We start from the raw sequence: 56,417 nt of genomic DNA on the forward strand, positions 1-56,417 counted from the left end.
AATCAGGTGTTTGCCGACACCTGAGCGGGGCTGTCGGCGCTTAGCGTATATCTGGGTCCGTTCTATGTACTGACCCCTGTATGGTGCGCTCGACATGCGGCGATGCGGTATTTGTGCCGTGATCGACGCCATAAGGTGTCGGCGCGAGGTTATAGATGCACAGCACCTCCCGGTTCCGGCGCAGACGCAGTTGAGCGGCCACGGCATGGACGACTACAAACTCGTCTCGGACATCGAACGGGACCAAGGACTCCGAGCCGTCCGGTCGCACCAGATAGATCGCCGGGATTTCATGGTTGCCGGGGAAGCGCAGGACCGTGAACTGGCCATTGTCGGAGATTTCCGACGGCTGAAGATTGCTCGCACCCTGGACCTTGTAGTTCAGGTTGCGCGGTCCATCGATGACGCCGTGGTCAAGGGCGCCTCGAACGGCACTCGCCTGCAGCGCGGCGACGCGCTGCGCTTCCTGGGTGGCGCGCATGCGGGCGGCACGATCGGCTTCATCGCGCGGGTAGCGAAACCGAACCTGGAAGAATGTGTCACGACTCCCGCTACCGATCGGTCCCCGGCGCGCGGTCAGTTCGAAGGCGTAGTTGCGCAGTTCGCCCCCACGATTGGTCGTGACGATGAGGTTGGTCGGTCCCGCCCGCTCGCGCGGTTTCAGGAACAGGATATGACCGGCAACCGCGACTTCCCATGAGACGGTGTCGCCGAGCGCGACATGTTCGATCGTCTCATCGGCGCCGAGCACCACCTGGGTCGCCGTCCGAAATGTGCCGACGATGCGGTAAACCTGGGTTTCCTGATACTCGACGAACTTCACGCGTGGATCCGCCGGCCCACCGCGCGGAGTGTCCTCCGCGACGGCGGGTGTCGCTAAAAAGGCGAGAAGGCTCGCTAAAGAAAGAAGCCGGTTCACCGCACCACCTCCGGGTCCGCGCGGTAATTCTCGACCTGGAAGCCCAATGGATTGCGATAGCGGTCGCCCTCCGCCATTGGCGCATTCGTGTACCGGAAGGTGACGGTCGCGATCCAGTCGCTGTTCTGCGTATCGGTGTCAGTCTGCACCGTGCGCGTGAAGCGGACGTTGGCGACATGATCGTTGATGAAGGCGATATTGCGCACGCGGGCCTGGACGACCGCACCCTTGCCCCAGACGACCTGTGGACTCGCGGCGTTGTTCGAGCTGAAAAACCGGCCCCAGCGCTGCTGCTCGCCTGGTTCGGACAGGATGGTGACCGCCCGGAAATTCTCCTCGGCCGCCGCCGGCAACCAGCTTTCTCGTGTCCGCACATATTGCGCGAGGAAGAATTTCGTGACCGCCTCGTCATAGCGCATCGGCTTCTGGGTGAGGGTGGTCTGCACGTCGACCGCGCCCGTCGTCTGATTGACGCGAATGATGTACGGCATGACCGTCTTCATCGGGGCAAGGCCCGCGAGGGCGAAGCCCTCCGCGGTCGCGGCAAGGAGCCCCAGGCCGGCCACGACCCAGGCGATGCGTTCGGATCGTAACGATTTGCGCTGACGGTCCTGATCCCAGGATCGGGCATGGCCGAAATAGAGTTCGGCGTCCTTGGCCGGCACGCCTTCGGTCTGGTTCCGCATGATCAGCAACTCCCAAAGGTGCCGGGGGTCACTTGCGCGGACGTTTTCTCGGGGAGGGAGGCGGGAACGGGCGGGGGCGGCGTGCCGGCATCTATTGGCTGTTTGATCTGCGGCACGGGCGGCGGGGCAGGGGGTGCCACAATTGCCGGGAGCGGCGAACCCGGCAGAACGCTACCGTATATGTTCACCTCGCGCAGGTGTTTGCCGTTGCAGACGGGCAGCTTCTTCGGCCCCGAGGCGCCTTGCGCGAGTGACGGGAGTAGGGCGATGACGACGGCTGATCGCCGGAGCGCGCGGACTATCGTGGTTGGCCTCTTCAAAGGGTCTTCCTTCCTCATGCGCGGCTCACCGAACCGCCGCGCTGAGCGGCGCGTTCGAGATTGCGACTGTTGCGAACGCTGCGGCGTTGCTGGAACGGTGCCGCCATGGTCCCCCAGGCCGAGCCGGCGAAGGCGCCGACGCCGGCCGCAGCGCCCCCCGCAATGCCGGTTGCGATCGACGGGGCCTGAAAGAAGAAAATCGTCCCCAGGAAGATGTACACCGCAAACAGGACAGCACCGATCGTCACGTCCGGCGTGCCTTCGGCTGCGGTGAGCGCCGTGGCACCAAGATCGGTAATCAGGGCGGTGATGGCGATGATCACCGCCATTAGGACGATGTAGTTGAACACCTGCCCAAGCCACCCGTAGAAGAAGCGACGGGTGGTTTCGAAGAGCGACAACGCTATGAAGATCGGACCAAGCGCGATCACGACGGCGAGCGCCACCTTCGCGAACACGGTTATCGCAAATCCGATTGCTGCGGACAGGCCCGCCAATCCGTAAATCGCTACCGCCAGCGTGAGCAGAACGAGCTTCCAGGGATTAATGTCCAGATAGGTTGCGGCCTCGGTTCGGATGATCAGAACGAGGGAATCGACCTGGCCGAAATAATCGTCGAAGACCGATCCGACGCTAGTGATAGTTTTTCCTGCCAGCGCCTGTGAGATGGCGTCCGGCATCCCACGAAAGAGCGGATTTGTGATCCACTCGGAGTAGGCGACAGTCGTGGCCGCGACATAGAGGAGGCAGAGCTTGACCATCCGGTAGACCAGCTCCCCCCAAGGTTCGCTGACGATCCCGCGCATCACCATATAGCCGAACAGCGCGATGTAGATCACAAGGCCAAGTGCCAGCGGCCCCCTTACGACTTCGATGACGTTGTTGAGACGCTCGTTCAGGAAAAGGTCGAGCTTCCCGTCGATGTTGGTGTAAATATCCGCGAAGAGTGTGGACGCCATGGCTGGGTTCCTGCCTATTTGTGACCCAGCGAACGCTCGAGTTTGTCGGCGTTTTCGACGTCTTTCGCGTTGCTGCACTCCTGGGCATCGGTGTGCGTGCCATCGGCGCACGCAGCGAGGATTTCAGAGCGCAGCTTAGTGTCGGACTTCAGGTCCGCTTTACCAACGGGTCGCCCGCAACCGGTAGTCATCATGATGGCCATGATGGGGACGAACGCAGCCATCCGGTTCATGGTCGGCTGCCCAGGCTCTGCTCCAGCTTGGCCAGACCGGCTTCGTCATCCCGTTGGGAGCGCAATCTGGCCTCAGCAGATTGGCGCATCTGAAGAGCCTGAAGCTGCACCGCGTCGTTCTGAATATGGGCATTCTCCACGCCGACACGGGCTTGGATATCCATCACGTCCTTCGCATCAGACGCGGTGTCCAGCGACGAGCGCAGTTCCTCGAGACCCGTCGTTCGCTGGGCGGTGACGCCATATGCTGCCTCGGCAATGGCCGCGTCACGCGCCGCCATGTCGCCATTGCGAGAAATGGCATCGCGGTTCGAGCGCTCGAAAGCGGTCGCGTCAGGGCGAAGCGCGGGAAGATCGACCCGGTAGTTGCTGCGAATCCGATCTGCAGAAGATCCCAGACTGCCGAGGCCTGTCGTGTCCGAAGACATAAGGTGCTGAATGTCCCGTGCCTCGCTCGGCAAGAGGTGGCGCACGGCATCGGTGTTCAGTGATGGCGCGATCTGATTGACGTTCGTCAGCTTGTTGACGCTGTCGAACAGGTCGGTTGCCTGGGAGATTTGCTGCTTCCCCTGTTCGATCATCGACAGGGTGTTCTTGACCGTCGAGAGGGTCTGCAGGAACGTGCTGGAATCATAGACCGGGATGCCCTGTGCGCACGCCGGCATGGCGATCATCAATCCGCCGACGACCGCTAGCGCTCGCGTTGCTCTCATGACCTTATCCTTTCCTTTTTGTGGCTCGACGACGCTCGTGAAAGACGGGCAACCAGTGGCTAGGATCGTCGCCATGCTCGCGGCGAACCTGATCGAGGATACTGACCGTTTCCGTGGTGCCCGAAAGAACGGCCAGCTCGTCGGACAGACCGCCGAGATCGAGCTCGACGACGATGGAGTCGTGGCCCTGCTTCACCAAAAACCGCCGACTTTCGGGGATCAGATCGTTTCTGATGAGCTTGAACTCGGCGCGGGTGAGGCCGAGCCCATCGATATAATCGACCTCTCGGCCGTGGGGGTTGGGCAAGAGGATCTTAGTGGCGACCTGCTCCATGATGCTATGCGAGATGTCCGATCGCAGAGCATCGGCCGGGCTTTGGGTGCCGAACACCAGCAAGGCGTTCTGCTTTCGGTAGGTCTTGAGTCCATCCTGCGCGAAGGCGCGAAACGCATCATCGCCCAGCGCCTTCCAGAATTCGTCGATATCGATCACCAGACGACGGCCATCCAGCAGGGCATCGATCCGATGGAACATGTACATCATGAGCGGGGTGCGGATCTCGGGATTGTCGAGGAAATCCGTCATGTCGAAACCGATGAACCGGGCCTCGAGGGTCAACTCGTCCCGGTCATTGTCGAACACCCAGCCAAATGCGCCGCCGCGCGACCATTTCTCAAGCCGCGCGCCAATCCCCTCCGGATCGCGCTGTCCGAGCAATTGACGAAGCGCGAGGATGGACCGTTCCTCCGGAGGAAGGCGTCCGATCGAGAGGATGCCCTCGTCGATCATCCGCTCCTGGGTGACGCCGAGCTGGGTGCCCGAGGGGGTCACCAGATGACGGATCAGCCTGCCGAGGAAGACAATGTTGCCCGGGGTCTGCTCAAGCGCGCGCAGCGGCGCAAACCCGGTCGGCACCCCGTTGCGCAGCGCCAGATACGTGCCGCCGGACGACCGCACATAGATCTCGGCTCCTCGGTCCTTGTCGATGAAGATCTGCTGCGCGCCGGTTTTCTCCAGCTGCGCCATCAGGAAATTCTGGACGACGGTCTTGCCACCACCTGATGGGCCGATGATCAGCGTGTGGCCAAGATCGTTCACATGGAAGTTGAAATAGAAGGGGGACTGGGCTGCGGTCTTCATCAACGCGATCGCGGCGCCCCAATGGTTGCCATCGGGCTTCCCGGCGGGGAAAGTGTGGAACGGCGAGAGCGCGGCAAAATTGCGCGACGTGATCGCCGCTGGCCGCGCACGCCACGCGAAGTTGCCAGGAAGCTGCGACCAGAAGGCGGCCTCCAGCGCCGGACCCTCCCGAGCGGCCACCAGACCCGCGTCGGCGAGCGCGGCGCGTGCGGTCGACAGGTTCTCGGCCAGGCGCTTCTGGTTTTCACCGAAAACCGCGAGCGAGAAATGATGCTCGCCCAGGACAAAGCGATTGCTCTGGAGATCGTCGGCCGCGTCGGCCAGTTCGAGTGCCTGGCTTGCAGCGGCATCCTCCGTCGAGGCCATCTGGTTCTGGCGCCGGCGCAAGCGCTCGGAGGCCCGAGCCTTGCCCATGAACGCGAAGGACTGGGTCACGACGAATGCAAAATCCTGGCTGAGAAGCGCATTCATCTGGCCCGGCCGCGTCATCGCCGGATATTCGCGGATACCGAACAGGCCGACGAACCGGCTCGTATCATGCGCCCGGACCTCGACCGTCTCGCGCCCGAAGATCACCCGTTCCCCATAAATGGCCGAACCGAGGTGGCCGCGGACCAGCGGCACCCTGCCGGCGCGGCCCATCATCACCAGCTCGAGCACTTCGAGTGGTTGGGAGAACATCAGGCCGTTATGCTCGTAGAGGTGCAGACGCTGGGGTCGGCAGCGCGCCAGGAGTTTTTCGATGTCACGCGCCTTGTCCTCAAAGCGCGCGAGCTCGTCTTCATCGACTTCGGCCCCTTCCTTGCGCGCTGAGGCCAGACGGCGAAGCAGCACGCCGGTACGGTCGGCCGATCCCACGGACGGGCGCATGATCAGGGTGAGGTAGAGCTCGTTGACGAACATGCGCTTGGCGGTCACCCGCGCGCGGTATTTTGCATCGAGATCTGCCGCAAAGGCCGAGCGGAACTCGCCTTCGGGATAGTCCGTAATCGGTCGGCGAACGATGTGGGTCCAGATCGCGAGGCGGTCGTCGGCGATGTTGCGCAGCGTACCGTTGAGCTTCTCGTGCCAGTCGTTGAGATGGATTGGGTCGGCGGTCTCGAATGCAAGGCCGTCGAGCTTGAACATCATCATGAGGTCGCGCCCGTCGAGCGCAATGATTTTGTCGTCGATATGGCGCGCATAGGGGAGATAGCGCGCGGGGTCGGCCTCGTTCTTGAGAATCCGCCACGGCGTCCGGGCGGCATTGCCGCCCAACGAGCTGGCCCGGCTAGCCATGTGCAAAGCCCCGGCGTTTCGCTCCATCGATCGGCAGGGGCGAGTAGGAGCTACCGCCCCACCATCCCCTGTTGCGGCATCGTGCCTTTGTCGTTGTCCAGAGCCACAAGAGGCGGAAGGCGTTCGCGTCGTGCCGCACGATCAACCGGGCTATGGCCAGAAAGGCCCCGGCTAGCGCAAAAGCGTAAAGCGGGTTGCCGGTGATGATGAGCGTCAGGCACGCCGCCAGCGCGATCGGCAGCGACGCTTCGATCGGAACGCCCAACCACATCGTTGGCCGGGTCACGGCCAGGAAGAGCGTTTCTTCCCTGAGTTTTTCATCGTCCATCGCGGCGCACTCACGCGCCGCCGGTGATGGTATCGACGATCCACTGTGCGCTGAACACGATGAAGATGCCGACGATGACGGTGACCAGGAGTCCCAGGCTCGCCCGCCCGGTGAAGAACATGAAACCCACGATGACGACCGCGATCACCGCGATGGTTTTCGCAAAAGTGCCGGTCAGCCAGGTCTTGATATTCTCGGCCATCGATGTGACGCCGTCGGCCGCTTGGGCATGGGCCGGATCGGTGAGCAGGAGCGACACTGCGATAACCGCGACAAACAGTGCCAGATACTGCGCGAAGGAGCGTCGGCGCGGCGTCAGCCATATTTTGGATTCGGTCGCTAAGGCAGTCATTCGGCTTGTCCTTTCGGTGAACTGTTGGATGCTCCCCCAAAGACCATCAATGATGCCGTCTGCGCCCCCGCAGTGGTGTCCCATCCGTTTTGGACGCGCGGCGAGCGGACGCCTGCTGGCGGCTGTGTAAATTTGGGTTCAAGCGTCACTGGCACTGGCGAAGCGGCGGGTTCTGGGGCCGCTCCACGCCTGATCGCTGGCACGACGACACCCGACGACGCGTAGACACGGCGGACATAGCCGTTTCCGAACCCGCGCGAACGACTACCCGTGTTGTACATCGACATGGCGGTCGCGATGGCCACCTCTGTAGAGGGACTAGAGCGTGCAACGCTCAGATAATTGGAAGCCAGCACGCGTGCGGCTGCGGCGAGATTGCGGCAGGAATCGAAGGCGTCCTCGACCGACAGGCCAAGCCACTTGAGATTTGCGCTGTTGATTTGTCCCAGACCCAGATCGATGTTGTATCCGCGGGCGATCAGCGATCGCGCGGCTGCGACAGCCGACGTCCGATCGCTGGGATTGAGAGCACGCACCCCCTTCGCGTTCACGCCGATGGCGTAGGGATTGAAATGGCTCTCGGTGTGGACGACCGACACAAGCGTTTCGACCGCAACCGATGGTGCGCATTGCTGCGCGAGTCCAACCACGGTTGCGAGCTCGAGGATCACTGCGGTGTGGTCCCGGGTTCGCTCGGAGACACTGACAAGCTTTCAATATTCGGAAGCGAATAGGATTGCTGCCGCCCGTCGGTGAACGTCATCACGACCCGGCGTCGCGAAGCGGAATCGCGATCATAGACCTTGGTCTTCGCAGCGCCGCCACCGGAGCAGCCGGGGAATGAACCGCCCAATGCCAGACGCTCCCAGAGCTTCACCATAGGCGGCACGCAGGCGGGGTACTGGGTCGCACCGCCCGGGTTCGAGAGGCAAAGCAAAACCTGGCAGCCCAGATCGTTGGCAGACGCAGGAGCCGCCTGGGAGGACATCGCCACGATCGGAACGACAAGGGCAAGGCGCAAGCGCTGCATCTGATTTCTCCGCTTTTCAGCGCCGCTGCATTAAAAATGCGTCGACCACTCTCCGTTGAAAATCACCTCTCTTTTGAACCCGGTGCGGCAATTTCGGGCAATCCCCCCACAAGGGGGGAGCGGACGTGCAAGGTCGTGCAAGACGGCAGGAATGCAGGGCCGGCGTCGATCACCAGCCATCCCTCGAGCCTCAAGTCGGATAGACCTGAAGCGCCTATTCGCTATTGTGTGGGGCGACGCTGCTAGACGAGCGCGTCGATGTTGAGATGTCCGTCTCGGACAGCGCGAAGCACGAGCTGGGTCCGGCGACGCACGCCATACCGCCGGCGGGCACCTTCGACATATTCATGGACAGTGTCGCGGCTCAGACCCAGAATCTGTCCGATCTCCCAGTCGCTCTTGCCCTGTGCCACCAGATCAATGCAGTCGATCTGGCGCGGGCTGAGCGCTATCGGTACGTTTGCCAGTTCATCGGGACCGAGAAGGGTTCGAGCCTGGTCGAACGCAACCGTGCCAATCAATCGGGCAGAGAGAAGATCCGGGCTTGAAATATTGTCATTGCCTTGACGCGCCACGGTGAACATCGCGTCGGGCTCGTCGCGCATTCTGATCGGCATGGTGAACCCAGATCCCAGTCCATGTGCGCGACCCCGTTCAAGGATCGAAAGCTGGCGAGCATTGGGCGCGATATAATCGCCGATCTGATCCCAGGTGAGGCCGGAGACGGTTTTGACGCAAGCGGCGTGAACCGGATCCTCAAGATAGAGACATGACTCCATGATTTCCTCGATCCAGCGCACCGGATAGGTGGTTATCAGCAGGGCTTTGCGGGTGGTCCGCTTCAAGTCGACATTGTGCACCAGTGCGAACCAGCGGAACCCGGACTGGCGCACGATCGCATCGAGCAAGGATTTGAGCTGGTCGAGCGTCGTCGCCTGCCGACATTCGGCTTCGAATGCGGTGATATCGCCCAAGCGTCCGGCATCTTCGAGACTGCTCATAGTGCGAACGATTCGCATTTCGATTACGGTTTAGTCCAGTCACCGTTCGGCGAAGCCATTGAAAAACAAGACCGGCTGCCTCCAGCAGGCAGCTCCCCGCAGCAAATGCACGGGTCGTCCCTATAGGGCGTTGCCCAGTGTCATGGTGAAAGGGCGCGCGTGACACTTTACCTCCAGGCAAAGTGTCACAGCCGACAAATGATGAAATCGGCGGCGAAGGGGATTCACTTAACCCCCTATATGTGCTTGATTCAGACCTGTTATGTTGCACGCTCCGATCATTGGCGACGGCCGCCCGCAACTGGATATGCCGTCCTTGCTGGAGATGCTTGCGCGGTCCTCGTCTAGGCCGCGCTACGCCTTCATGGTGCTCAACCTGATTGCGCAGGTTTCCCGTTCCGACGCAGCGCCGGGCCATTGGTGGCAAAAAGCGGCGGCCTCATTCCGTTGCGTGACTGGCTTTGCGACGCGCTCACCCCGATGGGGCAGCGCGATCCCCGGCGCGTTGCCTTGGAAGAGCGGATACGAAGCGATCTGGCAATATCAGGCGCATTGCCAGCCGACGCCGATCAGGCCACGGCGATCGTCGACGACGCCATCCGTGAGCAAGTGCGCGCGTCGGGCAAAACCAATGTGAGCCGGGCGGTATCCGAACTCGTGCGCGCTGGCTTGCTCAAGCGGCACTATCAGGGCTATTGCGCCGATCATCATAATCGCGGTGCGCAGCGCCAAGCCGTCTATGTTCTAGCCGGGTGCGCGCGTGGTCTGATTGGCAGCCGAGAAGAACAGCCGAGATCGGTTCCAAGGCAGGCAGAACTGGCGTTCTGACGCCCCGGAATTGGCCGAATTTAACATAACTATTATTATCAAACCGCAATCGCCGCGCTAGGTGGATTCTAACTGGAAGTGCGAATTTTGAGGATTCCCGGGCACTTTGTGCCCCACTCAAAAGGACGCACAATGGCTCAAAACTACCGACATCTCAGTCTTGAAGAGCGTGATACGATCATGCGCATGCGCGATCGGCGCATGCCTGTTGGCCGGATCGCCGCCGAACTCCGGCGGCATCCGGCGACAATCTATCGCGAGCTGCGGCGCAATTTCTTCTATGACGAGGACGCCTGGTTTCGTGGTTATTTCGGTCGTGTCGCACATCGGAAAGCTGCTTCGCGCCGGGTTTGTGGCGGCAAGGTCAACCGTGATCGTGAGCTTGCCGCGCGCATCGTGGAACATCTTCAGCAATGCTGGTCACCAGAGCAAATTGCTGGCCGCCTGAGGCTCGATAATGCTAATCCCATCACTGTTTGCCACGAGACGATCTACCAGTTTGTATACGGCACAGAAGGTCGTCAGTTAGGCCTCTGGAGCCACTTGCCGCGCCAGCGCAAGACGCGGCGCCAGCGCTATGCGCGCAAACCGCGAGGCCTCAATATCCCGCTGGCAAACACTATCGCCGAACGTCCCAAAGAGATCGCCGAGCGCAATCAATTTGGTCATTGGGAGGGCGATCTCATTGCTTTCAGGAAAGAATTTGGAAAATCCAATCTTACCTCGTTGGTCGAACGGCGCAGCCGATATATCGTGCTCACGCGCAACCCCAGTCGCCATTCTATCGGTGTCATGGCAGGGATTGAACAACTCCTTGGCCCCCTTCCCCAGATCCTCCGGCAAAGCATCACGTTCGATCGTGGTACGGAGTTTGCGGCATTTGCAACACTCAAGACAAAGCTCGGCATGACGAGCTATTTCTGTAAACCTTCAGCGCCCTGGCAGAAGGGCAGCGTCGAGAACAGCAACGGCCGTATCCGCCGGTTTCTTTCGCTTGATACTGACATTGCCGCACTGCCCGTTTCTGATCTGGAAGCTATTACCCAGAGGCTGAACAACACGCCGCGCAAGTGCCTTGGATTCCGGACACCAACCGAGATTATCGGGGAACAAATCGCAGCTCAAGGAGCGTCATGAATTTTGCTGCTGTGGGTGGGGCTCGCCCCACCCACAGCAAAACGCTACACTCTCATCGGAAATTCGCACTTCAAATAGAAAGCACACTAGATGGAGATGTCATCCCCGCCGTTTATGGCGCGTGACTTGGATAATTTTGAGCTCATCGGTAACTAATATCGCTCGAACGCGAGAAAGTGGTGCCGCGTTTGACAATCCTTGGATCAACCTCCACATTGAAACGATGAGCACCGTCAATCTTTTGCAGCGTGTCCGCACGCACGCGGGTCAACTCCTGACCGGCAAATAGCCCCGGACTCCCTTGCGGCTTCCCGCTCGAGTTCGGGGTCGCTACCTTTCACACACATACATACGAGTGCGGCGCAAGCATTTGCGCGCCCGTCACATGAAAGTATCATATCATGACCCGCCCCGCGGCGCGCCCCCCAATACATCTTTTGGACAGCGAAGCTGACCGCCTCTCCGACCTGGCTATGAGCATTGAAGACCGCCAGCCGGAGGTCAGTGCTTTGCTCCTGTCCGAGATCGAACGCGCCAAAATTCATCGTCCAGGAAAGCTGCCAGCCGGGATTGTGACGATGCTTTCGACGGTCGAATTCGTCGATGAAGGGAGCGACACGCGCCGAACCCTCAAGCTGGTATTTCCGCCTGACGCAGACATCGAAGCCGGACGAATATCGATACTGACGCTCGTGGGTGCAGGCCTGATCGGATTGGCAGAAGGTCAATCGATTCTCTGGCCTGATCGCGAACATCACGAGCGACGGCTTCGGATCGTCAAGGTGACCCGGGACGGCGAACTGCCGTGACGGCCGATCGCGAATATCGAGCAGCCTGATAGTGCTAAAACTCAGTGATGCGCGATCGAGCCCTGCCCGACTTCAGACCATCATAGCGCCAAGACCCTTCGCGACGCAGCGAAGGGGTTCGTCGGCGACGTGCGTTCGCAGGCCTGTCGCCTGCGTTATAGCATGCTGAAGAATCTTCACTGAGGCACTGCCACCGCTGAGGTAGATCCCGCGATCATGAATATCGCGGGATAGCTCTGGCGGTGTCTCGTTCAAAGCGTCTCGAACAACGTCTACGATAAGAGCCGCATGGCGGTCGATAACGCCGATTAATTCTTGCGCGCTGACACAAAAAGTAGCGGGGCCTCCCGACAAAACGTTATGGCCTTTCAATTCCAGATCCGACGTATTGGATTGATCGTCAAAGAGTCGCTCAGAGATCTCCAGCTTTACGCGTTCGGCTGTTTCTTGCCCGATCAGAAACTTATGCCTGGAATGAAGATGATCGATGATAGCCTGGTTTAGGGCATGCCCGCCGATACGCACCGACCGTTGAACGCAAAGTGCACCAAGTGAGAGCACGCCGACTTCCGTCGTCCCGGCGCCACATTCTATGAGCATCGAACCTTCCGGCTCTTCCACGGGTAGTCCCGCCCCGAACGCTGCTGCGAGCGGCTCGGGCACCAGTTCAACAACGCGGACACCGGCATCGTTGGCGGTTGTTACCAAGGCGGTTCTCTCGGCATGTGTCGCATCGGCGGGCACTCCGATGATCGCGCGCGGTGATCGGAGTCGACGGCGACCGATGCTTGCATGGATCGCATGGCGCAACATTTCGCGGCCAGCTTCGATGTCGTTCAACACCCCACGGGCCAAGGGACGCGCTATGCGAAGCGGCCCCGACGTTCGACCGACCATGCGAGTGACGGCTTCACCAACAGCGAGCAACTTCGGTTCCCAGGTCTCATCGCTGAAGCAGCAAAGCGAGGGTTCTTCGAACACGATTCCAGAACCGCGCACATAGATCCGCGTGTTCGCTGTTCCAAAATCGATCGCAAGGTCGGCAGCACCTCTTTTGAGGGCTGCATGCTGTGTCGTTGTCATAAGGACGCGCTAGCAGAATCTAGCTGGTTTGTATTCCTCGTGGGCATCGCGTGCGTTAACACCACGGTAGCCCGACATGCTGCCAGCGTTCAGGTCGGTTCGCTCAGCTTGTTGTGGTGCCGCCTTTCCTTAACGATAGAAACTTCACCCTCTCAGTCTTGCTATTTATATCGTAACGCGATATATAATGAGAAGCAGAAATGGAGGGGATTGCGGTCGAGCGAGTCACCGGAATCGGTGGCGAACTGACCCGTCCACATTCGATGAACATGCTTGGTATCGCTTTCGAAGCAATCACGGCAGTCTTGGGCGGTCTAGCAGCCGCACTGGTGCTTACATGGCTGGGCTGGACTGCCTTCAAGGTCGTCCGCCATCCCGAATGGGGGCCGCCAGCCATGCTGGTTTTGCTCGTGGCAGTTTCTGGTGGTGCCCTCAGATCGAGCGACTTCCTGCGCATGGTGGTTCTGTTTAGCGCAATCGCGGGCATCCTCGTTTGGGCCGAAGGCGGCGACTGGCGCGAACGCCACAAATCAAAAGGACGAAACGCGAGTCCCGATGCACACCCTTCGTCTGCGAGTGGCGCATTACCATCCACGCGGGGAGCCAAATTCCTGGATCGAAATCACCTGAAAGGATGACGTAATGCCACGTACCTTGGCCATCTATCCTGCGATCGTGGCATGCATCAACGAAACGCGCTTGCCGGAGCGACAGGAGATCGAACTGGTTGCCGCTCGCGTGTGGAATGAGACCCGGGACGCAAAGACGCGGCGGTCGTCGATGCTTGTCCCCGGATCAGCGGAGCACAGGAAAGTCCTTCGAGTTGCCGTAGTAGCGCTCGGTGTCAGAGGCGAAACTGCCATCACGAAAATGCTCGAACGACTGAACGACAGGCACACAAAGCTTTAGGGAACCGAATTCGCGGGGGAGCTTAAAACAAAGGACCGATATTGTGACAACCACCGGCCTAATCGTTGCGGCGGTAGCTGCTCTCGTCGTGCTCGGGTACATTGGTTGGATAACGCGACGCGCGAAGACAGGATCAGGCGCTGCTGCACCCCGTCAAAGACAGGGCTGATGCATTTTGTCGATCTCATGGCCGCGAACAACCGCCGTGTGCAGTTTTCTCATTGCTTTGACGGTGTTGACCATCCTCCCCCGAGGGCCAAAAAAAGCGCAATCTGATCGCGATTGATATCGGTCTGCGCGGCTGTAACGGCTTGCTCGGCAATGATCCGACTGCGCTGGGCATCCAGCGCAACCAGACCTCCCAGCTTGCCACCCCGCCGCAAAGCGGCCGTTCGCTCGGAAACCTGTACTGCGCCATCGCGTGCCGCTTTCAAATCTTCCAGTCGCACAAGATCGGCCGCATAGTTGTTCAGTGCGCTTTCCACCTCCCGCAAGGCGCTCAGCACCGTGCCGTCAAAGGCCGCGAGATTAGCGCGTGTCTGCGCATCGCTCTGCGAAATTCGCGCCCGAATTGCGCTTCGGTGGATGTTCCAGCTGATCAATGGGCCAATGCCAAACCGATTGGTCAACGACGATAGCAGGTCTGTCGCAGCGCCGGTGGAGCCAAGCGAAGCCCCGAGTTTGATGTCGGGATAGCGCGCGGCCGTTGCTATACCGATCCGTGCCGTCGCCGCAGCCAATCGGCGTTCGGCCGCGCGAACATCGGGTCGTCGCTTGAGCAGCCCCTGTCCGTCCCCAACCGGCATCAGCGAGCGCAGCACCAACGGCGCGTGACATCCTAGCAGGCCGTGATCGAATTCTGCAGGCACCCGTCCCATCAACGTCGCAATGCGGAATACAGCGTTCCGCTGGCCTGCTTCCATGCGGGGCAAGCGCGCCCTGGTGTTTGCCAGCAGGCTTAGCTGGCGATCCTGCTCGAACTTCGGCGCACGGCCATGCGCAATCATAAGGCGGGTGAGGCGCAGGTCTTCGTCCAGTACAGCAATTAGCTGGCGAAGGTCCGCGATCTCGTGCCCGGCGTTGCAGACATCGGCATAGGCCTGCGCTGTCTGGGCCGCGACGTTGATCCGGACCAGATCGCGGGCGGCAACCGCGGCTTCGTCCTCGGCGGTGGCTGCCTCGACACCGCGCCGGATCCCGCCAAACAGGTCAAGGTCGTAACTGATCGAAAGCCCGCCATTGTAGATCTGATGTTCCGGCGGTTGGACATGTTGCATGACCGCTTCTGCTGAAGGCTGCGCCCAGCTCGTCTCCAGATTTGCGGTGCCTCCGACCTCTCGACCGGTTCGTGCCTCGGCGAGCAGCGCGTCACTGCGCTGAAGATTGGCTTCGGCAACCCGCAGGTCGGTGTTGGCGATGAGCGCTTGTTCGATCAAACGGTTCAAAACCTGGTCGTCGAATAGCTTCCACCATTGATCGGGTAGCGGATCGTTAGTGGTCCCCTGCCCGCCGGATATAAACGCGCCCTGCCCTTTTGGCGCGTTGACGAGGGCCTCGTCCGGCATCCGATAATTCGGGCCAACGGTTGCGCAGGCGGACAGGCAGAAGAGCGCGAGCGGCGCCAGCAGCCGGCGAAGGTTCACCATGGCAGGCTCCGGCGAACGGGCACATCGACAGCGCGGGCATGAACGATCACGGTCGCCGTTTGGCCCGGGATCAGCCGGACATTACTGGGCACTTTGTCGATTTTGATTCGCACAGGAATGCGCTGCGCCAATCTGACCCAGGTGAAGGACGGGTTGACGTTGGCAAGTTGTGCTTCCCCCCCGGCGCGTTCCCGATCTTCGACCCCGGCGGCGATGCTTTCGACATGACCGGTGATTTCGTCAGCGACGCCCATCAGGTAAACGCTCGCGGGATCGCCGAGATGGATAGCGGGCAATTTCGTTTCCTCGAAATACCCCTCCACCCGCAGCGACTGGCCATAGACAAGCGCGACCGCTGGCTTTCCGGCGTTCAGGTAGACGCCAGGCTGTAGCGTCATGTTCGACACCGTCCCGTCGACGGGCGCACGTACATAGGTACGATCCAGATTGAGCCGCGCCAGATTGCGCGCGGCAATGGCCTGATCCAGTCCAGTCCTAAGGGCATCGACCCGCGCCCGCCCCTGCTCGATCACCTCGGCCGCCAGCAACTCGGTCATCGAACGATTGCGACGATCCTCCCGCGCGGCCTGCGCCAGGCTCACCCGCTGGGTCGCCAGGTTCGCGTCAGCCTGATCGAGTGCCAGCTGATAGCGTGGGCGGTCGATGACCAGCAGGATCTGGCCCTTGCGCACGACCTCATCGTCACGGATGCGCACTTCGGTGACAAGCCCACTGACATCAGCGGCGACCGGCACGAGATCGGCCCGAACCTTGCCGTCACGCGTCAGCGGTTCAACCTGGTAGCGCATCCACAAGGCGTAGATTGCCGCGAGCACGATGCAGATCACCAGCGCGGTGACCGCTGTGCGCAGAAGGGAACGACGATGGATCATATCAGGATACCAGAGCACGGGAGAGGAAGTTGTCGGCAAGGAAGGTCAGAGCCCACCAAAGCGTCGCGAACAGCGCCAGCTCGAGAACGCCCGGGTGCCAAAGCAATTGGGAGAAAGGGAGGCGCTGCAGCAGATTGCGAAGACAATAAGCGAGGGTTCCCGCTACAACCGCCCAGACGAGCGCGGCTGGCATATAGATGCCAAAGAGATGCAGTTCCTCGATCATCGCGCGCGCGCACTCTCGAAAGGCAGCGCTGCCGGGAACAGGTTGCACCGCATACCGACGAGCGCCAGCAGCGCTTGATGGCGTGGCGCAAGCTGCGCGCTCGCAAGCATATCGTCGATTGCTGCATCGATCGCTTCAAGCAAAGACACCGGGGGTGACACGGCTTCACCGGCTTGTCGGCGCGCGCGAAATAAGGAGGATGTCTCAGACAGCACCATGCCGAGGGCGTGACGGACGTCATGGGGCACGGCGACCAGCGCGCGCCGGATCGGGATGATGTTCCGGCCGATACGCAGGTCGGCAAGACCATCGGTCTCGTGTAGCGCATCGCCGGCGGGCGCAACCGCCATGCGCGCCGCGATCTGTCCCAGCCGATCGACTGCCAGGCCCGTCCAGCGTTCGGCTTCGAACGGTCTGCGAATGTTAGCGAGTTGCTCGAGATCAGCCCAATTTCCCCGTACGATCCGGCGCGCCGTCCACAGCACATTGGTCGAACGAAACAACTTGGTCACGGCGAGCGTGGTCACGACACCCCCCACCTGGGCAAGCCCGGTGTTGATGAACACGGCAAAGTCCGCCTGAAAGCGCGCCAGAAAACCAAGGCCGACGATGAAACAGGAAAACATCGGTAAAGCCCGTGCGGACCGCGGCGGGTCGGCTTGGATATACCCCATCCAGAGCAGCGCTGGCGCAAGAGTGACGATCAGCATTCCGTAGCCATCGACACGCGGCAAGATCGCAAACAGGTAGAGCGCCGCCAGAGGGAATGTCATCAGCGTCGCGCCAAGGTAACGGCCAATCACGGGCGCCGGGTCGTCCTGCACCGCGAACGAGCAGGTGATTAACGCGGCAAAGGCAGCCGTGGCCGATCCATTGGGCCAGGCCAGAAGAATCCACACTGCGCAATAGAGCGCGATCGCCGTGGCTGTTGCGAGCCCAGCAAGCGCCGCGACGCTATGGTCCCGCGCAAGCGGGTAGCTTTCGCTAACCGTTTCCGGCGTGACAGGCTGTGGCCCTTCGGGCGCACCCCCAATTTGCTGGACGAGCCGGCGGCTGTCATCCAGCGCTTCCAGAAACTCAGCCACGCGCTCGCAGACGCTGACGACCAAAAGCCCCTCCCAGTCGGCTGTTTGTTCATGAAGAGCTGCCAGGGATCGACACCGATCAACAAGCGCACGCTCAACAGCGCCAGGCGTGTCGATCACGCCCCCAAGCCAGAGGATGACGTCGTCAATCAGCGCCTCAAGCGGGGCGTCGAGCGGCGAAAGCTCCCGCAGAAGGTCGAGCCGGTTTGCTGCAGCCGATGCCAGTGGCAGCACCGTTGCCAGACGTTCTTGCAGGCTCAGAACCAACCGTCGCGTTGCTGGCGCCGCGCGTTGATCAAACGGAAGGTGGATGGCGATCATGCCAAGTTCGGTCACGTCGGCGGCAAGGGTCCGACGATGCTCATATTCCAGCGCCGTATGGCGGCTTCCAAGCGCCTCGGCGGTCCAGCGGGACGCATGCGCGAGAAACGCTTCCGCCTTGCTGCGGATGACCGGGGTGGCGCTCCATGGCTGGAGCAGGGCGTGCGCGATCGAAACGCACACGATGGCCACCGTCATTTCCTCGACCCGGGATATGGTTGTGGTGAAGATATTACCCGGGTCGTCGAGATAAGGGAAACTGATCACGGCTGAGCTGAACGCTGCCATCTGGAACAGGAAGGCACGCGGCGTACGGTCGAGAACGGCAAGATAGATGCAAAAGCCTGTCCAGGCCGCCAGGCATAATATCAGAAGCTCGGGCGAATTCTGCAGGTTCGGAACTAGCGCGACCGTAACCACAGCACCCGTCACTATACCGCCGAGACGATAGAAGATCTTGGGCCTGAAGGCCCCTGCCATAGGTTGCGCGGTGACGTAGACGGTGAGAAGTGCCCACCATGGGCGCGGCAAGCTTGCGGAAAAGGCGATCGCAAGCGTAGCCGCTGCAGCAATATAACTGCTGAAGGAAAAGAGAAACTTCTGAGAGTCGATCGCGAAGAAGGGCTGCGCTGCGCCCGCGCTAGTCTGTACTGGCATGAAGATGGCTATCGCGTCGCTGTACAGACCGACGGCAAAAGCGACGGTCATTGTGAGAACATCGTCCGAAGACGAGCGCCTATTGCCTCACGGAAGCCGGTCTCCGAAGTTCAAAATATTTATGGCATAGCGCAAATATATTGCGGTACGTCTCCACGCGCATTTGGGGTGAACATCACCAGCGACCTCAGCGGAGGTGGGAAAGCGTGAACAGGAGGGTTATCGCGACACCAAAAGCAAGGATCATCACTCCAGAAATGCGCATTGCATAGCGGGCGGGATCCTCATCGGTCAGCGGTTAAGCGAGCCGGCGCATGGCATTCATGGCGCAGCACTGACCACCATCGGCGCACCAGATTCTGGCGGAACGCCAGATGGAATCCCAGAACGATCAGAATTAGCCCCAGTAGATCGATGAGTATGACAGCTGTGGGCATGGCTCGCCTCCTTTCGCCTAGTGGTCGAATTCGGCGGTGAGTCGTCGCTTCAACATGCGGACAACCCAAGATCGAGCCCTGCGATCAAATCCCTTTCATCTTCCAGGCCAACCGACAGACGCAGCAGGCCATCGCTGATGCCAGCGATGCGGCGGGCCTCATCACCCATATCTGCATGGGTCATCGTCGCAGGGTGTGCGACGAGGCTTTCGACGCCTCCGAGCGATTCCGCCAGCGTGAACATACGAACATGCGATATAAAGCGACGGACCGCCTCGACACCACCGACAAGCTCGAAGCTGAGCATCGCGCCATAGCCTCTTTGCTGACGGCGGGCGATCGTGTGGCCTGGATGGGATTTGAGACCCGGGTAATGCACCCGCGCCACTGCAGCATGATGCTCGAGATGATTGGCGATCACGGTTGCGGTCAGTTGCTGCCGTTCGATGCGAGGAAACAGCGTACGCAAGCCGCGTAAGGTGAGCCAGGCGTCAAAGGGCGCGCCGATGGAGCCGACGACATTCGCCCATTTACGCAGCACCTCGACCTGTGCGGGATCAGCCGCGATGATCGCGCCACCGATAACGTCGGAGTGGCCATTCAGATATTTGGTCGTGGAATGAATGACGTAATCGGCACCGAGCGTCAGCGGTCGCTGCAGCGCGGGCGAAAGGAAGGTGTTGTCGACAGCAACCGCGGCACCGGCACTTTTGGCCTTGGCGGCGATCGCCGCTATATCGACGATCCGCATGAGGGGGTTGCTCGGGGTTTCGATCAGAACGAGGGCCGGCACGTCCTCAAGCGCGGCATCGAGTGCCCTGTCATTCGACTGATCGACGAAGACGACCTGAAACTGGCGGCGTTCGGCGCGCGCATTCAACAGGCGATAGGTGCCGCCGTAGCAATCGTGAGGCGCGAGGACGAGATCATCGGGGCCAAATTGACCAAGAAGAAGATCGATCGCGGCCATGCCGCTCGAGGTAATGACGGCCCCCGCGCCACCCTCAAGCTTTGCAAGTGCGTCGGCGAGCAGATCGCGGCTAGGATTGCCGGATCGGCCATAATCATGAGCACGCGGTTGGTCATAGCCTTCGAACGTATAGGTGCTGGACATGTAGAGCGGCGGCGTTACCGCGCCGAAGGCCGTATCGCTCGCGACTCCATGCGAGGCAGCGATTGTTTCCAGAGCAGGGCGCCCCGGGGAAAGATTCTCAGTCATTGCGCTGGCGCCCTTCGCTCACTTCGCGGCGGGACACTCCCGAGCGAGACACCTTTGTCCCAGGATCTGGATGTGCCCTGGAGAGTCGGTTTTCGTCATTATCTGCACAACCTCAACATTGTGGCCCCCGCGCGCTCCGGTCTGCCAAAGCAGAATCCTCTCCGGGCGCGTTTATTGGGGGGCAATTCGTATGCGAACAGGTTGACGGTAACATGAGCATAAGACAAACGAGTATTATTGCCGGTTAATAGCAATATTTTTGTGGATTTACCTGCGTGGAGCCACCCTAACCGAATTTGGCCAATAGATCCGCAAGGAGAGGTTTCAGCCGACGGATCTCCTCGCAATGGGTCGCAGATAAAGCAGCGAGCATCGTTTCCGCCTTAGGTGTGAGCCGAAGCATTGCCCGACGGCGGTCGACGCTTGCCTCGTGCCGGGTAACCAGCTCAAGCGCCTCCAGTCGATCAACCAGTCCGGTTGCGCTATGCGGCTTGAGGATAAGCCGCTCGGCGATAATGCCGACGGTCACCTCGGCCGGAGACGCCGCGCGGATTGCCAATAAGGCCTGATGCTGTTGGGGCGTGAGACCAACATTCGTCGCATTCGCCTCGCTGAATGCCTGGAAACGACGCAACGCATGGCGAAAGTCGGCCAGCGCAATGTAATCCTCATCCGTCAACGCAACGCTATTTGTCATGCAACCCCATCTCACCCATTGAATTATATCGCACTGCGATATAACGGATCGCCCACACCGTATCAAAGGCGATTCATGACGTCCGCAGCAAAAGCCATATCAGAAACACATCGTCTGGCCGACCATAGCGCGAATTGGCGCATGCTCATGCTCGCCGCCATGGCGCTCGTCGTCGGCACGGGCGGCGCGCTCGGCGCCTGGATCCTGATCCGCCTGATCGCGATCGCTACCAACCTGTTCTGGTTTGGGGGGCTTTCGGCGCAATCGGTGTCTATAACCGATACCACCGTCGGATTGTGGATCATCGCCATTCCGATCATCGGGAGCCTGATCGTCGGGCTGATGGCCCGCTATGGCTCCGATAAAATTCGTGGGCATGGTATCCCCGAGGCGATCGAGACGATCTTGTATGGCGAGAGCCGGTTGTCGCTCAAGGTCGCGATCCTGAAGCCGCTTTCGTCTGCGGTATCGATCGGCAGCGGCGGCCCCTTCGGCGCGGAAGGACCGATCATCATGACCGGCGGCGCGATCGGATCGCTGTTCGCGCAATGCTTTCATCTGAGCGCGGCCGAGCGCAAGACATTGCTCGTGGCCGGCGCCGCAGCCGGGATGACGGCGATCTTTGGTACGCCGCTCGCCGCGATTCTGCTGGCGATCGAGGTGCTGCTCTTCGAATGGAAACCCCGCAGCTTCGTGCCGGTCGTGGTCGGTGTTATAGTTGCGTTTGCATGGCGCCCCTGGCTGATTGGCAGCGGCGCCATGTTTCCGTTTGTCGCGCTCACCCCGACGGGCCTTTGGCCAATCGCGGCGGCGGCGGGCGTTGGTATTGTCGTGGGACTCGAGGCGGCCCTGCTCTCGACATCCCTCTACCGCGTCGAGGATCTGTTTCACCGACTGCCAGTTCACTGGATGTGGTGGCCGGCAATCGGCGCCATCGTGGTTGGTTTCGGCGGCCTGATCGATGCCCATGTGCTGGGCGCAGGTTATCAGAGCATCCAGGCCTTGCTGGACGGGTCGCTGACAACGCGGGTCGTCGTTGCGCTGCTCGTCGTCAAGGCGGTCGTCTGGCTCGTAGCGCTGGGTTCGGGGACATCGGGCGGTGTGCTGGCGCCGTTGCTGATTTTGGGCGGCGCGGCCGGGTGTCTGCTCGGACATCTCCTGCCAGGTGGCCCCGGCTTCTGGGCCATGATCGGCATGGCAGGCATCATGAGTGGTGCCATGCGGGCGCCCATTACCGGCGCCCTTTTTGCCGCTGAACTCACGGGCCATTTCGACGCTCTGCCGCTTACCGTCACGGCGGCAGCCTGCGCATATGCCGTCAGCGTCCTGTTGATGCGTCGATCGATCCTGACCGAAAAAATTGCGCGGCGGGGTCGCCACATTCTCCAGGAATACAGCGTTGATCCACTGGACCTCGTGCAAGCCGCTCAATTGATGACACGCGATCCCGCCACGCTTCCGGGTACAATGACGATCGCTACGGCCGCAACCTTCTTTGCCGATGGTGCGGATCATCGTAGCTATCCCGTTGTCGATGACGATAATGCGCTGCTTGGCCTCGTCTCCCGAACGGATGCCTTGCGGTGGCAGGTTGGCGAGCATCCCGCCGATACCAGCCTTGCCGAAACGCTCTCCGACGCATCGCTTCTTGTCGCCTACCCCGCGACGCCGATCGGCGTGGTGGCCGACCTCATGGTCGATTCCGGGGTCGGCCGGATACCGATCGTCGAACCGGGCAGCCGCCGCGTCGTCGGCATTCTTTCCCGCCAGGATCTGTTGAAGGCACGCAGCGCGCATCGCCAATCGGAAACCGGTCGTGCCCGTTTTGTCAGTCCGTCGAGCAAAGCGCCAGAAACTGCACTGTAGAACGGCATAGAAGCCTCTCGGGAATCAGTGCTTATCAAGTTCGCGACGGATCGAGATTTGTGCGACCCGCGCGCCTTCGCCGTGCAGCGCCGTCGTCCAGACGATGTCCGCAGCGTAATAATCATCGATAGTGGTCCTCTGGGAGTAGACGCACTCGATCACTTCAGGATTACGGCGTTGCAGCTGGCAGCGCGCACCAGCACGCACCAATATCGCTTGGGCATCCGGTAGCGGCATGCCGATCGGTAGGGCGGCGGCGACAGCAGCTTGCGCTGCCGGCAATTGGTCCGTTTGGCCAAAAGCTGTCTCAATGTCCGCGAACCGCAAAGTCGGAGCGGCCGGATGCTCAGGGGTGCCAGCATATACTGCGGAGGTAGCCAAGCCGACAACCAGAACTGGTAGCCACTGCGGCGATATAAGCCACGAGCGCACGGTTGAGGTGGACCGGTATTTCCGACAGGTTGGCGGCTGAAATAAGCTCTCCAGCCTGATGTTACGCCGCCAGTTTGGTTTTCAGATCAGGTGGGGCATGCCCCACCTGATCTGAAAAATCGATTTGCCCATATGCCTCGGTCGGGGTTCGTCCCGCAAGGGTCGAATGTGGACGGTGGGTGTTGTAATAATCGAACCATCGGCCCACCCCTTTGCGCAGGTCGGAGCCGGTCTCGAAGTCGTTCAGGTACACGCACTCGTACTTGAGCGATCGCCACAGCCGCTCGATGAAGACGTTGTCCATCCAGCGGCCACGACCATCCATGCTGATCTTGATGTCGGCGGCCTGCAGCACGCCTGTGAACGCGAAACCAGTGAATTGACTGCCCTGATCGGTGTTGAATATCTCTGGCTTGCCGTAACGTGCCAGGGCATCCTTCAGTGCCTCCACGCAAAAGTCCGCATCCATCGTATTCGACACCCGCCAGGCCAGAACCTTGCGGGTGGCCCAGTCCATGATCGCGACCAAATAGATAAATCCCCGTCGCATGGGCAGGTACGTAATGTCGGTACACCAGACGTGGTTGGGCCGCGTAATCGCCAATTTACGCAGCAAATACGGGTAGATCCGGTGCTCCGGGTGCGGATCGCTGGTCCGTGGGCGCTGATAAATCGCGGCAAGACCCATCTTGGCCATCAGGCGTCGCACGCGATGGCGACCAACCTCATGGCCAACCCGGCTGAGATGGCGCACCATTTGCCGGCTGCCATACCACGGGCAATCCAAGAACACCGTGTCGATCACCTGCATCAACCCCAGTGTCGCCTCGCTCTCCGGCACGGGCTCATAGTACCAAGTCGACCGGCTGATCGACAAAAGGCGGCATTGCCTCACGATCGACAGCTTTGGATGTGACGGTTCAACCAGCTCCTGCCTTCGCTCCAGGCTCATCGACCGGAGGCCTTCGCTAAAAAATCCCGTTCCACCAGCAACTGGCCGATCTTCGCGTGAAGCTTTTCGATCTCGGCTTCACCCACAGCCTTGGCAGCCGGCTCGCCCACGTCAAACAAACTCGCCAAACCCTCCATCGCCTGCCGCTTCCAGCCACCAATGATCGTGGGGTGTATCCCGTGCTTGGCGGCCAGCTGAGACGTCGTCATCTCACCACGGATCGCCTCCAGCGCGACCTTCGCCTTGAAATCCGAACTGTACCGCTTTCTCGTCGTCTTCATGCCCGCTTCCTTGCTTCGCGGGAGAGCTTAGCACCCTGTCCAACTTTCCGGGACCACCTCAGGTCTAGGCGCTGGCCAAGGCAGGCGTGCGCGACATGATCGCTTCATCGACTGCCTCGTTTATCAGAATGGCGAGCTTCGCGCCAGCAAAGCGGGCGCTCGGAAGATGCCACACTCTGCCAACGACGTAGGCCTTGCGGTCGATCTCGACCTCTTCACCGCACGAAGGCAGGGCGTCAAAATGCATTGCGCCCTTGTCTTTGGCGGTACCGACGTCAACGCCGTGATAGACGGTGATGAGCATTTCTCTTTCTCCAGAAGGGGGATGATGATCAAAATGACGGAATGAGAATAATCACCTTGACGGTGACATCCCCTTGAGCCGCGCGTGCATGCGCAAGCACGCGGCGGATATCGCCAGCGGTTCCAGAACATGCCTCGCCGAAACTGCATCGTCGCTGCCGGGCCCGTAGATCCAGATGCGATCGGGCAGATCCGCATCGCGTTCCATCCAGTGGCCCGGTGGAACGAGGGTCGCCGCCGCTGCCTTCTCGCCGGAATATCGTAGCGCGCGAACGCGGCTACCGTCGCCATAGCGCCAAACCGCTATCTCAAGTTCTTCCAGATCCACCAGTCCGGGAAATACCGTTCGGGCAATTCGACCGTCCAGTTCCCGGCTGGCCGCGCTTGTCGCCTCGCAAAGGTGGGCGAGATCCCGGCATTCTCGGGCCAGGTTCGAGGTTCCTGCAGCACAGAGCGTCTGATCGCTCACAATATATTCTCGTCATCATCATCGTCGCGGACATGAGCCTTACCCACGGGGATGCGCGAGACTGGCTCGCAAACACTTTGCAGGAGGCCGTCGCCGATAGCGTAGATAAGCCCATGTACCGTCAGGTCGTGACCATCTCGCCATGCTTGCTCGACCACAGCATTGGCGCAGACCTGCTCAACCTGGGCGATGACGTTGAGCTCGCACAGTCGATCCTCGCGTGCCTGCTCATCCGGTAAAGCATGAAGCGCAGTGCGATGTTGCCAGTATAGGGCTCTGACGGGTGCAAGCCACGAACCGATTGCGTCGTTCGCAACGGCATTTCGAGCCGCGCGAATGCCCCCGCAGCCATAATGCCCCACCACCAGAACATGCCGGACGCGGAGCACATTGACGGCAAACAAAAGAGCGGCGTTGAAATTGGTATCGCTGGCCGGCACGAGATTGGCGATGTTGCGGTGGACGAACATTTCGCCTGGATCGAGATCGACAATCTCGGTTGCTGGAACGCGACTATCTGAACAACCCACCCAGAAATATCGCGGGCTCTGTTGACCGACGAGGCGTGCGAAAAAGCGAGGGTCGCTTTGGGTCTTCCGGCCCGCCCATTGCCGGTTTCGTTCAAGCAAATCGGCGATATCATCATTGCCGGCTTGTACGACTGATTCAGGCTGCAGCGGGTTGCTCACCGGCCGAACCTCCCTCGAGATCGACGATCCGCAAATATGGTTTGAGCGTCGCGTAGCCTTGTGGGAATTGTCGCGAGGCTTCCTCGTCCGACAGTTTCGGAGAGACGATGACTGGGTCGCCAGGCTTCCAATTCACAGGCGTCGCGACGCTGCGTCGGTCGGTCAATTGCAGGCTGTCGATCGTCCGCAGAATCTCGACGAAATTGCGCCCCGTGCTTGGCGGATATGTGAGGATGAGGCGGACTTTTTTTAGCGGATCAATGACGAAGACGGACCGCACGGTGACGGTCGGATCGCTCATCGGATGGATCATGCCATAGAGCTGCGCGACCGTTTGATCGTTGTCAGCGAGCATCGGGAAGTTGACCTGCTGCCCTTGAGTAGACTCGATATCGGCCTCCCAGATGCGGTGCGCTTCGACAGGATCGATCGAGAGGCCGATAACCTTGACATCTCGCCTGTCCCACTCCGACTTGAGCCGACCAACCTCGGCCAACTCGGTCGTGCAAACCGGCGTAAAGTCCTTGGGATGACTGAAGAGAACGCCCCACGAGTCTCCAAGCCATTCATGGAAACGAATGCGTCCTTCGGTGCTGTTCTGATCAAAATCAGGCGCTAATTGTCCGAGCTGAATACTCATGCTCATTCCTCATTTTTGCTTGGCTCCTTATCCGCGCGCAATACGCCTCCAACAAACGAATGTTATTGGTTGTTTGCAGCGATATTTTTGCGGAAAAAAACCGAGGCGCTTATTGGGTCTGGTCGACCCGAGCCGCACCCGCCCCGTCGAGATTGCGCGAAACGAAATCCCAGTTGACCACTTTAGACAGCAGTTCTTGTGCAAATTTTGGTCGTGCGTTGCGGTAATCGATATAATAGGCGTGTTCCCAGACATCGATGGTCAGCAACGGCGTCATGCCGTGCACGATCGGCGTATCGGCATCGTGAAGCGATGTGATCCTGAGCTTGTCTCCTTCGAGTATCAGCCAGGCCCAGCCGCTCGCGAAGTGACCGACAGCCTCAGCCGCCAGTTTTTGAATTAAATTTTGATGCGAACCAAAGTCGCTCTCGATCATCTTCAAGAGCTTCTCCGACGGCTTGGTCGAGTCCATGGGTGCGAGGCATTGCCAGAAGAAACTGTGATTCCAGACTTGGGCTGCATTGTTGAACAGCGGCTTGTCACCACCTTCTTTCGCAAACGCCGCAATATCGATGATCGTTTTACCCGCCAGACCCTTTTCGTCGATCCAACCATTGACCTTATCGACATAGGCTTTGTGATGTTTGCCATGATGATAGTCAAAGCTTTCAGCCGAGAGCACAGGTTCAAGAGCGGACCGATCGAAGGGAAGTGGGGGAAGCGTAAATGGCATGACAGTTAACTCCATGGATGATGCCCAATATGTGGCGATGCCGGCATGCTGCTTCCACGCTCTGTCGGATCACGCATTTTACCGTCGATCGCGAGGGGCTTCGTCACCGTCCGGTCATCGCGTAGGTGCGTGCTGTGAGGTTTTGCCTTGGGCCGTTTCGCGCCGGCGACAGGAAGGTCTGTCATTTGACCGATTGGTGGAAGCAACGAGCGCTTTAAGGGCGGCACGGCATCTTGTTGGCTTGTAGGTCGGCGGAAAAGAGCCCTGGCGCCATCGTCGGCGAGGAAAAACGCCGCGACCGGGACCGCGATCACGATCGCCAATGTAATCGTATCCGCACTGACGATTTCGCTCGCGCAAAGCCAGTATATGAGCTGCCCTCCTGCAGCGCACGCGACCGTTAAAAGGATCGGCCACCAGCGGCGAAAAGGGCGCGACGACGGAGCAGGCCGGATCGGTCCGGGATATTTCATGGTGGCGTGCCTCCTTGCCGACCCCTCGTTCCTCCTGCTATTGTCATCATGCAAATGAATATAATTGTTATTTAACCAGAAAATGAGTGCTGGATGGATATCGGAGTTGCGCGGACATTTCTGGAAGTTGTGAAAACGGGCACGTTTGTGAACGCGGCTGCCAATCTCAATCTCACCCAGACAGCGGTGAGTGCCCGAATCCGCGTGCTCGAAGAGCAGCTCGATCGGCCGGTCTTCATCCGTAACAAATCAGGCGCGAAGCTTACCCCGGCCGGGGAGCAATTCTTGCGATTTGCGACTACCCTTGTGCAAGTGTGGGAGCGCGCGCGCAGGTCGGTCGCATTGCCTCCCGGGCGCGAGAGCGTGGTGACCATCGGCGCTGAGCTCAGCTTGTGGAGCCCATTGCTACGTCACTGGCTGTTGTGGATGCGCCGCGAATGTCCCGAGTTCGCGGTAAGCACGCAGATCGATAGCGCGGGAAGTCTCATGGAGCAGGTCCAGGATGGCTCTCTCGATGTCGCGATCCTCTATGGCGCACCACGCCGCCCCGGTGTGATTGCAGAACTGCTTTTCGAAGAAAAACTGGTGTTGGTGCGCACCACGCCTACCGATCGGGTGCTAGGCGCTGAAGATCATGTCCTTATCGACTGGGGCGAAGAATTCGCTGCGAGCTATCAGGCGGCGTATCCCGATCAACCCAATTCCGTCGTTGCAATCAGCTACGGTCCGCTGGCCCTCGACTATATCCTCGCCACCGGTGGAACCGGTTACTTCCGCAAAGGCTTCGTACGGTCCTATCTCGAGGAAGGCCGGCTCGCGCTGGTGCCCGATAGTCCCGAGTTCTCTTATTCTGCCTATGCCGTGCATTCCACCAAGGCCGACGAAGGCGTCATGGCGCGCATTAGAACCGGTTTGCGGGCCGCTGCGGCTATTGCGTCATGAACGACGAGCCTGCCTCCCCTGTATGTTATGCATCCCAAGGCGATGACATCTACATGGGCTATGGTGGCCGTGACGAGATCGCTGCCGCGCTCAATGTCTTGCTAGAGGCCGAGCGCGCAGGGGCGCGTGTTACCCTCGAAAGCGCAAACGACGCCCGTCATCCGCCGACGAAGCATCTGATAAAGGCGGTCTATGAGGATGAAGCAAAGTGGTGCGGGATGCTGTCTGCCCAGATCAAGCGTATTGGGGTGATCCCATCTACGCATTGTGGCGCATTCTATGACAAGGCCATGGCCATCGCCGATTCACATGAACGACTCGCGTTCCTCAATCGCGGCCAGGCCTGGGTGGTGCGCAAGCTAGAAGAGCTGCTTCCACGCGTGCGCGACGATATTCTGCATGCTGCTCTGAGCGAGATGAGGGCCAGCCATGTCGAGAATATCCAGCGCACGGAAGAGTGCATCGCCGAGACGAAAACCTGAGCCGGGCCCATGGCTATCCCACCCCCAGTCCGGATCAAACGCGTCTATGCTCCTCCCGCTGAAAGCGATGGTAGCCGGATCCTTGTCGACCGGCTCTGGCCCCGCGGTCTGGGACGAGACACGGCAGCTTTAACGTCGTGGTGCAAGAGTATCGCCCCGAGTACTGAACTGCGCAAATGGTTTGGTCATGATCCGCAGCGTTGGGCTGAATTCAACCGCCGCTATTGCCAGGAGCTGGATGCCAACGGCGCTGCGGTCACTGAACTGGCGTCACTGCTCGATCGGGGGCCCGGCATTATGCTGTACGCAGCCCATGACGAGCAACACAATCACGCGATCGTCCTTGCAGACTATATGGCAAAGCATCGCTGAACCGGCTTGGCGGTTCGCAATGGCCACAACACCCCATTTTAACCGGTCTGGGGCAAATCCCGATTCCTTGCGGCGCTAAATAGCATCCCAAGTTCTGCCGGTTTTGTGATGAGATCTGCCAGCGTGTAACCGTCCAGCACGTTTAGAAACGCGGCCAGCGCCTGCCGCAAAGCGCCCGTCAGCCCGCAAGCCGGGGCGATGATGCACTCACCGCAATCGACCAGGTCGAAACCATCCTCGGTGTGCCGTATGACCGCGCCCACTTTGATTTCCACTGCAGGCCTGGCGAGCTTGATGCCGCCAAAGCGGCCCCGTGCACTGGCCAGATAGCCCGCGTTCACCAGATCGTTGACCACTTTCATCAGGTGATTCTGCGAGATGTCATAGGCGCGCGATATCTCGGCGATGGAGCACAACGCATCGGGCCGCGCGCCCAGGTAAATGAGCACCCGCAGGGCATAGTCCGTGTAGCGCGTAAGCCGCATGCAATCTCCTTGCATTCATATATGCATTTCTCTTGCATCTTTCAAAGCCGCCTTATAGATGCATTCTTGATACATGAATTGGAGTCGGTCGATGGACGACGGGAATGAGATCACGGAGGAAGGCCTCAAGCGGCTTGTCTCCCTGTTCTACGAGCGCGTCCGCGAAGACGAATCGCTGGGTCCGATCTTCAACGATGCGATCGAAAACTGGCCCGAACATCTCGACAAGCTGGTTACCTTCTGGTCGTCGGTGATGCTGACCACTGGCCGCTACAAGGGCAACCCCGTGGCCGCGCATCTCAAGCACCGGACGCGCATAAGTCCCGAGCTGTTCCAGCGCTGGCTGGCGCTTTGGAACAGCACCACGGCCGAGGTGTTGGAGCCCGGTGCAGCCGCTGCGCTGCAGAGCAAGGCCGCGCGGATCGCAGAAAGCCTGCAACTGGCGCTCTTCTTCAAGCTCGATACAAAAACCAAACCAGACCGCGCGGCGGCCTGACCGTCAAGGAATCCGTCATGCCAACCGCTCCCTTTGTTGACCTTAGCGTCCACTGCAAACCGCGCGGTCCGTCCGATCGCATCGCGCTGGCCTTCACCAAGATACTGCGGTTCACGGCCGACACATTCTTCGCCAAGCGCTACGGCCACCGTGCCATCGTGCTTGAGACTGTAGCGGCGGTGCCGGGCATGGTCGGCGCAACGCTGACGCACCTGCGTTGCCTGCGGCGCATGTGCGATGACAAGGGCTGGATCCGCACCTTGATGGAGGAAGCGGAGAACGAACGGATGCACCTGATGACCTTCATCGAGGTGGCGAAGCCGACGATGTTCGAGCGGCTCGTGATTCTGGCCGTTCAGTGGGTCTTCTACCTCGCCTTCTTCACGCTCTACCTGGTCAGCGCCAAGACCGCACACCGCGTGGTCGGATATTTCGAGGAAGAGGCGGTGATCAGCTACACGCTCTATCTCGCCGAACTTGACGAGGGCCGTTCCCCCAATGGCCCGGCGCCAGCAATCGCGCGGCATTATTGGAAGCTTGGAGACGATGCGACCTTGCGCGACGTGGTGCTCCTGGTCCGCGCCGATGAGGCACATCACCGCGATATCAATCATAGCTTTGCAAACGAACTAGCCGGATTGCCGGTCAACCATGCGGCGGTGGCGCCCTATCCGGACCACGCCGACGACATTCGGTTGGCAGCCTGACATGGCCGAACCCTATCGCTCAACCCCGGTGTTCGACGAGACCAGCCTCCCTGCGGCGCTGCGCGCGCGACACACGACCAAGGCCGGGGTCTGGGGCATGGTTCGCGTGCTCGAAGGCACAGTGAAACTGACCTATCTCGAGCCGACTTCCGAACTTCTGCTTGATCCCGACACCCCGGGACCATTGCTTCCCGAACAGCCCCATTTTGTCGAACCAATCGGCGCGATGAAGATGCGGGTCGATTTCTACAGTGAACCGCCGGGCGGCTAACCCCGCCCGCCCCAGCCTACCCCATTATCACGACAGGAGACGTTGATGTCACAGACACTCAGCGAGCGCACGATCGCGCTCGTCAAAGCCACGGTTCCCGCACTCGAAGCCCATGGTCTCGATATTGTCCATGAGATGTACGCGCGGATGTTCGAAAATCCCGAGATTCGCGACCTGTTCAACCAGTCGCACCATGGTGACGCGGGGTCACAGCCACGAGCCTTGACCGCCGCGATCCTCGCTTATGCGGCGAACATCGAGAATCTGGGCGCTCTTGCCCCAGCGGTCGAGCGGATTGCGCAAAAGCATGTCGGTCTGCAGATCCTGCCCGAACATTATCCCCATGTCGGTGAAGCGCTGCTCGGTGCCATCAAGGCCGTGCTCGGCGATGCCGCCACCGAAGAGATTCTCGCTGCCTGGGGCGAAGCCTATTGGTTCCTGGCCCATATCCTGATTGCACGCGAAGAGCGGCTTTACAAGGAGCACAGCACCGCCGACGGCGGTTGGGCGGGCTGGCGCACGTTCGCGGTCGACGAGGTCCGTCCCGAGAGCAGCGTCATCACCTCGTTCATCCTGCGGCCCACCGATGGGCGTCCGGTTATTCGCCACAAGCCCGGTCAATATCTGACCTTCTGGCTCGAGATTCCCGGGCATCCTCCGGTCAAACGCAATTATAGCATTTCACAAGCAGCCAATGGCGAGACCTATCGTATCTCGGTCAAACGCGAGCAGATGGGTCTCGCCTCGGGCTGGCTGCACGACCAGGCGAAGCCCGGCACCGTGCTCAAGGTGGCCGCGCCCGCAGGCGAGTTCTTCCTGACGGACAATCCCGAACGCCCGGTCGTGCTGATGTCCGGCGGAGTCGGCCTGACCCCGATGGTGGCAATGCTCGAAGCCATAGCGCAACAGCATCCTGACCTTCCCGTCCAATATCTTCATGGAACACTGGATGGCTCGACCCACGCACTGGCCAATGACGTCCACGCGCTCGCAACCGGTCACCCGAACATCCGCGTCACGAATTTCTACCAGACACCACGGGCAGAAGACGTTGCGGGCCGGGACTATGACCATGATGGCTTGATCGACGAGCCGTGGCTCACGGCCCATACGCCGATCGAAGAAGCAGACTATTACCTATGCGGCCCGCGACCGTTCCTGCGCGCGTTCGTCGCCACCTTGTCGCTCGCTGGCGTCGCATCGGACAGAATTCATTATGAGTTCTTCGGCCCCGCCGACGAACTACTCGCCGCCTGAAGGGACCGACCGACATGGATGACCTCACCATCGCGCGCATGATCCATATCCTGGCCGTCATTTGCTGGATCGGCGGGGTTGCGTTTGCAACCACCGTGGTCATCCCGTCGGTCAAAGCCCTGCCGTCATCGGAGCGGCTGACTGCCTTTCACCGCATTGAAAGCCGGTTCGCGCCGCAAGCGCGCATCTGGCTTCTCTTCGCGGGCGCAAGCGGCCTGTGGATGATCCAGCGCGGAGGAATGTGGGATCGCTTCGGTGATCTCCATTTCTGGTGGATGCACGCCATGCTATGCGTGTGGTCGATCTTCTTTGTGGTGCTGTTTATCGTTGAACCGCTGATCTTGCGTCGCCGGTTCGAGGTTTGGGCGGCAAGATCTCCGGATGGAGCGTTCAGGCTGCTCCACCGCGCGCATGTCCTTCTACTTGGTCTCAGCCTGGTTACCGTAATCGGTGCGGTTGCCGGAAGCCGCGGGTTTTCGCCACTTTAGATAGCCGATGAAGGAGTCCGACCGTTGTGCCTGATACCGAAAACAGATCGATAGATCCCGAACGCATCGAGGCGGTCGCGCACGCCGTCCATGCGCTTTGCCACGGACGATCCGATGTATCGCTAGCGGCGCATGTGGCGGCGGCGGTCGCCCAGCATTTTGCAGGCACCGCACCGATGACGGATTCTATTCTCGCGCAACGCGCTGCGCTGGAAACGGCCGTAACAAAGAGGGTGGAGCAGCTACAAGAGAGCCAAGCCGAGTCCGACGCAATCGACGAGGCATCGCGGGAATCCTTTCCTGCCAGCGACCCGCCCGCATGGATTTCAGGCCGACATTGACCGCTTCAGACAACGGTAGAAAGATAATTGATCATGGCACTTCATCACGCGCAGCACGGCGAGATCGTACATCTCTCAGGCTTGGGTGTGGGCGGAGATGATGCCCACACGACCGCCCTCGTCAAAACCGAGGCCTTCGAGGCGATCCACCTCCTCGTGCACGCTGGCGCCGTAATCCCGCCGCACCACGTTGCCGGGCAAGCGACGCTCCACTGCCTGCGTGGCAGAGTGCATGTATTGCTCGGAGACGCGAAGGCCATCCTGGAGATCGGCGACTGGATGTATCTCGATCGCGGCGAGGAGCATGGCATCGAAGGCATTGAAGATGGAGCCTTGCTGCTCACGATATTGTTCGAGCACCCAACTGTCTCAACCGTAAGCTGAGCGCATGCGAACTGCGATCATCATCAGCCGTTTTCGGCTGTTCTTTATGAGAGGCACCTTCCACTCTCCGCGCTGCCCTGCCTTCAACCGCCAATGGCGGGGCGTCTATCAGTCTACGGTCAGCTGGGCCCATTTCGGATGTTGAACGTGTGCCGGACCGTTCAACTCTTTCTAACCCTTCGGTTTCGCCAGGAGACGCGCAATGGACGAAGCCGCCCAACCCAAATTTGATCCTGAAGTCAGCCCCTTGTCGAAATGGTGGCTGCGATCGGTCCTGATGGTGATGATCCTTGGCTTTGTGGGGCTTCTGGCGATCACCATGCTCTCCTACCGGAACGCGCCACCCATCCCCGATACCGTGATTGATGCTCACGGAGAGACCCTGTTCACAGGTGATCAGATCCGCTCGGGACAGGCCATATTTCTGCGCTATGGCTTGATGGACAATGGCACGATCTGGGGACATGGGGCCTATCTTGGCCCTGATTTTTCAGCCGAAACGCTGCATCAGATTGGTGAGAGCCTAGCCACCTCCCTGGCACAACAACAATTCGCCAAGGCTTTGAACGCACTTACCCCTATCGAGACAGGGTCGATCCGCGGTCAGGTCGCCGTCACGCTGAAAACCAATCGTTTCGATCCTGCCAGCAACACTCTTCGCCTGACTGCGCCGGAGGCTATTGCCTACCGCGCGCAGACAGCCCGCTGGACATCCTATTTCATCAACCCAGCGCGCAACGGCGGTCTCGCGCCCAAGCTCATCACCGATCCGGCAGAATTGCGCGACTTGACTGCGTTTTTCTGCTGGACGGCCTGGGCGTCGGTCACCGATCGGCCTGGGGCGGATTATTCCTATACCAACAATTTTCCCTATGATCCCGGCGTTGGCAATGTCGCTCCGGCCGGGGCGCTCCTCTGGAGCACGCTTAGTCTGATCGCCCTGCTCGGCGGCATCGCGGCAGTACTGCTTGCATTCGGCAAATTCGATTATCTGGGCTGGATTACGCGGGGCCATAGCGCCACGCCGCAGGTGATCCCGGGACAGGCAAGCCCCGGCCAGCGCGCCCTCGTCAAATTCTTCGTTGTCGTTTCCTTGCTGTTTCTGATGCAGACGCTCGTAGGTGCTGCGGTTGCGCATTATCGCGCCGATCCAGGAAGTTTCTACGGCTTCCAGCTTGAGACTATCTTTCCGAGCAACCTGATGCGCATCTGGCACTTGCAGACCGCAATCTTCTGGATCGCAACGGCCTATGTAGCCGCCGCGCTGTTTTTGGGCCGCTCGCTGCGCGCCGACGAACCCCGCTGGCTGCCCGCAGCCATCCATCTTCTGTTCGCGGCTTTCGCCATCGTCATCGGCGCCAGTCTCCTTGGCGAATGGGCGGGCATCTCCGGGTGGCTTGGCGACTGGTGGTTCCTGTTCGGAAACCAGGGCTGGGAATATCTCGAGATCGGCCGCTTCTGGCAGTATCTGCTCGTTGTGGGACTATTGGCGTGGTTCGCGCTGCTCTGGTGGATTGCGCGGCCCAGCCAGGTCTCCAACGTCCATGCACGGCCGATCGCCCGGATGTTTCTGTTCGGCGCGCTGGCCATCCCCGTCTTCTACGTTCCCGCCCTCTTTTTTGGCGCCAAGACCAACTTTACCGTGGTCGATACCTGGCGCTTCTGGATCATCCATCTGTGGGTTGAAGGATTCTTCGAATTCTTCGCAACCACCGTAGTCGCGCTGATGTTGTTCCAATTGGGCCTCACGGGCCGGAACACAGCGCTGCGGGTAATTTATCTCGACGCGATCCTCTATTTCCTCGGCGGGCTGATGGGGACGGGGCATCACTGGTATTTTTCAGGACAGACCCAGATCAACATGGCGGCATCAGCGCTTTTCTCCGCGCTGGAGGTCGTGCCTCTGACATTGCTGACGCTCGACGCATGGGATTTTGTCCGCACGACGCGCAGCGAAACCGACAAAAGTGGCGTCGCCTCGGCGCTACCCCATAAATGGACGTTTTATTTCCTCATGGCCGTGGGATTCTGGAATTTCCTCGGCGCCGGAGTCTTCGGGTTCATGATTAATCTGCCGATCGTGAGCTATTATGAGGTTGGAACCATCCTGACGCCCAATCATGGCCATGCCGCTATGATGGGCGTCTTCGGCATGCTCGCCCTTGCCCTGATGGTGTTTGTGCTACGCCAGACGACTGACGTCGCGCGCTGGCCGAGCATCGAGAGATACGTCCGCATCGGGTTCTGGGGGAGCAACATCGGGCTCGCCTTGATGGTAATCCTGAGCTTGTTCCCTGCCGGAGTTTTGCAGGTATGGGATGTGCTGCAACATGGCTATTGGCACGCACGAAGCATCGCTTACACTGGCAGCAATATCGCGCGGCAGCTCGAATGGATGCGCTTACCCGCCGATCTGATCTTCATCATTTTTGGCGCCATTCCACTGATGATCGCTGCGCTGAAGGCCTATTGGGGGCTCTACATCAGGCCGCTCGATTCTCTTCAGATTAAGCTGCCCCCTCCACACTGACAGTCACTCCATTTGCCGAGTGTCGGATTGGTTCTCGTGGAGCAGCCAATTCTGCTATCCAGCCAGCTGCTGAGCGCGCAGGCATCAATCAGACCTTACGGAGCAAATAATGCGGACCGCTCTGTGGGGAAGCCCGCCCAGGACCTTGAGAATGGCCTATGTGCTCTCGAGAACGCTATCAGAGTCGCCTTGTCGCGGTCAGAGCGACCGTCCGCCATCGACCGAGATAGATGCACCAGTGACGAACGCACCAAGGTCGGTGCTCATCCAGAGCACGGCGTCGGCGATCTCCTCCGGCTTGCCCAGTCGGCCAAACGCCGCGAGGTCGATCGCCAGTCCGTTGATCTGCAGCGCGATGCGCTGATCGCGACAGGGGCGTAGATGAGCGGTACGTGTATTCGGCCAGTTCGCCGCGATGAAGCCCCTCGCCGCCAAATAGATAATTACTCGCGGCCCTTGACCCTGACACGATGTCAAACCCTAGATAGGGGGCGTCGATAAGGAGAACGGGAATGTCCGAGCCAAAATCCACGGCACATGACAGCCAAAATCATGTCTGCTGCGCGGGTCACGCGAAGAATGCGGTCGATCCCGCGGGTTCTCAGCAAGCCGTCGATCCTGTTTGCGGGATGACCGTCGATCCGGCGACGACTCAGCATCACGCCGAACATGACAGCACGGCCTATCATTTCTGCAGTGCCGGCTGCCGCGCCAAGTTCGTTACCGACCCGGCACGCTATCTTTCGAAGGGCGGGCAATCGCAGCCGGAAGTGTCTACGACCGCGATCTGGACCTGTCCGATGCATCCCGAAATCCGTCGGCCGGGACCAGGAGCCTGTCCGATCTGCGGCATGGCGCTCGAACCCGAGGTCGCGACGGCCGAGGCCGGACTCAGTCCCGAACTCGTCGATATGACGCGGCGCTTCTGGATCGCTCTGGCGCTCACTGTGCCCGTTTTCCTGCTCGAGATGGGCGGGCATCTGTTCCCGGCACTGCACCACCTCGTCTCCGAGCGGATATCGGGCTGGATCCAGTTCGCGCTGGCGACCCCCGTTGTGATCTGGGCGGGCTGGCCGTTTTTTGAGCGCGGCTGGGCATCGCTCCAGACGCGAAACCTCAACATGTTTACGCTGATCGCGATGGGAACAGGGGTCGCCTGGGCTTATAGCGTGGTGGCAACGCTCGCACCCGGCATATTCCCTGCGGCGTTCCGCATGATGGACGGTACGGTCGCGATCTATTTCGAGGCCGCTGCGGTCATCACCGTCCTTGTGCTTCTCGGACAGGTTTTGGAATTGCGCGCCCGCGAGCGCACCTCGGGTGCGATCAAGGCGCTCCTCAATCTCGCGCCGAAGACCGCCCGCCGGATCATGGCAGACGGTGGCGACGAGGAAGTCGCGGTCGACCTGATCGCCGTGGGCGACAGACTGCGCATTCGCCCCGGCGAAAAGGTGCCCGTGGATGCCGTGGTTGAGGATGGCCGCTCTTCGATCGACGAGTCGATGGTCACAGGCGAATCCATGCCGGTGACGAAAACTGTCGATGCTCATGTGGTCGCGGGAACGATGAACCAGACCGGATCGCTCATCGTGCGGGCCGACAAGGTTGGCCGCGATACGATGCTGGCGCGGATCGTCCAGATGGTGGCGGACGCGCAGCGTTCGCGCGCGCCGATCCAGCGCATGGCCGACAAGGTCGCGGGCTGGTTTGTCCCGGCGGTGCTCGGCGTCGCGCTGCTCTCGTTCGCACTATGGGCGATATGGGGTCCGGAGCCGCGACTGGCGCATGGCCTTGTAGCCGCTGTCGCGGTGCTGATCATCGCCTGCCCCTGCGCCCTGGGCCTCGCGACGCCGATGTCGATCATGGTCGGTATCGGCCGGGGTGCGGGCCTTGGCGTCCTGATCAAGAATGCCGAGGCGCTGGAGCGTATGGAGAAGGTCGATACGATCGTCGTCGACAAGACCGGCACGCTGACCGAAGGGCGACCTTCGGTGACAAGCATCGTGGCGATGGATGGCTTTTCGGAGCACGATCTTCTTCGTCTTGCGGCGAGCGTCGAGCGGGCGTCGGAGCATCCCCTGGCGCTCGCGATCGTTGCGGCCGCGAAGGATCGTGGCATCCCAGTTCCCGAGGTCTCCGACTTCGACTCGCCCACGGGCAAGGGCGCGGTCGGCACCGTGGACGGCAAGCGCATCTTTCTGGGCGGCGCGGCCTATCTCCAAGAGAGTGGCATCGACGTGTCGCCAGCGGCAGCAAGGGCCGATGAGTTGCGGGCGGACGGGGCGACGGCGATTTTTGCCGCCATTGACGGCCGGGTCGCCGGGATCCTGGCCATTGCCGATCCGATCAAGACGACTACGGCGAAGGCGCTGGTCGCCTTGCGGAAGGAGGGCGTGCGCGTGGTCATGCTGACGGGCGACAACCGGACGACCGCCGAGGCGGTGGCCCGGAAACTCGGCATCGACGCGGTTGAAGCAGAGGTGCTGCCCGAACAAAAGAGCGCCGTCGTCCTGCGCCTGCAACGTGAAGGCCATGTCGTCGCCATGGCCGGCGATGGGGTGAACGACGCGCCGGCGCTGGCGGCAGCGGACGTCGGCATTGCCATGGGCTCGGGCACCGATGTTGCCATTGAAAGCGCCGGAATAACGCTACTCAAGGGCGATCTCAATGGCATCGTGCGGGCGCGACGGCTGAGCGAGGCGACGATGGCCAACATCCGCCAGAACCTGTTCTTCGCCTTCATCTACAATGCGGCTGGCGTCCCCATTGCCGCCGGGCTTCTATACCCAGTCTTCGGCATCGTTCTGTCGCCAGTGATCGCCGCTGCCGCGATGGCCCTGTCATCGGTCAGCGTCGTCACCAACGCGCTGCGTCTCAATCGGGTAAAGCTGTGAACATCGGCGGCGCGGCGGCGGCGAGCGGGGTCTCGCAGCGGATGATCCGCCACTACGAGAAGATCGGGCTTATCCCGTCGCCACCGCGACGTGACAGCGGATATCGTGACTATTCGGAAGCGGACATACATCGCCTGCAGTTTATCGCGAATGCCCGGGATCTGGGATTTCCGATCGAGGAAATCCGCGTGTTGCTCGATCTCTGGTCCGATCGCGATCGCGCCAGCGCCGAGGTCAAGGCGCTGGCGGAATCGCGCGCCGCAGACCTCGGTCGGAAGGCCGATGCGCTCAACGCCATGCGCGGAGCATTGCTAGACTTGGCGAAAGACTGCCACGGCAATGATCGACCAGAATGTCCGATACTCACGCGTTTGGCTTCCTGACGCTCCAGCTCGTCGAGAAGCGTGCCAATCAGCATGGGGCCAGTCGCTCCGATCGGATGACCGAGCGCGCATGCGGGACCACCGATAGCAAGCTCGAAGATCCAATGTCGTCGCCTAAAATAGGGTAAGCATAGGCAAGGCGTCGGCAGCGTGGTAGGTTGATTTATCACCCGACCTCCTCTGCAGGCGTCCTGTGACAGAGGGATCATCGTGCCTTCGCCTGCAAGTGCAAGGCCGGACAATGACGTTTGCCGATTCCCTCAACATCGCAACGGGCTGACCGGAGTGCCGACAACACTTCCTGTGCGGAACCTCGAAGAGGCGAATCTGCTCGCTCATGCGATTGTGAACACGATCCCCGAGCCCTTTCTCGTCCTCGACGCCGATCTACGGGTGCTTGAGGCAAGCCGCTCCTTCTACGAGATTTTCAAGGTTGCGCCTGGGCAGACGCAGGGCTGCCTGCTCTATGCTCTTGGCCATGGGCAATGGGACATTCCCGCGCTGCGGTTGCTGCTCGAGACGATATTGCCTGAACGAGTAGCAATGGACGGGTTTGAGGTCGATCACGATTTTCCGGTGATTGGCCACCGCATCATGCTGCTTAACGCCCGCAAAGTCCTGTACGACGAGAGCGATACCATGGCGATTCTTCTCGCTTTTCGCGACGTGACCGAACGGCGCGCGATCGAACAGGAGAAGGAAGCCCTGCTTAAACGCTCGGAAGAATTGCGGCGGCAGAACGAGGTTTTGCTGCAGGAGATGAAGCACCGCGTCGCCAACAGCCTTCAGATCATCGCCAGCATTTTGATGCTGAAGGCGCGGGCGGTTTCCTCCGACGAGACGCGTTTCCATCTCCAGGATGCGCACCAACGGGTAATGTCGGTCGCGGCTGTGCAGCAGCATCTCGACATGTCCGATGGCATCGACCAGATCGAGGTCGGCAACTATCTCCAAAAGCTATGTACCGGTCTTGGCACGTCGATGATCGGCGACAGCCAGCCCGTAACGATAACCGTGAGCTCCGACACCGGCATGATCCCGTCAGCGAAGGCAGTGAGCCTAGGGTTGATCGTCACCGAGCTCGTGATCAATGCGCTCAAATACGCCTTTCCCATTCATCACCCCGAAGCAACGATCGATGTGCGCTATGCGATCGATCAGGACGATTGGACGATGATCGTTTCGGACAATGGTGTCGGCAAAGATGCCGACAAGCCGCCGAAGGCCGATGGTGGCCTCGGCACCACGATCGTGGCGGCGCTCGCTAAGCAGTTGGATGCCAAAGTCACGATGACGACCAGCCCGGCAGGATTCAGCGTTACTGTCGCACGCGCAGCGGCAGCGACACCGCTGCTGCAGGGGGCTTAACCGCGATGCGTAAGGAGCCGTTGCCAACGCCTTTACCCGCGTTTCGTTTTCTCGCCCCCGGTGCCTTCTCGCCGAAGCGGAACGGTCGGCAGCGGAGCGAGTTGCGCATGCCGCGCTGCCTTCTTTCACCCTTCTGGGACGATTCGGGATCTCGGGCGTGCAGCGACCCAATCCGAACTTGTTCCCGGCGCTGATTCCTTGTTCACCGTGGCCTAGGCGCTACGCCACGCGCCACCCTGATGGGCGCAAAGCACTGAGATGCGCGGGTTGAACTACTTGTCGTCTTAACGATGGTCACCCGATCTTCGCCATTAGCCGCCCGGCGGCGCCGTGCTCCGCAGCCAAATTCCGGTTATAGGAAAGCGGCATACGAGGAGATTTCCACCGCAGTGCGTCCATGATGCCGGCAAGATCCTCGCCGCTCGTAAACAGATCCTGATTGAGCCCGACCCGCGTCGAATGCGCGCTGATCCCCTTGAGCAGCCGAGCAAGATCGTCCGCCGTCAGATCCGCGAGCGCACCGGCATCGAAGGCCCGCTGGATCATCGCTCGATAGACCTGTCCGACCGACGCAGGGTGAAGCGCCCCCTCCCCGACATCGTACTCGACCCGCGCTGGCACCGCCCGCTTTGACAGAGCCTTGCGCAGATCCCAGGTCTCACGCCCGGAGATGCTGTCAATCGACCGGCCCCGCACTGCCGCCTTGGCTTTGTAGCGCCGCACGTTCACGCGCCGAAACACCGCCCCCTTCTCGATCCCGGCCGCCTCCAGCCAGGCTGCGATCGCCCGCACCGTTCGGGGGCTGAGGTAGGCGGTTGCCCCCTCCCCGTCCTGATCGCCTTTGCTGCGCGGGATGCTCAACAGCCGCGCCTCGGCATCGATCGCCTCAATGACATGCTCGACCTGAATCGCCACGAGTTCCGAGGCGCGAAGCCCGGTATCGTAACCGGCCGACAGCAGCGCGCGATCGCGCAGGCCCGGAAGATCGTCCGCGCAGCTTTCGAGCAGCGCCCGCACATTCAGGCCGCGGGGCTCATCGCGCTCGACATTGCGCACCGGCCCCTTGAACCGCAGCGGCCGGGCCTGCTTCTGTGCCGTTCCAAGCCGGCGACGGATCGCCTGCAGTCGGAGCTTCACCAGCGACGCCGGCGTCGGATCCTTGAGATCGAGCAGCAGGTGGATCCTGGCGATCGACGCCTTGTAGCGGCCAAGCGAGGCCGGCTTGCTGCCCTTCTCCGCGCGGGCGTCAAGATAGTCCGCCACGGTCTCCGGAGTTGCTGGGAGCGATATGCGGTTGTGACGCCGGCACCAGAGATCGAACGCCTCAAGGTCGGACTTGAGCGCGCGGATGCTGTGGGGCGAAGACGCTGCCTGATATGCGGCGATCAGCGCTTCGTTAACGACGATGGGCTCGCCGGCGCGCATCTTCACGATTGCCCAGGAAAGATCGTCGGCCGACGCCGTCGGCGCTGGCACGGCTTCCCCCGTCAATAGGGCGTTGTCGTCGAGGTGTGAGGGCTGATCCATCGGAGCGATGTGTAGCGCACCGTATAAAGAGCCGTCAAATATGGACCTGTGATAACTGCAATTATCGAAGGTTGAGTTGCACGAAGCACCTTCATAGTAGACTGAGGTATGCACTTCAGGATATTAAGTGCCACTGTGCGACCACTTCCCGACCTTTCAATGCCCGCTTGGACTGCAAAGTTGGCCCAGCGGATCGAACGCGCCTCTGCGTCTATTTCCCGCCTAGACGCCCGTGTTGCCGTCAGCCCTGTCGCGAATGCATGGCGCCAACGCTCGGTTTGGACAGGCTATGCGGCCTCGCTTCGGGGCCAAAGCGCAGAAATCGAAGAAATTGACATTTTTGCTCGCGAATGCGGTGTCTCTATCCCTGGTCGGATCAGTCCGCCGTCCATTTCAGAAGACGCTGGCGACCTGTCGCGGTGGCAGGCCGATCTGAAGGATCGCTCCATTCACCACTGGCGAGATGACGTAGCCTATTCGACAGCCACGCCGGACGATTGGCGCAACCGCCCTGCCCTCCTGCGTGCGCTCGAGATGCTCGGTCGCCATGCTCGCGCGGACCGATCAATCACAAGTTGGCTGAACTTGCCCCGGCTACTTCATTCGATGGAGGTAACGGCCACTCCCCTCCCCTGCCTCGCCATTGCTGACAAAGCGCTTCGACTGACGCCGCGGGACAGTGAGGCCATCGTCGCGCGCTTTCTTCGCCAGATTGCCGAGGCCGCGGCAACGGGCCTCCAACGGCTCGATGCCATGGAGGAACATCGCCTTCGCGCCGCGGCCGTAGCGGGCAACACCCTTCGCCCCGGCAAGCTTTTCCCACTTCTCGCGTTCTTGCAGCTTCGACCGGTTACGAGTCCGCGAGTTGTGGCTCGGCAGCTCGAGTTGAGCATATCTGGAGCGGGGAAACTTCTGGCACGCACCGCCGATGCCGGGTTGCTGGTGGAAATCAGCGGACGGCAAGCTTGGAGGACTTATCTCGTCACTGACCTTGCAGTAGCATTCGGCTTCGCGCGCCGTCCCGTCGGTCGACCGGTGGAGCCTCCCAAAGTGAGCGAGGCGCTCGATCCGTCTCTGTCCCGCTTTGATGCCGAGATGGCTGAGCTCGACGCCATGCTCGCCCGCCTCGGCGTAGTTTCGCACGTCGGCGATGAGCAAACGTAGCCAATCTCCCCGAAGCGCGGCATGCTCCCAGCCCCATCGGTCTCGTTCGACCCAGTCAGAGAAGGCCTTCAATGGCCTTGAGCACTTCGGCGGGACTCGCACCGGACTTGGCAGGCACCTTGATCGTGAGGCCCCCTCCCCTCGCCTTCGTGTAGCGTAAGATCACCTTACCCCCCTTCCCCATCACTTCCTTCTCGCCGGCGGGCTTTGGGAGGGGTGCCACCGTGGCTTTGACCAGACGCTTCGCGACTTCAGGCCCGCTTAGATTCAAGCCCTCGCGCGAGCGCTGCTCCGCGATCCGATCGGCCTCGTCTCGCATCTTGACAAAGGCTTGGGGATCGCCGGCGAGGGGCTTGATGTCCCGCGCGACCCGGACCGTGATGTCGTGCGTGTCCGAAAATGCTTTGACCAGTTCCTCCGGCAAACGAGCGACGTCGAGCATGCGGCTGAGCCAAGACTTAGACAGGTTGAGATGCTCGGCCATCTGCGATTGCGACCCGTCATAAAACTCGGCTAGCGCGACGCTGTATTCCTTTGCGCGCTCCCAATCTGAGATGTCCTTGCGCGACCGGTTCTCGACGTCGGAGACGCGAAACGCTTCCTCATCGGTGACGTTCTGAATCGTGATCAGATAGTCATATTCGGGATGGTGATGGTCGCGCAGCCACCGCACTGTCCACCAGCGTCGGACCCCGGCGATGATCTCATATTCGTGGTCGGGATCATCCTTGAGGCGGCGAACGATCGCCGGGATTCTCTGCTTCTTGGCGGACAGGAATGAGTCGATCAGGTCGCGGCAACTGTCCTCGGTCAAATGGTCCAGATCGCGGTTGTGCATCCGCCACGGGCGGCATTTCGCGGGATCAATCCACTCGGTCCTGTCTGCCACAGACTTCCCGGTCGCCAAGCGTGCAAGGGTCTGGCTACGGCTTGCCATGATGCCTTCGGCCGGCGCCGATTTGTCGAGCGATTCCTCGTCGTCGAGTCCCTCCGTGAACATGGCGCCGAAGCCCTTGTTACCCTTGCTCATAGGCTCGCTCCTTCTTGGATTTGCGCCGGCATCAGACCATCCAAAATGCAGGAGTTGCCACGTGGCAACTCACCGGACGCTGGCCCGTTACAACGGGAAATATCTGATCGGCGGCGTTGCATCTCTGATGTCTCAATATCTTGTTTTTATTTGATTTAGTTCTCGGTTGCCACGTGGCAACCAACATTCGCGCAAGGGCCACATCGGCACTCTGATGGCTTTCTCTGATGCACCGTTGCCACGTGGCAACTTCAGACTTGGTCCCCTGCCCTGCTGGCCCAAGTCCGCAGAACATCTTGTTCGATGTCGCGGCAAACCTCGTTCAAGTGCTTCATGCACCGGTTATAAACCTCGTGCGAGGTCACTGGTTTTTCGAGTTCAAACACCGTCTTCATCCGCGAGCTCGCATTGTCGATCTCCGCGCTGGTGACCATCACCGACTGCGTCATCGAGCCGCCGAAAACCTGCCGCATCATCGACAGGATTTCCCGATGCATCGACTTAGTCTCATCCACTCGGCTGCCCACCAGTCTAATGAAATTATAGGCGGGACGCCCCCGCCCCGCGAGCTTCTCAAGCTGCTTCATAGTCGTGCGGGTCATATCAATGAAGGAGACTGTCGATGCGAAATCGACGAGGCTGGGCGGCACCGGGATGACCATCGAATTCGCAGCCTGCAGCACGGCCATCGACACCATGCCGAGCGCGGGTGGCGGGTCCATGATCACGATGTCGTAGTCGTCGACCACCGTATCGATCGCTTCAGCAATCAAATCGATAATTTCCATGTTTTGGTTCTTCGCCATGTAACCGGCGATTTCATATTCCAGATTGTAAAGCCTCAGGTTCGACGGAATGAGGTCGAGGCCGTGGAAGTGTGTCTTGCGGATGATCTTGCGCACGCCGAGCAGCTCGGGGTTATGGAAGTGCCCGTAGAGCGTGTCTTCCTCCTCAAGATCGACGTCGGGCCGGTACCCGAACATCATCGTCGAGGACGCTTGGCTATCGCAGTCGATGAAGAGCACCCGATAGCCATTGATCGCAAAGTGCTGCGCCAGATGCAGCGCAATCGTGGATTTTCCGACACCACCTTTAAAGTTGCACACCGAGATGATCGCCGGCGTGTCGGTCGGCTCCCTCCAGGGGCGGGTGCCGAATACCTCACGCATATGGTCAAGTTCTTCCAAGGTATATTGCACCCTGTGGCCGGAGGCGGTGCGATCACGGCTAGGCAAGCGTCCGTCGCGCTCAGCTTCTCTGATCGCCGAGGCGGTGCGGCCGACGAGCGCCGCAGCTTTCGAGATCGGAAAAGTTGGGCCGCGTTTGCTGCCGGTCTCGGGATCGACCGCGCTGTCGCGAATCCGTTTAAGGATCGTTAGCGCTTTTCGATGCAGGACGTCCAAGCCGCCCTCGATCAGGTCTTCCGGTTGAGCTAAGGTTGCATCAGTGGCCATAGGGGTCCGCTTCTGTGGGTTTGATGAGCCTCAATAGCCGCGTTGGCAGTTTTGATCAACGAATTGGCCATCAAACTTGCAAGTTGACCGATGATCTCCGAGCCGTTGGCCGATTTGCTAGCGCAGCGGCCAACGCAAAGGGTGCCGCGACCGATGATCTCGGAGCGCTTCTGACTGGCGGCGTTGTTCGGTGCCGAAAAACGATGCATCGCAACCGACCTGTGGATAACTACCGATGATCTCGGTACTTTCCGATGATGTCGGTGCGAGAAATAGATGATGTCGGTGCGGCTCGACCGATGATCTCGGAGCCCATACCTATACTTAGAATCAACCTATAAAAATCCGATTCGCGAATCGCTTTGATTTTCAGATTTTGAAGAGCGAGGAGTAAGCAGAAGGCGAAAACGGCACCGACATCATCGGTAAGTTTGCAAGTCTCGGGCCCTATTTCCCGTCTAAACTGCCAACGGGGTTGATTTACCTCACCAAACCTGTTGAAACCTGCCTATCACAGCCCCCGGCAGATTCGGGGGGAAGGGCAGACCATGAATGGAGATCAGCATAAGCCGCTAGGGCACCAGTACGCATTAGCCATGCTCACCGGCGGAGAAGAAGGCGTGCGTAAGCTCGCCACTTCCGCTGGCACCCAGCTAACAATCGACGCCTTTCTCCGCGTTCAGGACGAGGAGCCTGTACCAGCGTTCCTCCATTCCGCGCTTTGCGCAATGTCGCTGCCAACGAAGCGGCCCAAGGACGACACCCAGCCGATCGTTCGGGAAGACGGCAAATACGCGCTCGCTATCAATCCGAGGCCCGTGCTCCAAAACATTGATGGCAAGTCGGTCATGCGCAGCCTCGGCGTACCCTATGGCGCTTATCCTCGCGTCGCCTTGATCTACCTCTTGTCGCAAGCGGTCATGAAGCAGTCGCGCGACGTTTATCTCGGCAGAAACTTCACCGAATGGATGCGTCGCCTGGGCTACCAAACCGTATCATATGGTCCACGCGGTACGGCAAACCTCATGCGGGAGCAGGTCGATCGGCTGCTGGCGTGCGAATGGCAGATCCGCTGGGACGGGACCGAAGCCGACGGTAATGCTTTTGCGGTGCGGGACGTCAAAATCTCCAACGAATATGCCGGGTCACTCGACAAGAATGGCTCTTTTGCGCGCGAAATCCGCATGTCGGAAGCGTTCTACAGCCATCTCATCGATCACGCGGTCCCGCTGAACGAGGTCGCGATCCGGGAGCTCAAGGGCACGCCGACGGCGCTAGACCTTTACACCTATCTTGCCTACCGTTTGCCGCGGATTGGGTCCGACAAGGGCCAGGTGATTTCGTGGGACCAGCTCGCCAAACATCTCGGCAACGAGGCTGACAGCAAACGCTTTCGCCAAACCGTTCGTGAGACGATGCAGATCGTATCGGCGGTGTACCCGAATGCAAACGTTGACCTATCGGGTCGGAAAGTAGTTCTACACCCGTCGCCAGCGCCGATGGAACGCAAGCTCGTGGGACCCCACCTACGGCTGATCGGCGCTGCGGCTGATGAAACGGCACCGAGATCATCGGTCAAGGGCCGTCGCGAGCCTGCAGTAGCCGCTGCAAAGGACGCTGAACCTCTGCTCAGATTCCCATCGGGGTCTCTCAGTTTTGGCACTCGCGAATCAGTGTTCCGAGAGATCGGCCTCACAAAGGGAAAACCGTGGTCCGTCGATACGATGGCCGATGCGTTCCGCGCCGGATTTCCCGATATTAAGAGACCGCGTTCAGAAAAGGAGTGGCTTCGCGTCTGGGACGCTTTCGTCGTACGGTACGCTGAGCGGAGGGCGAGTCGGCCTGACGACTGACCGATGATCTCCGAGCCGTTCACGTTGAAAATGCTCTTGGACGATTCTGTCTCATTTATCGGCAGGAGGAAAAAGGGGAGGGGACTGAACACCTGAGCATGAGGTGAATTCGGTCGCTCCCTACTGTCAGCGAATTCAGCGTAAGCCATTGTTTTATTGGCACTAAAGTGTCGGCGTCACGCGGACAATCCTCCAAAGCGCATCGTGCAGCTTGGGGTAGCATCAAGAGTTGGCTCTGAGATCTGCCTTCCCCCTATCCAGGGGGATACCGTGCATATCACCTTTCGAGATAGCATGCGTGTCTCGCTCGCAGCTAGGATCCACTTTGCGACCAAAGGCTCGGCGCAACAGCAGCGGGATCACCGCTTTGCCGTAGACAGGTAGACCCAGTGAGGAGGCCGCATGATCAATTTTGCCAAATTCGAGATCATCGGACGGATCGGTGAGATCGACGCCAAGCCCAAGGTCACGAACATCTCGGTTTGCGCGAACTATCGCCGCCGCGGAGAGGGCGACCAGTGGATCGAGGATAGCTACTGGAACCGCGTCGTCATTTTCAGCGACGGCCAGCGGAAATATATCGATGAGAAGGCCCAGGTTGGCGATCTCGTGCGGATTGCCGGACGGCTCCGTGACACCTCCTACGAGCGCGATGGCACCACCCACTACACGACCGACCGGATCGTCGAAGAGTTCGGTGTGCTCGCGGCAAAAGCGGCATAGGTCGTAGGAGGCAGCGCCCATCGGGCAAGAGGGGAGGGGGCAGGCGCGGAGCGAACCTAAATCTTCAATAGGAGTTTCGCTTATGTCAGCCACCATCGACGCAGCGGTTCGCGCCAAGCAGATCGTCGAGAGCTTGGGTGGACGCTGGTCTGGATCGCGCGGAGAGTGCCGTTGCCCCGCCCATGACGATCATTCCCCCAGTCTTTCGGTCCGGCTCGGCACCAAAGCGATCCTGTTCAAATGCTTTGCGGGATGCACATCGACCGATATCCTCAAAGCTCTCGATCGTCAGGGTTTGCACGATCGAGAGCCGATCCATGTCGAACCGCGCGCGCCCTCACGCGATCTGAGCGGTTTGGCCAGGTTATTATGGCAGCACAGCATCCCCATCGTCGGCACACCGGCTGAAGCCTATCTTCATGCTCGAGGTCTTTATGCGACAACGCCCAACCTTCGCTTCAATCCGCAAACGATCATAGGGAAGGGCAAGGATCGGCGCAGCCTTCCCGCCATGATCGCAGCGGTGAGAAATGAGCTGGGCCTGATCGCGGTCCACCGGACCTTCCTCGACCCTACCGATATTTTGCAGCGTCCCTTCCGCAAACCCAAGCTGGCGCTGGGTCTGCTCGGTTCAGGCAGCGTGCGTTTTGGTGAGCCGGATGACGTTCTGGGCATCGCCGAGGGGATCGAAGATGCCCTGTCCGCCATGGAATGGTTCCAAATGCCGGTTTGGGCCGTGCTTGGTGCCGAGCGCTATGCCCATGTCGGCATTCCGTCCCATGTGAAGCGCGTCATCGTGTTCGGTCAGCGGAACAAGGCGGCGAAGATCTGTCTTAAGAGGGCGGGGGAGCACCTTGGAGCCAACGGGCGAAGGGTCGAGGAATGGCTCCCATCCGAGCATGACGATTGGAACGATGCTCTGCGCGATCGGCTTGCCCGCAACGCCGTTCCTCGCACCGTCATCCAGACACACACCCACTGAAGAGAGGAGAGGAGGCCTCCGGCTTGTTGGTTCGGTGATGGGCACCGGACGATACGATGGAGGCCTACAATGCGCACCTCAGCCGCTGCTCTCGAACTCGATTTCACCGAACCATCCATTACCGCCGCGAACGCGGTCTATGCCCTGCTGCGCAAAGGTGACGGCGTGGACCGGCCTGGCCTTCTCCGGGCGATGGTAACGGCTTATCGCTCAACTGCTGCTGACGGGCGTTGGTCACTCCGCGATGCCTATGATGTTCTGGAGCTGGCCCAGGTCCTGCACCTCGCCAAGCTCGACCTGCCGCAAGAGCCCGCCGAGTGCCTTGCGGCCCTGACCGCGCTCACCGCATCCCTGCCAACGCATACTGTGCGCAGCGAAGAACAGGTCGCGCTCCAGCAATTTTCGACACCGGCTGCGATTGGCTACTTTGCTGCACTCGCCGTCCGCATCACCACAGCCGATACCGTCCTGGAGCCCTCCGCCGGCACCGGGCTTCTTGCCGTTTTCGCCGCGCGCGCTGGCGCCAAGCTTGTCCTCAACGAGATCGATCCGGCGCGCGCTGACATGCTCCAGGCAGCATTCCCCACTGCACCGGTCAGTCGCCACGATGGCGAACTCATCAACGATCTGCTGCCGCTGTCGATCCGCCCGACCGCCGTGCTCATCAACCCGCCCTTTTCTCGCAGCATCGGTCGACATGCCGACCCGCTTGCCGCGTTCCGCCACTTGCGCGCCGCCCTGAAACGGCTTGATGCCGGGGGGCGCTGCGCCGCTATCCTTCCCGATCGCGTGGATACATCAAGCCGCGCCTGGGCGAAGGCGACCGAGGGCTGTGCGATCACGCTCCACGTCGAACTGCCCGCCAACGCCTATGCCAAACATGGCACCAGCCAGATCGTGAAGCTCATCGTTCTGGAAAAAGGCGTTCAGGATGACGTTGCCATCGTTCGGTGCAACTCACTCCCCGAAGCGCTCGCGACGATCATCGCTTCCGCGGCCATCGTTACGGAAACCCCGCGACTCTCCCCAGCGCGCCTTGCACCAACCCGTACGCGCGCATCCCTGCTCGGCGGCCTCTCGAGCAGGCCCCGGCTTTCGGCCCCGATCGCGACGGCCGCCCAATCTCTCAGCGCGCTTGATATCGGCTACACCGTCTTTGCTGAACCCGTACCGACCGGTGAGGCGGTGGGGGTGTACCTGCCGTATCGGCCAAGCCGCATCGCCATTCCCTGTGCATCCGCGCATCCGACCGCTCTGGTGGAATCGATCGCCATGGGCTCGATTACGGCACCGCGGCCGTCTTACGTTCCGAAGCTGCCGGCCGGTGTGGTCGACAACCGGGTGCTGTCCGACGCTCAGCTCGAAACGCTCATCTACGCCGGTGACGCTTTCGCGCGCGACATCTCCGGTCTGTTCAAGGCGGCCGAGGAAGGGTTGTCGCTCGCGCCGGACCAAGACGGTCGCCCTTATCGGACCGGGTTCTTCCTTGGCGACGGCACGGGTGCCGGAAAGGGCCGTCAGGTCGCCGCCATCATCCTCGACCAGTGGCTACGCGGGCGCCGCAAGCACATCTGGATATCTAAGACCGAGACCCTGCTCGAAGATGCACGTCGCGACTGGACCGCAGTTGGCGGTCTCGCGCTCGACATCCAGCATCTCAACCAGTGGAAACTGGACTCGGCCGTAGGCGCGGCCGAGGGTGTGCTCTTCCTCACCTATGCGACGCTCCGCTCCAACCGGGGGGATAAGGGCACTCGACTTCAGCAGATCCTCGACTGGGTCGGTGACGATTTCGAGGGCATGATGGTGTTCGACGAGGCGCACGAAATGGCGGGTGTCGCCGGCGGCGAAGGCCGTTTCGGCACCAAGGACGGATCCGATCAAGGCATCGCCGGCGTGCGCTTGCAAAACCTGCTGCCTCGTGCCCGCGTCCTCTACGTGTCGGCAACCGGCGCGTCGGACGTCAACAATCTCGCTTATGCCACCCGGCTTGGCCTGTGGGGTCCGACCACCGCCTTCGCCGATCGCCGCGCATTCGTCGACAGTTTGCGGCGCGGCGGGATCGCGGCGATGGAATTGATCGCCCGCGACCTGAAGATGCAGGGCCTCTATGTCGCCAGGGCGCTCAGTTTCGCCGGTGTCGAATATGACATCCTCGAACATCGCCTGACGCCCGATCAGGTCGAGGTCTATGACGCCTATGCTGATGCGTGGGCGATCATCCACGCCAATTTGCGCACCGCGCTCGATGCCACCCGGGTGACGGACAGTTTCTCCAATGACACCTACAACAGCGGCGCGAAGGCCGCTGCGCTGTCGATCTTCGAATCCACCAAGCAGCGGTTCTTCGGCCAAATCCTGATCGGCATGAAGCTGCCCTCGCTGATCCCGGCGATCCGTGCCGATCTGGCCCGGGGGGAGAGCGTCGTGATCCAGCTCGTCTCGACGTCCGAGGCGATGCTCAACCGGGCACTGGCCGCGCTGAACGCCAAGGACCGGGCGAATCTCGACATCGAGCTTTCACCCAAAGAGTTCGTCATGTCCTATCTCACGGCCGCCTTTCCCGTCCGTCAGATGAAGACCTTCGTCGACGACACCGGCAAGACGCGCTCCGAGCCTATGTCCGACGAGGACGGGCGTCCCATCTTCAGCCAGGAAGCGCTCGAGATGCGCGACAATCTCGTCGAGCGGTTCTGCTCCCTGCCGATCGTGGGGTCCGCCCTTGATCATATTATCGGGCACTTCGGGGCCGATGCGGTCGCCGAGGTGACGGGACGCAGCCGGCGCATCGTCATCGACGCGCACGGTCGCCAACGAATCGAGAGCCGTTCGCCGCGAACAAACCTTGCCGAGACCGACGCCTTCATGCGGAACGAGAAGAAAATCCTGATCTTCTCCGATGCAGGCGGCACCGGGCGCAGCTATCACGCGAGTCTCACCGCCGAGAACCAGTCGCGCCGCAACCACTATCTGCTCGAACCCGGTTGGCGCGCTGACGCGGCCATCCAGGGTCTCGGCCGCACCCATCGCACGCACCAGGCAACCGCGCCGCTGTTCCGTCCGGTATCGACCGACTGCCGCGGCGAGCGGCGCTTCATCTCGACGATTGCCCGCCGCCTTGACAGCCTTGGTGCCCTAACACGGGGCCAGCGTCAGACAGGCGGCCAAGGTCTGTTCGACCCGCGGGACAATCTCGAAAGCGACTATGCCAAGGAATCCCTCGAAACATGGTTCCGCCTGCTTGCCGACGGCAAGCTGCGCTCGACCACGCTTGGCGAATTTCAGACCCTGACCGGACTTGAGCTGGAGGGCGAAGGCGGCGGGCTGAAGGAGGAGCTGCCGCCCATCCAGCGCTGGCTCAATCGTATTCTCGCGCTGCGCATCGCGCTGCAGAATGCGATCTTTGATGAATATCTCGGCCTGATCGAGGCCCGGATCGAGGCGGCGCGCGAAGCCGGCACGCTCGATCTCGGGGTTGAAAGCATCAATGCCGAACGCATCACGATCCTTGATCGCACGGTCATCCGGCGCGACGAGACCAGTGGCGCCGAAACCGAGATTCTGCGCCTTGAAACGGAGGAGCGCTACAAGCCGCTCCCGCTCGACCGTGCGTTGCGCATCCTGGGCGATGACGCGCGTCCGATCGTCAATCGCAAGTCCGGCAGGGCCGCGATCCGGTGCAGCACCTATTCGCTTACCGATGACGATGGTGAGATCGTTCGCCGTTACGAGCTGGTTCGGCCGACCCGTTCCGAGCGGATGCGGCGGGATTTGCTGCTCGAAACGATGTGGGAAGAGACCAGCGAGGAGGAATTTTCGGCGCTGTGGCAGGCCGAAGTCGAGGAGATGCGGGACAAGACCCGCACCAGCACGCTCTATTTGGTCGCCGGCCTGCTCCTGCCGGTCTGGGATCGCTTGCCCGATGATCATGTTCAGGTCTGGCGCCTGAACACCGATGACGGCCAATCTTTCCTCGGCCGGATCGTTCCTGCGCCACTGGTGTCGAAGCTCGCGGACGCCTTCGGGATCAACGCCGCCATCACCGTGTCAGGCGACGATACCGCAAAGCATGTGATGAGCAGCGGCGAGACATCGTCCGTCGGAGCCTACCGGCTCAAGCGCAGCCTAGTCGCCGGCCAGCAGCGCCTCGAACTGCTCGATTGGCCGCACACGCGGCTTGCCGAACTCAAGGCGGCCGGCTGTTTCACTGACATCATCCAGCACAGGACGCGGATGTTCGTTCCCGTCGCGAATGCCGCTGCCGTCATCGAGCGCATCGCCGCCTGACTATCCAGCTCCTCTCTCCGCGCCCAGCGCAGGAGAGGGGAGGGAGCCTTCGGCTTTGTGGGCCTGATGAGCAGGCTCGCGTGACCGTCGAGGCGGCACGCCAGTTCCAGATGGAGACGAAAGATGATCCAGTCCGTGAAGGTCAAGAACCTCTCGCTGTCGAAGGACAATGTCCGTAAATCGAGCCGTGAGGCCGGTATCGACGCCCTAGCCGCCAGCATCGCAACGCAAGGCTTGTTGCAGAATCTCATCGTTACCCCGCTCAAGAAAGCGGGCCATTTCACCGTCAAGGCGGGCGGTCGCCGGCTGCGCGCACTCCAGAGCCTGATCGATCAGGGCAGTCTGCCCGTCGACCATGTCGTGCCCGTCCTCGTCCTGACCGACGACGACAACTCGGTCGAAGCGAGCCTCACCGAGAACTTCCAGCGCGTTCCTATGAACCCGGCGGATGAAAGTACCGCGTTCAACTTCCTCATCCAGAAGGGAATGACCGCCGAGGACGTTGCCAAGCGACAGGGCGTCACCACCCGCTTCGTCGAGCAGCGGGTGCGGCTTGCCGAGCTTGCACCAAGCGTGTTCCAGGCGCTCGCCGCTGGCGAAATCACCCTGGGGGTCGCCCAAGCCTATGCCGTGACGAGCGACATCGATCGTCAGGCTCGCGTCTTCGCACAGATGAGCACCTCCTATTACGGCGATCAGCCTGACAACATCCGGCGTGCTATCCTCAACGGGACGATCAAGGCGAACGATGCCAAGGCGCGGTTCATCGGTCGCGATGCCTATGTCGCTGCAGGCGGTCGCATCGAAGGTGATCTCTTTGCCGCCGAGGGGGACGAGAACTGGATCGACGTCGATCTTCTCGAGGATCTTGCCGGCAAAAAGCTGGAGGCGGCCGCAGCCGAACTCGCGCAGTCCGAGGGCCTCGCATTCGTGACGCCGATCGCGGCCACCCACGTTCCCTATGATCTCGAGCGTCAGCTTCATGAGTTTCACGCGCCCGCGCGGCCGCTTAGCGAAGCGGAAAGCGCGCGTGTCGAAGCGCTTTCGGCCGAAAATGACCAACTCGTCGAGCAGCTTGAGGGCGAACTGACCGATGGGACGCCGGAAGCCGACGTCGCGAACGATCGTCTCGACGAGATCGAACGGGAGCTTGAAAGTATCGAGGAATCCCGTCGCGAGATCGATCCGGCGGTCCGGGCGCAGATCGGGACGTTCGTCTATATCGGCGGTGATGGCGAAGCGCGTGTTCACACCCGCATGTTCAGCGAGAAGCCCGTTGTCGATCCGAATGCTCCGCCCAAGGTGACGGGCGGTGGCAATGGTGACGACGGCGCCGGCGACATCGACCATGGACCCAAACTCAGCGCTACGCTGATCGACGAGCTGGCGACCCAGCGCCGGCAGATCCTCGTCGCCCACATCGCCAGTGATCCGGCGTTGGCCCTAGACCTCACCATCTTCCTGATGGCGCAGAATGTCGTCTTCGAGCAGAACTACGTCCGCAACCACTCGACGCTCAAGTCCAGCGGTGCGCAATTCCCGATCTTCGGCTTCCGCGACGAAGGGTCGATGGCGTCGCAGACCATCGAGGATCAGCGCCAGCGTCTCGATACGAGCTGGGCCGGTCACAAGACCATGACCGAGCGTTTCGACGCCTTTCGTGCGCTCGACGACGAGGCACGCGGCAGTTGGGTGGCCTTCTCGATCGCGCGCACGCTGGAGCCGAGCCTGAATGTTGCCGAAGGCGGACGGTCCAACGGGTTCCATGACCATCTTGGTCGCGCGCTCGACATTCAAGTCGAGCATTGGTGGCGCCCGACGGCCGAAAACTTCTTCGGCCGCGTCAAAAAGGATGTCATGCTCGACGCGCTTGAGGCGATCGGCGGGCCGATCCTGCGCGGCCGCTACAAGGATGCCAAGAAGGGCGACCTTGCCGCGACCTGCGCCTCGCTCTGCAACGGGCAGGGGATCGTCGAGGCCGAAATCCGCGAAAAAGCGGCGGCCTGGCTGCCGGATGCGATGCGCTTCGACGCCATCGAAAAGCCCGAGACCATCGCGCTGCGATCGACCTTCGTTGACGAAACCGAAGATGTCGATCCCGGCGAGGATGGCGATGACGAGTCGGACATCGAAGACGCGACACATGACGGTCAGGAGGATTTGAGCGAGGCAGCCTGACGCCCGCTTGCACGGTTCGAGGCGACTGGGGGCGGCACTCTTCGCGGAGTGCCGCCCCTCCTTTTGTGCCCGGA

At 60.7% G+C, this 56,417-nt stretch carries 55 protein-coding genes and 1 pseudogene; 24 read left to right on the forward strand and 32 right to left on the reverse strand.

Features of this window, described 5'->3' with window-relative positions; translation table 11 throughout:
• Nucleotides 1–40: 40 nt before the first annotated feature.
• The 11 genes from virB9 to AAC640_RS11780 all read right to left on the reverse strand — a co-directional run bounded on the left by virB9 (nt 41) and on the right by AAC640_RS11780 (nt 8,960).
• Nucleotides 41–919, reverse strand: a complete 879-nt coding sequence (gene virB9, locus AAC640_RS11730; protein WP_340266480.1) for a P-type conjugative transfer protein VirB9 — start codon at nt 917–919, stop codon at nt 41–43.
• Nucleotides 916–1,605 carry a VirB8 family type IV secretion system protein gene (locus AAC640_RS11735; RefSeq protein ID WP_340266482.1) on the reverse strand — a complete coding sequence of 230 codons (690 nt, stop codon included), beginning with the start codon at nt 1,603–1,605 and terminating at the stop codon, nt 916–918. The genes virB9 and AAC640_RS11735 overlap by 4 nt, the downstream gene beginning before the upstream one ends.
• 334 nt (nt 1,606–1,939) lie before the next feature.
• Nucleotides 1,940–2,884 carry a TrbL/VirB6 family protein gene (locus tag AAC640_RS11740; protein ID WP_340266484.1) on the reverse strand — a complete coding sequence of 315 codons (945 nt, stop codon included), beginning with the start codon at nt 2,882–2,884 and terminating at the stop codon, nt 1,940–1,942.
• A 14-nt stretch (nt 2,885–2,898) separates the two neighbouring features.
• Nucleotides 2,899–3,117 (reverse strand): EexN family lipoprotein, encoded by a 219-nt coding sequence (locus tag AAC640_RS11745; protein ID WP_340266486.1) that lies wholly within the window; start codon nt 3,115–3,117, stop codon nt 2,899–2,901.
• Nucleotides 3,114–3,830: a TrbJ/VirB5 family protein gene (locus tag AAC640_RS11750; RefSeq protein WP_340266626.1), complete on the reverse strand. Its 717-nt coding sequence runs from the start codon at nt 3,828–3,830 to the stop codon at nt 3,114–3,116. The genes AAC640_RS11745 and AAC640_RS11750 overlap by 4 nt, the downstream gene beginning before the upstream one ends.
• Before the next feature lie 4 nt (nt 3,831–3,834).
• Nucleotides 3,835–6,249 (reverse strand): VirB4 family type IV secretion/conjugal transfer ATPase, encoded by a 2,415-nt coding sequence (locus AAC640_RS11755; RefSeq protein WP_340266488.1) that lies wholly within the window; start codon nt 6,247–6,249, stop codon nt 3,835–3,837.
• Entirely contained in the window at nt 6,242–6,577 is a 336-nt protein-coding gene (locus tag AAC640_RS11760) for a VirB3 family type IV secretion system protein (protein ID WP_092960270.1), read from the reverse strand. Before AAC640_RS11760 ends, AAC640_RS11755 begins: the two co-directional genes overlap by 8 nt.
• A 10-nt stretch (nt 6,578–6,587) precedes the next feature.
• Nucleotides 6,588–6,929, reverse strand: coding sequence for a TrbC/VirB2 family protein (locus AAC640_RS11765; RefSeq protein ID WP_340266493.1), 342 nt, complete (start codon nt 6,927–6,929; stop codon nt 6,588–6,590).
• A complete protein-coding gene (locus AAC640_RS11770) occupies nt 6,926–7,600 on the reverse strand; it encodes a lytic transglycosylase domain-containing protein (RefSeq protein WP_340266495.1) in 675 nt (224 codons plus the stop codon). The genes AAC640_RS11765 and AAC640_RS11770 overlap by 4 nt, the downstream gene beginning before the upstream one ends.
• Entirely contained in the window at nt 7,597–7,959 is a 363-nt protein-coding gene (locus tag AAC640_RS11775; protein WP_340266497.1) for a hypothetical protein, read from the reverse strand. Before AAC640_RS11775 ends, AAC640_RS11770 begins: the two co-directional genes overlap by 4 nt.
• A gap of 242 nt (nt 7,960–8,201) precedes the next feature.
• Nucleotides 8,202–8,960, reverse strand: a complete 759-nt coding sequence (locus AAC640_RS11780) for an autoinducer binding domain-containing protein (protein ID WP_340266498.1) — start codon at nt 8,958–8,960, stop codon at nt 8,202–8,204.
• A 262-nt stretch (nt 8,961–9,222) separates the two neighbouring features.
• Between AAC640_RS11780 and AAC640_RS11785 the strand changes: the two are divergent.
• The 3 genes and pseudogenes from AAC640_RS11785 to rnk all read left to right on the forward strand — a co-directional run bounded on the left by AAC640_RS11785 (nt 9,223) and on the right by rnk (nt 11,734).
• Nucleotides 9,223–9,788: pseudogene (locus AAC640_RS11785) on the forward strand (hypothetical protein).
• A gap of 132 nt (nt 9,789–9,920) precedes the next feature.
• Entirely contained in the window at nt 9,921–10,925 is a 1,005-nt protein-coding gene (locus AAC640_RS11790) for an IS30 family transposase (protein ID WP_340266500.1), read from the forward strand.
• A gap of 401 nt (nt 10,926–11,326) precedes the next feature.
• Complete coding sequence (rnk, locus tag AAC640_RS11795; RefSeq protein ID WP_340266502.1) at nt 11,327–11,734, forward strand: nucleoside diphosphate kinase regulator; 408 nt, start codon at nt 11,327–11,329, stop codon at nt 11,732–11,734.
• 72 nt (nt 11,735–11,806) lie between these two features.
• On the opposite strand, the gene AAC640_RS11800 is transcribed toward rnk, so the two are convergent.
• Nucleotides 11,807–12,817 carry a rod shape-determining protein gene (locus AAC640_RS11800; protein WP_169574391.1) on the reverse strand — a complete coding sequence of 337 codons (1,011 nt, stop codon included), beginning with the start codon at nt 12,815–12,817 and terminating at the stop codon, nt 11,807–11,809.
• A gap of 200 nt (nt 12,818–13,017) precedes the next feature.
• Between AAC640_RS11800 and AAC640_RS11805 the strand changes: the two genes are divergently transcribed.
• Nucleotides 13,018–13,455: a hypothetical protein gene (locus AAC640_RS11805; RefSeq protein WP_340266509.1), complete on the forward strand. Its 438-nt coding sequence runs from the start codon at nt 13,018–13,020 to the stop codon at nt 13,453–13,455.
• A gap of 489 nt (nt 13,456–13,944) precedes the next feature.
• On the opposite strand, the gene AAC640_RS11810 is transcribed toward AAC640_RS11805, so the two are convergent.
• The 6 genes from AAC640_RS11810 to AAC640_RS11835 form a co-directional block, all read right to left on the reverse strand.
• Entirely contained in the window at nt 13,945–15,372 is a 1,428-nt protein-coding gene (locus AAC640_RS11810) for an efflux transporter outer membrane subunit (protein ID WP_340266511.1), read from the reverse strand.
• Nucleotides 15,366–16,265 carry an efflux RND transporter periplasmic adaptor subunit gene (locus AAC640_RS11815; RefSeq protein ID WP_169574390.1) on the reverse strand — a complete coding sequence of 300 codons (900 nt, stop codon included), beginning with the start codon at nt 16,263–16,265 and terminating at the stop codon, nt 15,366–15,368. Before AAC640_RS11815 ends, AAC640_RS11810 begins: the two co-directional genes overlap by 7 nt.
• A gap of 1 nt (nt 16,266) precedes the next feature.
• Nucleotides 16,267–16,491, reverse strand: coding sequence for a DUF1656 domain-containing protein (locus tag AAC640_RS11820; protein WP_169574389.1), 225 nt, complete (start codon nt 16,489–16,491; stop codon nt 16,267–16,269).
• The gene (locus AAC640_RS11825) at nt 16,488–18,554 is read right to left on the reverse strand and encodes an FUSC family protein (RefSeq protein ID WP_169574459.1); all 2,067 of its coding nucleotides are present in this window, start codon (nt 18,552–18,554) and stop codon (nt 16,488–16,490) included. The genes AAC640_RS11820 and AAC640_RS11825 overlap by 4 nt, the downstream gene beginning before the upstream one ends.
• A 486-nt stretch (nt 18,555–19,040) precedes the next feature.
• A complete protein-coding gene (metB, locus tag AAC640_RS11830) occupies nt 19,041–20,210 on the reverse strand; it encodes a cystathionine gamma-synthase (protein ID WP_033965542.1) in 1,170 nt (389 codons plus the stop codon).
• 286 nt (nt 20,211–20,496) lie between these two features.
• Nucleotides 20,497–20,907 carry a MarR family winged helix-turn-helix transcriptional regulator gene (locus AAC640_RS11835; protein WP_033965543.1) on the reverse strand — a complete coding sequence of 137 codons (411 nt, stop codon included), beginning with the start codon at nt 20,905–20,907 and terminating at the stop codon, nt 20,497–20,499.
• A 75-nt stretch (nt 20,908–20,982) separates the two neighbouring features.
• On the opposite strand from AAC640_RS11835, the gene AAC640_RS11840 reads away from it, so the two are divergent.
• Complete coding sequence (locus AAC640_RS11840) at nt 20,983–22,773, forward strand: chloride channel protein (RefSeq protein ID WP_340266517.1); 1,791 nt, start codon at nt 20,983–20,985, stop codon at nt 22,771–22,773.
• Between the two features lie 24 nt (nt 22,774–22,797).
• Here AAC640_RS11840 and AAC640_RS11845 read toward each other — a convergent pair whose 3' ends face one another.
• From AAC640_RS11845 to AAC640_RS11880, 8 genes are all read right to left on the reverse strand, one after another.
• Nucleotides 22,798–23,100, reverse strand: a complete 303-nt coding sequence (locus AAC640_RS11845) for a hypothetical protein (RefSeq protein WP_340266519.1) — start codon at nt 23,098–23,100, stop codon at nt 22,798–22,800.
• Nucleotides 23,101–23,266: 166 nt separating this feature from the next.
• Nucleotides 23,267–24,438 (reverse strand): IS3 family transposase gene (locus tag AAC640_RS11850; RefSeq protein ID WP_340266521.1). Its coding sequence is split into 2 segments (ribosomal slippage): nt 23,267–24,174 and nt 24,174–24,438, totalling 1,173 coding nucleotides; the frame shifts between segments, so codons are not numbered across the junction.
• 64 nt (nt 24,439–24,502) lie between these two features.
• Nucleotides 24,503–24,742, reverse strand: a complete 240-nt coding sequence (locus AAC640_RS11855) for a hypothetical protein (protein ID WP_133722797.1) — start codon at nt 24,740–24,742, stop codon at nt 24,503–24,505.
• Nucleotides 24,743–24,793: 51 nt separating this feature from the next.
• On the reverse strand, nt 24,794–25,210 hold the full coding sequence (locus AAC640_RS11860; RefSeq protein WP_169574387.1) for a hypothetical protein: 417 nt from the start codon (nt 25,208–25,210) through the stop codon (nt 24,794–24,796).
• Nucleotides 25,207–25,899: a carbonic anhydrase gene (locus AAC640_RS11865; protein ID WP_328804677.1), complete on the reverse strand. Its 693-nt coding sequence runs from the start codon at nt 25,897–25,899 to the stop codon at nt 25,207–25,209. Before AAC640_RS11865 ends, AAC640_RS11860 begins: the two co-directional genes overlap by 4 nt.
• On the reverse strand, nt 25,877–26,539 hold the full coding sequence (locus tag AAC640_RS11870) for a peroxiredoxin (protein ID WP_133722795.1): 663 nt from the start codon (nt 26,537–26,539) through the stop codon (nt 25,877–25,879). The genes AAC640_RS11865 and AAC640_RS11870 overlap by 23 nt, the downstream gene beginning before the upstream one ends.
• A gap of 109 nt (nt 26,540–26,648) precedes the next feature.
• Nucleotides 26,649–27,272: a superoxide dismutase gene (locus AAC640_RS11875; protein ID WP_340266527.1), complete on the reverse strand. Its 624-nt coding sequence runs from the start codon at nt 27,270–27,272 to the stop codon at nt 26,649–26,651.
• Nucleotides 27,273–27,277: 5 nt separating this feature from the next.
• Entirely contained in the window at nt 27,278–27,745 is a 468-nt protein-coding gene (locus tag AAC640_RS11880) for a hypothetical protein (protein ID WP_133722793.1), read from the reverse strand.
• 93 nt (nt 27,746–27,838) lie between these two features.
• Here AAC640_RS11880 and AAC640_RS11885 point away from each other — a divergent pair, with 93 nt between their 5' ends.
• Genes AAC640_RS11885 through AAC640_RS11895 form a run of 3 tightly spaced genes read left to right on the forward strand, consistent with a single transcriptional unit; the run spans nt 27,839 to nt 29,541 of the window.
• On the forward strand, nt 27,839–28,687 hold the full coding sequence (locus AAC640_RS11885; RefSeq protein ID WP_169574385.1) for a LysR family transcriptional regulator: 849 nt from the start codon (nt 27,839–27,841) through the stop codon (nt 28,685–28,687).
• Nucleotides 28,684–29,169, forward strand: a complete 486-nt coding sequence (locus AAC640_RS11890) for a DUF6306 domain-containing protein (RefSeq protein WP_133722791.1) — start codon at nt 28,684–28,686, stop codon at nt 29,167–29,169. The genes AAC640_RS11885 and AAC640_RS11890 overlap by 4 nt, the downstream gene beginning before the upstream one ends.
• A 9-nt stretch (nt 29,170–29,178) precedes the next feature.
• On the forward strand, nt 29,179–29,541 hold the full coding sequence (locus tag AAC640_RS11895; protein WP_340266531.1) for a DUF488 domain-containing protein: 363 nt from the start codon (nt 29,179–29,181) through the stop codon (nt 29,539–29,541).
• 38 nt (nt 29,542–29,579) lie between these two features.
• Here the strand turns inward: AAC640_RS11895 and AAC640_RS11900 are convergent, their stop codons facing one another.
• A complete protein-coding gene (locus AAC640_RS11900; protein ID WP_133722789.1) occupies nt 29,580–30,026 on the reverse strand; it encodes an Rrf2 family transcriptional regulator in 447 nt (148 codons plus the stop codon).
• A 91-nt stretch (nt 30,027–30,117) separates the two neighbouring features.
• Between AAC640_RS11900 and AAC640_RS11905 the strand changes: the two genes are divergently transcribed.
• From AAC640_RS11905 to AAC640_RS11940, 8 genes are all read left to right on the forward strand, one after another.
• On the forward strand, nt 30,118–30,522 hold the full coding sequence (locus AAC640_RS11905) for a group III truncated hemoglobin (protein WP_137903130.1): 405 nt from the start codon (nt 30,118–30,120) through the stop codon (nt 30,520–30,522).
• 17 nt (nt 30,523–30,539) lie between these two features.
• Entirely contained in the window at nt 30,540–31,229 is a 690-nt protein-coding gene (locus AAC640_RS11910) for an alternative oxidase (protein WP_133722787.1), read from the forward strand.
• A 1-nt stretch (nt 31,230) separates the two neighbouring features.
• Nucleotides 31,231–31,500 (forward strand): DUF1971 domain-containing protein, encoded by a 270-nt coding sequence (locus tag AAC640_RS11915; protein ID WP_133722786.1) that lies wholly within the window; start codon nt 31,231–31,233, stop codon nt 31,498–31,500.
• 45 nt (nt 31,501–31,545) lie between these two features.
• On the forward strand, nt 31,546–32,757 hold the full coding sequence (gene hmpA, locus AAC640_RS11920) for an NO-inducible flavohemoprotein (protein ID WP_137903128.1): 1,212 nt from the start codon (nt 31,546–31,548) through the stop codon (nt 32,755–32,757).
• A gap of 14 nt (nt 32,758–32,771) precedes the next feature.
• Nucleotides 32,772–33,245: a hypothetical protein gene (locus AAC640_RS11925; RefSeq protein WP_133722785.1), complete on the forward strand. Its 474-nt coding sequence runs from the start codon at nt 32,772–32,774 to the stop codon at nt 33,243–33,245.
• 26 nt (nt 33,246–33,271) lie between these two features.
• Entirely contained in the window at nt 33,272–33,586 is a 315-nt protein-coding gene (locus tag AAC640_RS11930; protein WP_133722784.1) for a hypothetical protein, read from the forward strand.
• Between the two features lie 33 nt (nt 33,587–33,619).
• Nucleotides 33,620–33,970, forward strand: coding sequence for a cupin domain-containing protein (locus tag AAC640_RS11935; protein ID WP_133722783.1), 351 nt, complete (start codon nt 33,620–33,622; stop codon nt 33,968–33,970).
• 202 nt (nt 33,971–34,172) lie between these two features.
• Nucleotides 34,173–36,500 carry a nitric-oxide reductase large subunit gene (locus AAC640_RS11940; RefSeq protein ID WP_340266541.1) on the forward strand — a complete coding sequence of 776 codons (2,328 nt, stop codon included), beginning with the start codon at nt 34,173–34,175 and terminating at the stop codon, nt 36,498–36,500.
• 198 nt (nt 36,501–36,698) lie between these two features.
• Here the strand turns inward: AAC640_RS11940 and AAC640_RS11945 are convergent, their stop codons facing one another.
• Nucleotides 36,699–36,935, reverse strand: a complete 237-nt coding sequence (locus AAC640_RS11945) for an SDR family oxidoreductase (protein WP_235955112.1) — start codon at nt 36,933–36,935, stop codon at nt 36,699–36,701.
• A gap of 77 nt (nt 36,936–37,012) precedes the next feature.
• Here AAC640_RS11945 and AAC640_RS11950 point away from each other — a divergent pair, with 77 nt between their 5' ends.
• From AAC640_RS11950 to AAC640_RS11960, 3 genes are all read left to right on the forward strand, one after another.
• A complete protein-coding gene (locus AAC640_RS11950) occupies nt 37,013–39,394 on the forward strand; it encodes a heavy metal translocating P-type ATPase (RefSeq protein WP_340266546.1) in 2,382 nt (793 codons plus the stop codon).
• Entirely contained in the window at nt 39,391–39,777 is a 387-nt protein-coding gene (gene cueR, locus AAC640_RS11955) for a Cu(I)-responsive transcriptional regulator (RefSeq protein ID WP_137903125.1), read from the forward strand. Before AAC640_RS11950 ends, cueR begins: the two co-directional genes overlap by 4 nt.
• Nucleotides 39,778–40,122: 345 nt before the next feature.
• Nucleotides 40,123–41,145: a sensor histidine kinase gene (locus tag AAC640_RS11960; protein WP_206377957.1), complete on the forward strand. Its 1,023-nt coding sequence runs from the start codon at nt 40,123–40,125 to the stop codon at nt 41,143–41,145.
• A gap of 294 nt (nt 41,146–41,439) precedes the next feature.
• Here AAC640_RS11960 and AAC640_RS11965 read toward each other — a convergent pair whose 3' ends face one another.
• From AAC640_RS11965 to AAC640_RS11980, 4 genes are all read right to left on the reverse strand, one after another.
• Nucleotides 41,440–42,570 carry a tyrosine-type recombinase/integrase gene (locus AAC640_RS11965; RefSeq protein ID WP_235955124.1) on the reverse strand — a complete coding sequence of 377 codons (1,131 nt, stop codon included), beginning with the start codon at nt 42,568–42,570 and terminating at the stop codon, nt 41,440–41,442.
• A gap of 696 nt (nt 42,571–43,266) precedes the next feature.
• Nucleotides 43,267–43,830, reverse strand: a complete 564-nt coding sequence (locus AAC640_RS11970) for a hypothetical protein (RefSeq protein WP_340266549.1) — start codon at nt 43,828–43,830, stop codon at nt 43,267–43,269.
• A gap of 61 nt (nt 43,831–43,891) precedes the next feature.
• Nucleotides 43,892–44,866, reverse strand: a complete 975-nt coding sequence (locus AAC640_RS11975) for a ParB/RepB/Spo0J family partition protein (protein WP_133722776.1) — start codon at nt 44,864–44,866, stop codon at nt 43,892–43,894.
• Nucleotides 44,867–45,117: 251 nt separating this feature from the next.
• The gene (locus tag AAC640_RS11980) at nt 45,118–46,320 is read right to left on the reverse strand and encodes an AAA family ATPase (protein WP_041380274.1); all 1,203 of its coding nucleotides are present in this window, start codon (nt 46,318–46,320) and stop codon (nt 45,118–45,120) included.
• Nucleotides 46,321–46,868: 548 nt separating this feature from the next.
• Between AAC640_RS11980 and AAC640_RS11985 the strand changes: the two genes are divergently transcribed.
• The 5 genes from AAC640_RS11985 (at nt 46,869) to AAC640_RS12005 (ending at nt 56,343) form a co-directional block, all read left to right on the forward strand.
• Nucleotides 46,869–48,173, forward strand: coding sequence for a replication protein RepA (locus AAC640_RS11985; protein ID WP_340266551.1), 1,305 nt, complete (start codon nt 46,869–46,871; stop codon nt 48,171–48,173).
• Nucleotides 48,174–48,575: 402 nt separating this feature from the next.
• Nucleotides 48,576–48,896 (forward strand): single-stranded DNA-binding protein, encoded by a 321-nt coding sequence (locus AAC640_RS11990; RefSeq protein WP_021243468.1) that lies wholly within the window; start codon nt 48,576–48,578, stop codon nt 48,894–48,896.
• 82 nt (nt 48,897–48,978) lie between these two features.
• Nucleotides 48,979–49,878, forward strand: a complete 900-nt coding sequence (locus AAC640_RS11995) for a DUF7146 domain-containing protein (RefSeq protein WP_340266555.1) — start codon at nt 48,979–48,981, stop codon at nt 49,876–49,878.
• A gap of 69 nt (nt 49,879–49,947) precedes the next feature.
• A complete protein-coding gene (locus AAC640_RS12000; protein WP_340266557.1) occupies nt 49,948–54,165 on the forward strand; it encodes a strawberry notch-like NTP hydrolase domain-containing protein in 4,218 nt (1,405 codons plus the stop codon).
• A 123-nt stretch (nt 54,166–54,288) separates the two neighbouring features.
• Complete coding sequence (locus AAC640_RS12005; RefSeq protein ID WP_340266559.1) at nt 54,289–56,343, forward strand: ParB/RepB/Spo0J family partition protein; 2,055 nt, start codon at nt 54,289–54,291, stop codon at nt 56,341–56,343.
• Nucleotides 56,344–56,417 lie beyond the last annotated feature (74 nt).

Source organism: Sphingobium mellinum, from assembly GCF_037860795.1.
GTDB lineage: Bacteria > Pseudomonadota > Alphaproteobacteria > Sphingomonadales > Sphingomonadaceae > Sphingobium > Sphingobium mellinum.

What these genes read in the sequence shown, in the direction of transcription:
- AAC640_RS11900 (WP_133722789.1), bottom strand. Translation starts at nt 30,026, where the DNA reads ATGCGGCTTACGCGCTACACGGACTATGCCCTGCGGGTGCTCATTTAC.
- AAC640_RS11895 (WP_340266531.1), top strand. Translation starts at nt 29,179, where the DNA reads ATGGCTATCCCACCCCCAGTCCGGATCAAACGCGTCTATGCTCCTCCC.
- AAC640_RS11880 (WP_133722793.1), bottom strand. Translation starts at nt 27,745, where the DNA reads ATGAAATATCCCGGACCGATCCGGCCTGCTCCGTCGTCGCGCCCTTTT.
- AAC640_RS11950 (WP_340266546.1), top strand. Translation starts at nt 37,013, where the DNA reads ATGTCCGAGCCAAAATCCACGGCACATGACAGCCAAAATCATGTCTGC.
- AAC640_RS12000 (WP_340266557.1), top strand. Translation starts at nt 49,948, where the DNA reads ATGCGCACCTCAGCCGCTGCTCTCGAACTCGATTTCACCGAACCATCC.
- AAC640_RS11820 (WP_169574389.1), bottom strand. Translation starts at nt 16,491, where the DNA reads ATGATCGAGGAACTGCATCTCTTTGGCATCTATATGCCAGCCGCGCTC.
- AAC640_RS11890 (WP_133722791.1), top strand. Translation starts at nt 28,684, where the DNA reads ATGAACGACGAGCCTGCCTCCCCTGTATGTTATGCATCCCAAGGCGAT.
- AAC640_RS11755 (WP_340266488.1), bottom strand. Translation starts at nt 6,249, where the DNA reads ATGGCTAGCCGGGCCAGCTCGTTGGGCGGCAATGCCGCCCGGACGCCG.
- AAC640_RS11765 (WP_340266493.1), bottom strand. Translation starts at nt 6,929, where the DNA reads ATGACTGCCTTAGCGACCGAATCCAAAATATGGCTGACGCCGCGCCGA.
- AAC640_RS11840 (WP_340266517.1), top strand. Translation starts at nt 20,983, where the DNA reads ATGACGTCCGCAGCAAAAGCCATATCAGAAACACATCGTCTGGCCGAC.
- AAC640_RS11825 (WP_169574459.1), bottom strand. Translation starts at nt 18,554, where the DNA reads ATGCCAGTACAGACTAGCGCGGGCGCAGCGCAGCCCTTCTTCGCGATC.
- AAC640_RS11940 (WP_340266541.1), top strand. Translation starts at nt 34,173, where the DNA reads ATGGACGAAGCCGCCCAACCCAAATTTGATCCTGAAGTCAGCCCCTTG.
- AAC640_RS11965 (WP_235955124.1), bottom strand. Translation starts at nt 42,570, where the DNA reads ATGCGCGCCGGCGAGCCCATCGTCGTTAACGAAGCGCTGATCGCCGCA.
- AAC640_RS11750 (WP_340266626.1), bottom strand. Translation starts at nt 3,830, where the DNA reads ATGAGAGCAACGCGAGCGCTAGCGGTCGTCGGCGGATTGATGATCGCC.
- AAC640_RS11775 (WP_340266497.1), bottom strand. Translation starts at nt 7,959, where the DNA reads ATGCAGCGCTTGCGCCTTGCCCTTGTCGTTCCGATCGTGGCGATGTCC.
- AAC640_RS11855 (WP_133722797.1), bottom strand. Translation starts at nt 24,742, where the DNA reads ATGCTCATCACCGTCTATCACGGCGTTGACGTCGGTACCGCCAAAGAC.
- AAC640_RS11870 (WP_133722795.1), bottom strand. Translation starts at nt 26,539, where the DNA reads ATGAGTATTCAGCTCGGACAATTAGCGCCTGATTTTGATCAGAACAGC.
- AAC640_RS11995 (WP_340266555.1), top strand. Translation starts at nt 48,979, where the DNA reads ATGTCAGCCACCATCGACGCAGCGGTTCGCGCCAAGCAGATCGTCGAG.
- AAC640_RS11745 (WP_340266486.1), bottom strand. Translation starts at nt 3,117, where the DNA reads ATGAACCGGATGGCTGCGTTCGTCCCCATCATGGCCATCATGATGACT.
- AAC640_RS11935 (WP_133722783.1), top strand. Translation starts at nt 33,620, where the DNA reads ATGGCACTTCATCACGCGCAGCACGGCGAGATCGTACATCTCTCAGGC.
- AAC640_RS11735 (WP_340266482.1), bottom strand. Translation starts at nt 1,605, where the DNA reads ATGCGGAACCAGACCGAAGGCGTGCCGGCCAAGGACGCCGAACTCTAT.
- hmpA (WP_137903128.1), top strand. Translation starts at nt 31,546, where the DNA reads ATGTCACAGACACTCAGCGAGCGCACGATCGCGCTCGTCAAAGCCACG.
- AAC640_RS11980 (WP_041380274.1), bottom strand. Translation starts at nt 46,320, where the DNA reads ATGGCCACTGATGCAACCTTAGCTCAACCGGAAGACCTGATCGAGGGC.
- AAC640_RS11800 (WP_169574391.1), bottom strand. Translation starts at nt 12,817, where the DNA reads ATGACAACGACACAGCATGCAGCCCTCAAAAGAGGTGCTGCCGACCTT.
- AAC640_RS11975 (WP_133722776.1), bottom strand. Translation starts at nt 44,866, where the DNA reads ATGAGCAAGGGTAACAAGGGCTTCGGCGCCATGTTCACGGAGGGACTC.
- AAC640_RS11915 (WP_133722786.1), top strand. Translation starts at nt 31,231, where the DNA reads ATGGCCGAACCCTATCGCTCAACCCCGGTGTTCGACGAGACCAGCCTC.
- AAC640_RS11780 (WP_340266498.1), bottom strand. Translation starts at nt 8,960, where the DNA reads ATGAGCAGTCTCGAAGATGCCGGACGCTTGGGCGATATCACCGCATTC.
- AAC640_RS11875 (WP_340266527.1), bottom strand. Translation starts at nt 27,272, where the DNA reads ATGCCATTTACGCTTCCCCCACTTCCCTTCGATCGGTCCGCTCTTGAA.
- AAC640_RS11740 (WP_340266484.1), bottom strand. Translation starts at nt 2,884, where the DNA reads ATGGCGTCCACACTCTTCGCGGATATTTACACCAACATCGACGGGAAG.
- AAC640_RS11815 (WP_169574390.1), bottom strand. Translation starts at nt 16,265, where the DNA reads ATGATCCATCGTCGTTCCCTTCTGCGCACAGCGGTCACCGCGCTGGTG.
- AAC640_RS11835 (WP_033965543.1), bottom strand. Translation starts at nt 20,907, where the DNA reads ATGACAAATAGCGTTGCGTTGACGGATGAGGATTACATTGCGCTGGCC.
- AAC640_RS12005 (WP_340266559.1), top strand. Translation starts at nt 54,289, where the DNA reads ATGATCCAGTCCGTGAAGGTCAAGAACCTCTCGCTGTCGAAGGACAAT.
- AAC640_RS11925 (WP_133722785.1), top strand. Translation starts at nt 32,772, where the DNA reads ATGGATGACCTCACCATCGCGCGCATGATCCATATCCTGGCCGTCATT.
- AAC640_RS11990 (WP_021243468.1), top strand. Translation starts at nt 48,576, where the DNA reads ATGATCAATTTTGCCAAATTCGAGATCATCGGACGGATCGGTGAGATC.
- AAC640_RS11885 (WP_169574385.1), top strand. Translation starts at nt 27,839, where the DNA reads ATGGATATCGGAGTTGCGCGGACATTTCTGGAAGTTGTGAAAACGGGC.
- AAC640_RS11810 (WP_340266511.1), bottom strand. Translation starts at nt 15,372, where the DNA reads ATGGTGAACCTTCGCCGGCTGCTGGCGCCGCTCGCGCTCTTCTGCCTG.
- AAC640_RS11805 (WP_340266509.1), top strand. Translation starts at nt 13,018, where the DNA reads ATGGAGGGGATTGCGGTCGAGCGAGTCACCGGAATCGGTGGCGAACTG.
- metB (WP_033965542.1), bottom strand. Translation starts at nt 20,210, where the DNA reads ATGACTGAGAATCTTTCCCCGGGGCGCCCTGCTCTGGAAACAATCGCT.
- AAC640_RS11760 (WP_092960270.1), bottom strand. Translation starts at nt 6,577, where the DNA reads ATGGACGATGAAAAACTCAGGGAAGAAACGCTCTTCCTGGCCGTGACC.
- AAC640_RS11905 (WP_137903130.1), top strand. Translation starts at nt 30,118, where the DNA reads ATGGACGACGGGAATGAGATCACGGAGGAAGGCCTCAAGCGGCTTGTC.
- AAC640_RS11985 (WP_340266551.1), top strand. Translation starts at nt 46,869, where the DNA reads ATGAATGGAGATCAGCATAAGCCGCTAGGGCACCAGTACGCATTAGCC.
- AAC640_RS11790 (WP_340266500.1), top strand. Translation starts at nt 9,921, where the DNA reads ATGGCTCAAAACTACCGACATCTCAGTCTTGAAGAGCGTGATACGATC.
- rnk (WP_340266502.1), top strand. Translation starts at nt 11,327, where the DNA reads ATGACCCGCCCCGCGGCGCGCCCCCCAATACATCTTTTGGACAGCGAA.
- AAC640_RS11910 (WP_133722787.1), top strand. Translation starts at nt 30,540, where the DNA reads ATGCCAACCGCTCCCTTTGTTGACCTTAGCGTCCACTGCAAACCGCGC.